The 57671-nt window shown below is 38.5% G+C and carries 48 protein-coding genes and 1 pseudogene (1 of these 49 running past the window's edge); 12 read left to right on the forward strand and 37 right to left on the reverse strand.

Going from position 1 to position 57671, the window contains the following annotated elements:
- Positions 1-209 precede the first annotated feature (209 nt).
- The 3 genes from IEX12_RS11845 to ggt all read right to left on the reverse strand — a co-directional run bounded on the left by IEX12_RS11845 (position 210) and on the right by ggt (position 6678).
- A complete protein-coding gene (locus IEX12_RS11845) occupies positions 210-1835 on the reverse strand; it encodes a peptide ABC transporter substrate-binding protein (RefSeq protein WP_230856140.1) in 1626 nt (541 codons plus the stop codon).
- 1134 nt (positions 1836-2969) lie between these two features.
- Entirely contained in the window at positions 2970-4454 is a 1485-nt protein-coding gene (locus IEX12_RS11850; protein WP_088052647.1) for a serine hydrolase domain-containing protein, read from the reverse strand.
- 187 nt (positions 4455-4641) lie between these two features.
- Complete coding sequence (gene ggt, locus IEX12_RS11855) at positions 4642-6678, reverse strand: gamma-glutamyltransferase (RefSeq protein WP_088052646.1); 2037 nt, start codon at positions 6676-6678, stop codon at positions 4642-4644.
- A gap of 638 nt (positions 6679-7316) precedes the next feature.
- Here ggt and IEX12_RS11860 point away from each other — a divergent pair.
- Entirely contained in the window at positions 7317-7589 is a 273-nt protein-coding gene (locus IEX12_RS11860) for a hypothetical protein (RefSeq protein ID WP_088052645.1), read from the forward strand.
- A gap of 310 nt (positions 7590-7899) precedes the next feature.
- Here the strand turns inward: IEX12_RS11860 and IEX12_RS11865 are convergent, their stop codons facing one another.
- The 4 genes from IEX12_RS11865 to IEX12_RS11875 all read right to left on the reverse strand — a co-directional run bounded on the left by IEX12_RS11865 (position 7900) and on the right by IEX12_RS11875 (position 10233).
- Entirely contained in the window at positions 7900-8664 is a 765-nt protein-coding gene (locus tag IEX12_RS11865) for an HIRAN domain-containing protein (RefSeq protein ID WP_088052644.1), read from the reverse strand.
- 426 nt (positions 8665-9090) lie between these two features.
- Positions 9091-9525 (reverse strand): HipA domain-containing protein, encoded by a 435-nt coding sequence (locus IEX12_RS11870; protein ID WP_155555053.1) that lies wholly within the window; start codon positions 9523-9525, stop codon positions 9091-9093.
- A gap of 151 nt (positions 9526-9676) precedes the next feature.
- Complete coding sequence (locus IEX12_RS23450; RefSeq protein WP_230856141.1) at positions 9677-9871, reverse strand: hypothetical protein; 195 nt, start codon at positions 9869-9871, stop codon at positions 9677-9679.
- On the reverse strand, positions 9835-10233 hold the full coding sequence (locus tag IEX12_RS11875) for a sigma factor (RefSeq protein ID WP_230856142.1): 399 nt from the start codon (positions 10231-10233) through the stop codon (positions 9835-9837). Before IEX12_RS11875 ends, IEX12_RS23450 begins: the two co-directional genes overlap by 37 nt.
- Positions 10234-10501: 268 nt before the next feature.
- On the opposite strand from IEX12_RS11875, the gene IEX12_RS11880 reads away from it, so the two are divergent.
- Entirely contained in the window at positions 10502-11398 is an 897-nt protein-coding gene (locus IEX12_RS11880) for an AEC family transporter (RefSeq protein ID WP_088052642.1), read from the forward strand.
- A gap of 77 nt (positions 11399-11475) precedes the next feature.
- On the opposite strand, the gene IEX12_RS23845 is transcribed toward IEX12_RS11880, so the two are convergent.
- Positions 11476-11574, reverse strand: a complete 99-nt coding sequence (locus IEX12_RS23845; protein WP_371871311.1) for a hypothetical protein — start codon at positions 11572-11574, stop codon at positions 11476-11478.
- A gap of 607 nt (positions 11575-12181) precedes the next feature.
- Here IEX12_RS23845 and IEX12_RS11890 point away from each other — a divergent pair.
- From IEX12_RS11890 to IEX12_RS11900, 3 genes are read left to right on the forward strand one after another with little or no spacing between them, the layout of a single operon-like run.
- A complete protein-coding gene (locus IEX12_RS11890; RefSeq protein ID WP_088052640.1) occupies positions 12182-13441 on the forward strand; it encodes a M20/M25/M40 family metallo-hydrolase in 1260 nt (419 codons plus the stop codon).
- 24 nt (positions 13442-13465) lie between these two features.
- Entirely contained in the window at positions 13466-14254 is a 789-nt protein-coding gene (locus IEX12_RS11895) for a DUF3100 domain-containing protein (protein WP_230856143.1), read from the forward strand.
- Positions 14254-14739, forward strand: a complete 486-nt coding sequence (locus IEX12_RS11900; RefSeq protein WP_088052638.1) for a hypothetical protein — start codon at positions 14254-14256, stop codon at positions 14737-14739. Before IEX12_RS11895 ends, IEX12_RS11900 begins: the two co-directional genes overlap by 1 nt.
- A 150-nt stretch (positions 14740-14889) precedes the next feature.
- Here the strand turns inward: IEX12_RS11900 and IEX12_RS11905 are convergent, their stop codons facing one another.
- Positions 14890-15837: an FAD-binding oxidoreductase gene (locus IEX12_RS11905; RefSeq protein WP_088053540.1), complete on the reverse strand. Its 948-nt coding sequence runs from the start codon at positions 15835-15837 to the stop codon at positions 14890-14892.
- Between the two features lie 17 nt (positions 15838-15854).
- Here IEX12_RS11905 and IEX12_RS11910 point away from each other — a divergent pair.
- Positions 15855-16843, forward strand: a pseudogene (locus tag IEX12_RS11910) (aldehyde dehydrogenase family protein); the annotation flags it as partial.
- 255 nt (positions 16844-17098) lie between these two features.
- Here IEX12_RS11910 and IEX12_RS11915 read toward each other — a convergent pair.
- Entirely contained in the window at positions 17099-19885 is a 2787-nt protein-coding gene (locus IEX12_RS11915; RefSeq protein WP_088052637.1) for an FIMAH domain-containing protein, read from the reverse strand.
- Positions 19886-20271: 386 nt separating this feature from the next.
- Here IEX12_RS11915 and IEX12_RS11920 point away from each other — a divergent pair, with 386 nt between their 5' ends.
- The 5 genes from IEX12_RS11920 to argH all read left to right on the forward strand — a co-directional run bounded on the left by IEX12_RS11920 (position 20272) and on the right by argH (position 26882).
- Positions 20272-21435 carry an ROK family transcriptional regulator gene (locus IEX12_RS11920; RefSeq protein ID WP_188725236.1) on the forward strand — a complete coding sequence of 388 codons (1164 nt, stop codon included), beginning with the start codon at positions 20272-20274 and terminating at the stop codon, positions 21433-21435.
- Between the two features lie 25 nt (positions 21436-21460).
- Positions 21461-22546, forward strand: coding sequence for an extracellular solute-binding protein (locus tag IEX12_RS11925; RefSeq protein WP_188725261.1), 1086 nt, complete (start codon positions 21461-21463; stop codon positions 22544-22546).
- A 99-nt stretch (positions 22547-22645) separates the two neighbouring features.
- A complete protein-coding gene (locus IEX12_RS11930; protein ID WP_088052635.1) occupies positions 22646-23743 on the forward strand; it encodes an ABC transporter ATP-binding protein in 1098 nt (365 codons plus the stop codon).
- Between the two features lie 7 nt (positions 23744-23750).
- On the forward strand, positions 23751-25436 hold the full coding sequence (locus tag IEX12_RS11935) for an ABC transporter permease (RefSeq protein WP_088052634.1): 1686 nt from the start codon (positions 23751-23753) through the stop codon (positions 25434-25436).
- A 39-nt stretch (positions 25437-25475) separates the two neighbouring features.
- Positions 25476-26882 carry an argininosuccinate lyase gene (argH, locus tag IEX12_RS11940; RefSeq protein WP_188725237.1) on the forward strand — a complete coding sequence of 469 codons (1407 nt, stop codon included), beginning with the start codon at positions 25476-25478 and terminating at the stop codon, positions 26880-26882.
- Positions 26883-26960: 78 nt separating this feature from the next.
- Here argH and IEX12_RS23850 read toward each other — a convergent pair whose 3' ends face one another.
- The 6 genes from IEX12_RS23850 to IEX12_RS11970 all read right to left on the reverse strand — a co-directional run bounded on the left by IEX12_RS23850 (position 26961) and on the right by IEX12_RS11970 (position 33315).
- Positions 26961-27416 (reverse strand): transposase, encoded by a 456-nt coding sequence (locus IEX12_RS23850; RefSeq protein WP_286171113.1) that lies wholly within the window; start codon positions 27414-27416, stop codon positions 26961-26963.
- A 188-nt stretch (positions 27417-27604) separates the two neighbouring features.
- Positions 27605-28684, reverse strand: a complete 1080-nt coding sequence (locus IEX12_RS11950; protein WP_088052632.1) for an ABC transporter ATP-binding protein — start codon at positions 28682-28684, stop codon at positions 27605-27607.
- Between the two features lie 24 nt (positions 28685-28708).
- Positions 28709-30391, reverse strand: coding sequence for an ABC transporter permease (locus IEX12_RS11955; protein ID WP_188725238.1), 1683 nt, complete (start codon positions 30389-30391; stop codon positions 28709-28711).
- A gap of 16 nt (positions 30392-30407) precedes the next feature.
- A complete protein-coding gene (locus IEX12_RS11960) occupies positions 30408-31406 on the reverse strand; it encodes an ABC transporter substrate-binding protein (protein WP_188725239.1) in 999 nt (332 codons plus the stop codon).
- 43 nt (positions 31407-31449) lie between these two features.
- A complete protein-coding gene (locus IEX12_RS11965; protein ID WP_088052629.1) occupies positions 31450-32202 on the reverse strand; it encodes an HAD family hydrolase in 753 nt (250 codons plus the stop codon).
- A 261-nt stretch (positions 32203-32463) separates the two neighbouring features.
- The gene (locus IEX12_RS11970) at positions 32464-33315 is read right to left on the reverse strand and encodes a DeoR/GlpR family DNA-binding transcription regulator (protein WP_308777719.1); all 852 of its coding nucleotides are present in this window, start codon (positions 33313-33315) and stop codon (positions 32464-32466) included.
- A 68-nt stretch (positions 33316-33383) separates the two neighbouring features.
- Here IEX12_RS11970 and IEX12_RS11975 point away from each other — a divergent pair, with 68 nt between their 5' ends.
- Positions 33384-34166, forward strand: a complete 783-nt coding sequence (locus IEX12_RS11975) for a M20 family metallopeptidase (RefSeq protein WP_088052628.1) — start codon at positions 33384-33386, stop codon at positions 34164-34166.
- A 200-nt stretch (positions 34167-34366) separates the two neighbouring features.
- On the opposite strand, the gene rbsB is transcribed toward IEX12_RS11975, so the two are convergent.
- The 21 genes from rbsB to hxlA all read right to left on the reverse strand — a co-directional run.
- Complete coding sequence (gene rbsB / locus IEX12_RS11980; protein ID WP_102414751.1) at positions 34367-35305, reverse strand: ribose ABC transporter substrate-binding protein RbsB; 939 nt, start codon at positions 35303-35305, stop codon at positions 34367-34369.
- A 63-nt stretch (positions 35306-35368) separates the two neighbouring features.
- On the reverse strand, positions 35369-36307 hold the full coding sequence (locus IEX12_RS11985; RefSeq protein ID WP_102414750.1) for an ABC transporter permease subunit: 939 nt from the start codon (positions 36305-36307) through the stop codon (positions 35369-35371).
- Between the two features lies 1 nt (position 36308).
- A complete protein-coding gene (locus IEX12_RS11990; protein ID WP_371871313.1) occupies positions 36309-37808 on the reverse strand; it encodes a sugar ABC transporter ATP-binding protein in 1500 nt (499 codons plus the stop codon).
- 18 nt (positions 37809-37826) lie between these two features.
- Positions 37827-38222 (reverse strand): D-ribose pyranase, encoded by a 396-nt coding sequence (gene rbsD, locus IEX12_RS11995; RefSeq protein WP_102414749.1) that lies wholly within the window; start codon positions 38220-38222, stop codon positions 37827-37829.
- Positions 38219-39112 (reverse strand): ribokinase, encoded by an 894-nt coding sequence (gene rbsK, locus IEX12_RS12000; protein ID WP_102414748.1) that lies wholly within the window; start codon positions 39110-39112, stop codon positions 38219-38221. The genes rbsD and rbsK overlap by 4 nt, the downstream gene beginning before the upstream one ends.
- On the reverse strand, positions 39109-40104 hold the full coding sequence (locus IEX12_RS12005; RefSeq protein ID WP_188725240.1) for a LacI family DNA-binding transcriptional regulator: 996 nt from the start codon (positions 40102-40104) through the stop codon (positions 39109-39111). The genes rbsK and IEX12_RS12005 overlap by 4 nt, the downstream gene beginning before the upstream one ends.
- A 368-nt stretch (positions 40105-40472) precedes the next feature.
- Positions 40473-41603 carry an N-methyl-L-tryptophan oxidase gene (gene solA, locus IEX12_RS12010; protein ID WP_188725241.1) on the reverse strand — a complete coding sequence of 377 codons (1131 nt, stop codon included), beginning with the start codon at positions 41601-41603 and terminating at the stop codon, positions 40473-40475.
- 32 nt (positions 41604-41635) lie between these two features.
- A complete protein-coding gene (locus IEX12_RS12015; RefSeq protein ID WP_155555468.1) occupies positions 41636-43069 on the reverse strand; it encodes a sodium:solute symporter family protein in 1434 nt (477 codons plus the stop codon).
- 68 nt (positions 43070-43137) lie between these two features.
- On the reverse strand, positions 43138-44229 hold the full coding sequence (locus tag IEX12_RS12020) for an NAD(P)/FAD-dependent oxidoreductase (protein WP_188725242.1): 1092 nt from the start codon (positions 44227-44229) through the stop codon (positions 43138-43140).
- Positions 44222-44554 carry a (2Fe-2S)-binding protein gene (locus IEX12_RS12025; protein ID WP_188725243.1) on the reverse strand — a complete coding sequence of 111 codons (333 nt, stop codon included), beginning with the start codon at positions 44552-44554 and terminating at the stop codon, positions 44222-44224. The genes IEX12_RS12020 and IEX12_RS12025 overlap by 8 nt, the downstream gene beginning before the upstream one ends.
- Positions 44555-45667, reverse strand: coding sequence for an NAD(P)/FAD-dependent oxidoreductase (locus IEX12_RS12030; RefSeq protein WP_188725244.1), 1113 nt, complete (start codon positions 45665-45667; stop codon positions 44555-44557).
- Positions 45657-45980: a (2Fe-2S)-binding protein gene (locus tag IEX12_RS12035; protein ID WP_088052616.1), complete on the reverse strand. Its 324-nt coding sequence runs from the start codon at positions 45978-45980 to the stop codon at positions 45657-45659. Before IEX12_RS12035 ends, IEX12_RS12030 begins: the two co-directional genes overlap by 11 nt.
- Positions 45981-46094: 114 nt before the next feature.
- Positions 46095-47201, reverse strand: coding sequence for an NAD(P)/FAD-dependent oxidoreductase (locus IEX12_RS12040; protein ID WP_088052615.1), 1107 nt, complete (start codon positions 47199-47201; stop codon positions 46095-46097).
- Positions 47202-47291: 90 nt separating this feature from the next.
- A complete protein-coding gene (locus IEX12_RS12045; protein ID WP_088052614.1) occupies positions 47292-48014 on the reverse strand; it encodes a GntR family transcriptional regulator in 723 nt (240 codons plus the stop codon).
- Positions 48015-48406: 392 nt separating this feature from the next.
- On the reverse strand, positions 48407-49768 hold the full coding sequence (locus IEX12_RS12050) for an IS4 family transposase (protein ID WP_188725245.1): 1362 nt from the start codon (positions 49766-49768) through the stop codon (positions 48407-48409).
- 946 nt (positions 49769-50714) lie between these two features.
- Positions 50715-51026: a hypothetical protein gene (locus IEX12_RS12055; RefSeq protein WP_286171116.1), complete on the reverse strand. Its 312-nt coding sequence runs from the start codon at positions 51024-51026 to the stop codon at positions 50715-50717.
- Between the two features lie 61 nt (positions 51027-51087).
- On the reverse strand, positions 51088-52260 hold the full coding sequence (locus IEX12_RS12060; protein WP_188725247.1) for a metal-dependent hydrolase family protein: 1173 nt from the start codon (positions 52258-52260) through the stop codon (positions 51088-51090).
- Between the two features lie 90 nt (positions 52261-52350).
- Entirely contained in the window at positions 52351-53484 is a 1134-nt protein-coding gene (locus IEX12_RS12065; protein ID WP_188725248.1) for a M24 family metallopeptidase, read from the reverse strand.
- Between the two features lie 23 nt (positions 53485-53507).
- The gene (locus tag IEX12_RS12070; RefSeq protein ID WP_286171117.1) at positions 53508-54920 is read right to left on the reverse strand and encodes a sodium:solute symporter family protein; all 1413 of its coding nucleotides are present in this window, start codon (positions 54918-54920) and stop codon (positions 53508-53510) included.
- A 123-nt stretch (positions 54921-55043) separates the two neighbouring features.
- The gene (locus IEX12_RS12075; protein WP_188725249.1) at positions 55044-56624 is read right to left on the reverse strand and encodes a helix-turn-helix domain-containing protein; all 1581 of its coding nucleotides are present in this window, start codon (positions 56622-56624) and stop codon (positions 55044-55046) included.
- 649 nt (positions 56625-57273) lie between these two features.
- Positions 57274-57671, reverse strand: partial view of a 3-hexulose-6-phosphate synthase gene (gene hxlA / locus IEX12_RS12080; protein ID WP_188725250.1) — the 3' portion only. The gene runs 232 nt beyond the window's last position; 398 of the gene's 630 nt are visible here — the last part of the coding sequence; its start codon lies beyond the right edge, outside the window; the stop codon is at positions 57274-57276.

Consider the following 57671-nt stretch of genomic DNA (forward strand, 5'->3'; position numbering starts at 1 on the left):
AACCCGTTACTTAATCCAGGTGCAGCATGATATAAAATCACCTCTGTTCTATTTATACCATAGGTTGAGGTTTATTTATCATGTCCGATACTTGAGTAAATAATGTAATGAGAATATTAACTATCCTGGATAAAATAAACTTTTTCATGCGTACACCTCTTTCCTTGATGATGGGAAAGAGAGGTGTGGCTAGTACCTCTCTTTCGTTTTTATTTTTTAATTGTGATGTTTTTTAGTTCAATCTTTGCGCCATAAGGGTGGATAATCAGATTTTTCATGTATGGCTTCTGCAAAAATGCCCTTCCCTCAAAGTAAAGCGGTCCCAATGTTCCATCATCTTTTAGTGCTATTCTTTCGGCCTCAATCAACATATCAAGCCGTTTATCTTCATCCGGCTCCTTCAGCGCGCTATCAATAAGTTTCTTATATTTGGGATTGGAAAAATTCCCTCTTAATCCGCTTAAAGGATCACCATTCCACAGACTTAATATATCCATGGGATCATTATAATCGGCACCCCATTTGGAGATACCCATTTGGTAGTCACTTTCCCGCATTGTGTCCAGCCGTCCACTATAAGGTTTTGTAATTATATCGACATCAACACCAAGGTTCTTTTTGAATTCACTTTGCAAGAAGGTAGCTGTATCCTTTGCGATCGTGTCATCAGCTGTTAATAGTTCTAGCTTTGGCAAATCCCCGATTTCGTCCAATCCTTTTTCCAGATATTCCTTCGCCTTATCATAATCTGGCTTGACGACATCACCTGCCAATTCTCGGAATGTTTTATCTTTGTTTCCGTTAACACCTAAAGCAACTAGGCCATATGCAGGTGCAGATCCATTATTTAAAACTGTATCAGCGAGTGTTTGTGGATCATATGCAAGCTGGAACGCTTTACGAATATTGACATTATCAAATGGTTTCTCCTGAAAATTGAATTGTAAATACCAAGATATAAATTGCGTTTCTGTGCCAAATTCATCACTATCACGATACGAATTGACATCTGATGAAGATAAATATACCCGATCCAATTCTCCCGATTCATATAAATTCAGTGCCGTACTTTGTTCTTTAATTACTTTCATGGTAGCCCCATCAATTTTGACATTTCCCTTATCCCAATATTCTTTATTTTTTTCCAATGTTACTCCTTCAGCTTGGTCGTACTCCGTCATAACGAACGGCCCATTATACAGAATTGTATCGGCGGTTAAAGCAAATTCATCCTCGCCCACTTCATTAATAAATTTCTCGTTGAGTGGAAAATAAGTAGCAAAAGCGGTTAAGCCGAGAAAGAAAGGAGTGGGCGTCACCAATTTTACTTCTAGTGTTTTATCATCTATTGCTTTAATAGCAACCTCGGACGCATCGGCTTCTCCTGCATTAAATTCCTCTCCACCAACTATATAATCATAAAGGATGTTGGCATAGGAGCCCGAAGTGTCGGGGTGCATCGCCCGCAGCCATGAATATTTAAAATCCTGTGCCGTTACAGGATCACCATTGCTCCATTTTATCCCATCCCGTAAATGGAACGTGTATGTCAATTTATCCTCGGAAATATCAGCACTTTCCGCCATTGCAGGTTGTGGATTGTTATCCGCATCCAAACGATAAAGACCTTCCATAATATTGTTTAAAATAGAAAAGGATATCCCATCCGTTGTCAACACCTGATTTAAGTCGGGGATATCATTGTCGAGGCTAAGATGAACAATCTTCTTCTCCTCACTTTTACCAGTACTGTCCTTTGAAAAACCACAACCAGCTAAAAGGAACACGAGTCCAAAAACCATTGTAATCAAAATAAATAGATGTTTCTTTTTCAATTTCTTTTCCTCCCCAGATTTAAATTTGTACCATTTCAGATGAATAACGCTGTATATTCCCAGTTACTGTTGTCTTAAAGGATACGTGCCTCCTCTCAATCTAAAATTCATGTTTTTTTGGAACTATTTCGGCTAATTCAGTAAGTAATGAGAATCTGTACACAAGCGGAATATACGAAATTTATTGGATAGGAAATAATGTACAAAAGTAAAGAAGAATATTTTTATAGATTATGTCTGTAATTGTAATGTAGTAATTAATCTAGAAGTGTTTACGTATGGTGTAGGCTTATTAAAACTAGTTATAAATAAATATAGAAGGAAAATCGTAAATAAAAAATTATAATAATCTTTTTCATTATTATATTATTCTGTATTTTATTCTTAAAAATAGTAAATGTCAATATCAAAATCAGTTTTTCTATAGGGATGTTGGGCGGTTCTACCATTTATGTCCCTCCTGTAATCTCTGGTTAATACAGCAATTTGATGATAGTATTTTGAATACATAAGGAGAATTGGGCTCCGAGAATGTGATACTATTCCTACTTTATATTTTTGAAGCTTTATATCTTGCTTTTTAATTAATACAAATAGGGGGCATTTAATAAATGCAAGAACAAAGGCGTAAGCGCCCGTTTAGCGACGTATGGACTGGACTGAGCCGTAGGAGATAAAGGAAACACGGTGAGCTGAAAGCGAACCGATGTTGACTTATCGTACGGAGGTGAGGGAAGTCCACTAGTCGCTGGGCGCTGGAGCCGGACGTGGCTTACCCTGCTGAGAGCAGAATAGAGCCTAAATTTATATACTTTCTTATCTTTTAAAATAAACCACGTGCTACACCAAAGTGATATGGGCATTTGTTGAGATATTTTGACTATTAATTTGTAATAGTTAAAACCCTCATTTCCGTTCACAGATTTAGCTTTGTCCGTCCCATAAGATAACAACAAACAGATTCGTAACATGTTTCCAACAACTCTTTTATCGCTTTATCCAACCACTATCTGCATATAAATTAGCCAGGTGAGCTATTAGTTCAATAAGGAGATAGTGTCAATAAATAAAAAATAGTTAAAACACCGCTCACCCAAGAACGGTGTCTCCTTTTTTAATCCATCGCACCTTTACCTATTCACGCCATTTCCCCATCAAATATTTCGTATCACTTGTTAAAGTATGATAAGCTTCCTCAGAAATCAGCTGACTAATCCTTTGAAATTCCAGCATTGTTTTCATGCCTTCCAAATGCTTTAGGACCTTTTCCACTTGTCCCGTTTCTTCATAATGGCTCACCGCAGTCAAGTGAAGACGCAAGGATCTTGCAGCATCCGTTGAAACATCTCCTTTTTCCTTTAGGCTTGCAACCTGTTCTTTCATTGTGGCTGCATTCCATGCATAGATAGAGCTAGCTGTCTTCTCTGCCACCGTTTTCCGGATCGGATTTGTCGATACGGTATCACGTGTCGGATGAACCCGGTTTGTTAACAGAATGGCAATTGTCTTAAGCTTTGGACTGACAACCATTGACGTTCCAGTATATCCCGTATGCCCAAGCGTATTTTCCTCGGCCAATACATCCATATACCAATCCTGATTTAAATCCCAGCCAAGTCCATGATTTTGCCCTGGATACGCTTCATTCCAGTTTTTATTCATCAGTTCAAATGTCCCTTCGGAAACAATTTGTTGTCCTTGATAGCTGCCTTCGTTAAGCAGCATTTGTGCAAATATGGCCATATCTTCAGCTGAACTGAATACACCAGCATGCCCAGCTACACCATCAAGTGCCCACGCTTTTTCATCGTGCACACTGCCCCACACCAAACCGCGATCTGTCCATGGCTGAAATTCAGTCGCTGCAATCCGCGGTTTTAATTCTTCTGGCGGATTATACATGGTATCCGACATCTGCAGCGGCTCCAAAATGTTCTCCCGTATAAAAACATCCTGCCGATTTCCGCTTAAACGCTCAATTAGTACACCTAATGTAATATAATTAATATCACTGTATACGTATTCTTCGCCTGGTTCATACTGTAATGGTTCACGCATGACATATTCCAGCAATTCCTCCCGAGTACCATCCATGTCATATATATTCCCGGAAGGACCTGGTTTTTCACCAGATGTATGCGTTAACAATTGTTTGATCGTTATATCCCCTTTTTCATCGGTGTCGTACTCCGGAAGATAGTCGGATACTGGATCATCCAGTTTGAACAATCCCTGATCCCATAACTGCATAACCCCGACAGCCGTAAATAACTTGGAAATCGATGCCATGTCAAAAATCGTGTCCGCTTGCATTTTTACCGGCTCGTCCATTTCGGTAAAATCAGCATCTGTATAACGGGCGGCATAACCGTATGCATCATGTTTCACGACCTTACCATTACGGGCAATCAGAACAACAGCACCTGGCATGACCTGTTCGGATATTGCATCATTGATTCCCTCATCCAAATCCGCAAGCGGCTGCTCCAGCATTTCCACACTGCCGGCCGTTCCCGGTGGTAATTCGTTCGCAGCTGCATAACCCGCTTGCGGCTGAATCATTAGCACGCTAAACCATAGTGTAAACGCATAAAGGACTAGTATCATTCTTTTTTTCATGTTCGTTTCCCCTTTCCCTATAGTCTTAAGCGGGATCAGTCCCCAAGTGCTATTACACAAGAAAGCATTGAGGGACTGCCCAAATATTTTAGTTGGAAAATATACAAATTAGCAGGTAGTAAAGATATTGACATTCATTACCTCGATGCTATTTTCTAACCTGTACTCTTGATTCCAAAAAGGAAATTTACCCTTCTCTCCACTCATAAAGCAAATAATTAGCATTCGCTGTCAGGTCGTGATAGGCCTGGTCAGAAATCTGTTTTTGTTCATGCAGCTGTTCCACTAATTGGTTAAAACCTTCCATATGTTTGACCGCTTTTTTGATTTTTCCAGCATCTTTATAATGGGAAACCGCAGTCAAATGGGTTAGCAGCAAGCGGCTAACATTGGCATCGTCAATATCTCCAAACCGTTTAAACTGTTCGATTAACGCTTTCATATAATCGATACTCGGTGTTGACACGCCAATCGCCATACCTTCTCTTGTCGAATCCGCCGCTCCAACGTAAACACCCTTTTCCATATCGAACATCAGGCTGTTTACATTTCCGATTTCTGTTGGACTCGTTTCCCAGGCATGTCCCATTTGCTCTAGTCGATTTCGCACATCATCTTGAATGCCATACTCCCAGCGAATCGTCGGATATTGGTTGCTGTAAATTCGCGGTTCTTCAATGGCCTCCTTCAAATCCATCCCATAGCCAATCGTATTGACAATCGTTTGGGTTACCGATGTAATAATCGTTGTTCCACCAGGTGAGCCTACTGTCATAAACGGCTTGTTATCCTTTAAAACAATCGTTGGCGTCATGCTGCTCAACGGCCGTTTGTTTGGCTGGATTTCGTTCGCCCCACCTGGAATGGCATCAAAATCGGTCAATTCATTGTTTAACATAACACCATAGCCTGGCACCATGATACCTGAGCCAAAGACCTGTTCAATTGTCGTCGTATAGGAAACCAGATTTCCCCAACGATCTGCAACGGTAAAATGCGTTGTTTCGCCATTTACTTTGTCGTCCACTTGTTCCACAACGGCTCCCGACTCGCCATCTTGAAAATCCCATGGGTTGCCTGGCTGAACATCCGGATTCGCCTTATCCGGGTCAATTAAATCAACACGCTGCTTAATATAATCCGGGTGCAACAATCCTTCTCGCGGTACATCCACATATTCCGGATCCCCCATATAGGCGGCCCTGTCAGCATAGGCAAGATGCATCGCTTCCGCCATATGATGGTATTTTTCCGGGGACCTTACATCATATTGGGTTAAATCCATTTCTTCAAACATCTCCAGCATCTGCAGCATCGTCAATCCACCAGAGCTTGGAGGCGGCATCGATGCAATATCATATCCCAAGTAATCCCCCCAGACCGGCTCATCTTCCGTCACATCGTACTTGCTTAAATCCGCAGCAGTCATACTACCGTCAAAATCCTGGACAACATCTGCAAGTGCCTCACCGATTTCACCCTGGTAAAAGGCGTCTGATCCTTCTTCTGCGATCAATTTAAATGTTTTGGCAAGGTCTTTTTGTACAAGAAGATCGCCCTCTTCAAGCGGCTCGCCCTCCGGAAGAAACACGTCACCAGCTGCACTGCGGGACAGTTTAGCTGCATTGCTGGCAATTGCGTCGGCCAGAACCCAGTTTACTTCGATTCCTCCTTCAGCCATTTCAATTGCAGGCTGGATAAGCTCATCCATCGGCATCGTTCCCCAATTGTCGAGTGCCGTTTCCAGACCTTTTAATGTGCCCGGAACACCAACGGATTTTCCGCTTCTAACTCGTTCCTGAAACGGCATGACCTCACCGGTATCTTCATCTATGAACATATCTGGTGTTGCCCCAGCAGGTGCACGCTCTCTGCTGTTGATTACTGATATATCCTCAGTTTCCGCATCATAGTACATCAAAAAGCCGCCACCACCGATTCCAGACATCATTGGCTCTGCCACGTTTAATGCAAATTGAATGGCAACTGCTGCGTCAATTGCAGTACCCCCATTTCTCAGCACATCTGTCCCAACCTTCGAGGCCAGCGGATGTGCCGTAACGACCATTCCAAGATCGCCTTCAGCTGTCTGTTCATCTTTTATTCCGGGATTATCCGGTTCATACCCAGTATTGTCCCCATACACGGTTCCACCTTGCATGATCGTACTGAAAAACAGTAACAGTCCCACAACGATTGACAGCCATTTTTTGTTTCGGTGCATCTGTTCATCCCTCCATTGTTTTAATGTGTGGATCAAACGGCAGAATTCCGATGCAAATAACCGCATGTATCGACGTAAAATTGAATAATATCGACGTGAATTGTGCAGTATCAACATATAACTTCGGGATATCAACGTGAATTTGTGAAATATCAACGTAAAAACGCGGAATATCGACATGAATTGTGATGTATCAACATTAAACTGCGCAATATCGCGGACCAGTGCAGTATCAACGTCGCTCTGCCGTAAATCACTCATTAGTTCTAGAAAATTTAATCCAATTATAATAGATTAACATAATAAATAGTGTCGATTTATGTCACATTATTTTAAATATTGTTAAAATGATTCGTTTGAACCAGGAGATGCATATAATTTTTATAGGTATTTCGTTGATAATACGAAGAATGTACTATAGAAAGGACATTCGGAGTATAAATGTGTTCATAACTTCGATTGAATATAGGATAAGGTAAAATTGATTTAAAAATTTACTGTAAATTGAATTGATCGGTATATCATTAAGTTTTTTTAGTATTATGTCTTGGTCACCATCTTTGTCACTTTTCTCTAGGGGTCCATTTAATCCGTGTCATTCCTCTATTTTTGGGTACCCTATAATTGGGTGATTCAAAATGAAAGCAAATGAATTGGAAACAAAAAGATTTGATAAAGCATTAGATGAATTTATTGAGTTGTTCAACAACCTCGAAAAAGATGAGCCGATCATCCATTTTGAAGAAGAGGTTGTTCAGAACATTGAACGCGCAAAGAAAAAATATGGTAATGATATGGTGGATGAAAAAATAAATACAGTTGTACGCGAAATGCTTTCCTGGCTTGATTTGGAAGATGTTGAGGAAGATGAGGAAGGAAAGGGTGAAGAGGATGGAGATAACGATGAATAGCAGGATGACGGCAAAACGTGATGAACACGGTAAGGTATTAAGCCCCAATCTTATATAAAGCATACACGAATCCCCGCTAAATTGGGCGGGGATCATGTAACTCATCACTGCTTATGAAATAAATTTGCTACCGCTTCCCTGATTCGGAAAACAAATCCAGCTACATAGATTTATAAGTTGATTAAAAAAACGAGTATTACGTTTGCTCTTACGTAATACTCGCACATAATCATTTTGTTTTAGTTAACGAGATTTCCAATCCATTATAATATTGCAGGTTAATCTTAATTGATAGGTATGGCGAACCGACTCAAGCACTTTCCTGAAAAATAAAACCTTCCAAATTGTGCCGATATCGTTCATCCGTATTCTCAAGTTCAATTGTTGCTTCCAACCTTACTCGTACCCACCACTGTGAAGCAAATTGTGGACGTAATTGTTGAACAGTTAATTCAACAGAGATTCTCTGTTTCAATAAGGAATGAACAGCTTGTGCATATATGCCTGGAATACAACCGATATGAACCCCGGAACTAGTCATAACCTTAACGGCGTATGAATCAAATTTATTATCCTCTTCTAATTCCGGAATTAAGGAATCTCCTTCACGAACATAATCGTACCAATTCTCCGATATGTGGCCTTGATGCCGGATTCCATTCACATAAAAATTCGAGCGTAACTCTTCTCCATTCAGACGAAGTGGTTCTTCAAAAGAATACGGATCCTGTGAGAGCATCCCCCTAGTTTCTCTCAAGATATCCATCCTGTCCGCAGTAGCGGGTAAACCAAATTCGTCTAAGATATTTTCAAAACCGATACGGGTATTATCAGGAATACGCCGATCAAAAGCAGGAAATAACTCTTCCGATTGATACGTTTTTTGGAGCAATGGAAAAGCTGGGTGTAAACGATAGCCTCTGCGAATTGCTTCAGTAACAGTTCGCGGTGAATTACTTTTGAACGTATATTCAAATGTATATTTTTGTCCATCATAATTTAATGTACCAACATGGTAATAAAGATTATCCTTTGTATTTTTCCACACTACCAAAAGTGACTTTATAGCATGCATACTACTTTCCTCCCTCAAAAAAAGTGAACTATCTTATTGATTCTAAAACTAATTAGTTTCTGAATAAATTTCTTTCTAATTGTTGAAATCAAGGGGAATGTCGCCAAATAGCGTTCAAAACGTTCGATATCAAAATGCTTTAGTTTATCGGTAAACTCCATACACTCCATATTGTAATGTATTGATAAATAATGAAGCACTTAACGCGCTTTAATTCTAGGACTTTCCTTATTATTGATGCCAATTTTTACTCTTGTTTCTTTGTAGAATTTATTCATCTTACTTTCAATTTTCACCTAGACAATTGCCAGCCTAACGAAGCTCCATTATCATATAAAGGGCCAAAAATAGGTTTATCGTCTATATATAATACTTGCCAATTATGGGCATGACGATCCTGATTACCAATTAGAATATCAAATAAATTCATAAACACAAAGTCTTTTTTAAAAAAATGAAAAAGTGAAAATTCCTTAAATAATGAAAAAACTTATACATTAATTGTTCATTCTTTAAATTAGAATTCTGTAGATCATCAAATTCATCTTCAAACTCGGCACTTAACAAGGATGATGCTGTTTCCCCATACTCCGCACCCCACTGATAACGAAAATGTTTCATAAGACAGCCTCTCCGACCATCCCGATAAGCAATTTCTGCGTCAACAACTTTAATTTCAAGTATTTTGGCGATTTCGGCAGCTATTACTTCGTTGACATCTTCCCAATTGGTTCTCTTACCATCAAAATGTCTGGGAAACTTTATAATATAAGGTACTTGATCAGGGGATAAAAGCTCAAGCTTCTCTAATGTACTATTCTCTCCATACCCGGTAAAGATCCATTCAGAGACATCCTTCATTCGTGTTCTCCCCTTCAATAATCCTTTTAGTAAACCCTCATTTAAATAGTCGTACTTATAGTATAGTCTAAATTATTAGACTGTCGAAATATCATTGATTGCCTTTCCTCTTTTCCGCCGTTAAACAATTAAATAGAGGATTCCTCATACCCTAAACATCCAACCCGACACGTTTCCGAAACTCTTCATCCCGCAGTTTAACACGGACCTGCTTACCCCAGCTTTTCACCGCTTTAACGGTTGTGTTTTCCTGGATCGCAATGTCACGTACTACCATGTCGTCATGATATAAAACCGCACCCACTTCCATTAATTTTCTGTCAACTCTGATTTCAAGTTCTGCCATACATAGGGGTCTTCCAACATTAAATCCGGAAAACTCACTAAAGGGTAGGATGTTTCCTTGTGACGGAAATGATTGCCATCGTCTATTTGTGTCTTTTGTTCCTTGATAGCATGCTTTGTGTTAGCATTGTCCCTTGTCTGTTTTCGAAACAGGTCAATCAAACGATTACGGATCATAAAATTGAAGTATGTAGCCATTGGACCTTTATCCGGTTGATACTTCTCATAGGCATGCCACATTGCGCAAAGACCTTCCTGAAAATATTCATTGTGTGGATTATGAATGTTCAATGTATGAATCTGGTCATGAATTCTACGCTCATTTTGTCTAAAAATCTTCTCAAACGTGATATTAGTATCCATTGCTTCCTCTTTCTAAAGGGCTAGCACTTTTACATTAATATCATGGTCACTACTATAATCGTTGGCTTGGATAGTTTGGTGGCATGTTAAGGGATAATATTTCAAAAAATTCATCACCACCAAATTCCATTGCGAATTCGATTGTTATAACGAAGAATCATTCATAAAAGCTAATTAGAGCTCTACCGTCCGTTAAGTGATCCAAACAGCATTCAAACAAACCTTATGTTACACTATTCTCTAGTTCTATTAAACGGAGATGTTTGCAATGGGGTTTTTTCTTGAGGTTATTTTGCCAATTATGGCTGTTTTTGCGTCAGGTTTTATTTTGCAGCGGATTCGAGTGCTTGATGTAAAATCGGTATCCGCAGTATCTTTATACATTCTGTCACCTGCGTTGGTGTTTATCACCTTATATGATGCTAAATTTGATAGCGGATTTTTAGTTGTACTTGTTTATATGTTTATCCTATTTTATGTTATGGTCGTGTTCAATAAAATACTGTCGAAGGTTTTCAAATGGAAAACTAGTACGGAAAGTGCGTCGATTCTAGCAACCGGTTTTATGAATTCGGGGAACTACGGATTACCTGTTGTATTATTCAGTGTAGGAAATGCTGCAGTACCATATGCTATTTTCATCATGGTTATCCAAGCATTACAGAATAATTTCTTCGGTATCTATTATGCATCCAGAAGCACTAGCGGAATGAAGCGGGCGCTCGCAAACGTGATGAAAATGCCAACGACATATGCAGCAATTCTAGCATTTCTATTTCACTATGGTTCAATTGGGGTACCGGAAGCAATTCATTCCACTCTATCAATGGTTGGAGATGCCGCTATACCAGTCATGATGATAATGTTAGGCATGCAGCTTGGTTCGATAACAGGGTTAAAGCTAAACTGGCAGGTTGTGGCATCTGCCGTTACGTTAAAAATGATCATTGCACCCGTTATTGCAGCTTTATTTGTTTGGCTGGTGGATGTCGATCCCATTATCGCGTCGGTATTAATTATAATTTCAGCAATGCCAACTGCTGCCACAACAACCATGTACGCGATTGAGTTCGATACGGAGCCGGAATTGGTATCGAGTATAACGTTGATTTCCACATTGGTTAGTATTGTCACATTAAGTATTTTATTGAATATTGTTGTGTGAGTGGCACTAAACTATTTCGTTTCAGGAACTTGGATGATTCTAAATTGTCAGGGTTCCTGGTATGATTTTCCCACATTTCAAGACAGTTTTGAGCGATAATCATCCGGGTTTTGATGGATCATGACGGATTTTCCAATTATATATTTACTTTTAAACAAATTGGTAAGAAAAGACAATCTAGCATATCCCTTATTGGAAAAAAGGGCCGGAAAGTCTCCAGGAGCCGAGCAAAGGTTGTTTTTCAGGAATCTAATGTCCGCCAGCCTGTTTAAAAGGCTCAGTTCATCCCAAACGCTACAATCATCTTTTTCGTGTAATTAAAAGACCATTGAACCATGATCCCCATGCGAAGGTTTATATTTAGGAAATCCAACCTCTACCGCACCTCCGTCCTACCCGGAATATTAGTAAATATAACATACCCTAGTAAATTGAAAACCAAGTTACTTATCCTAATCTCAGCATATGCTCTCTCTATTTCGTTTCTTACTGGATAAAGGATAATAGACATATGGATATAATTTTTATGCCAGGAAGGATTTTTTGCTATTACCCAGGAAATATATCAAAAAGGAAATCCCCACGAAAAAACGTCTTTGATTAGAACCGTAAGCGGAGGCATATAAGACAGTTGAATAACATAGTCTTCCTCGGATTATTAACGAACATTTTCGAGTAAATACATTGTATAATTCGGATTTGCTATTGACGCTTTTCCACGTGAATGCTAATATAAAACCGTAATTCATCGACAAATTGTGACATTACTTGGAGGTCTTATCATTGCATTTTAAAAACCAATATGAATCTATTAAAGAAATTGCCCAGGATATTTATCATCATCCTGAGCTGGGATATAAAGAAAACCAAACGAAACAAAAGGTTATCGATTACTTAAAAGATGTAAACCCGAACATTCAACTTGAGGAATTTAGTTTAACCGGCCTGAAAACGAGTTTAGGCGATAAGACGAAAGAATTGAATATTGCCTTTATCGCCGAATTGGATGCGGTTTATGCTCCAAGCCATATGTACGCAGACAAAAACACGGGTGCAGCACATAACTGCGGGCACTATACCCAAACTGCGATTGCCCTGGCATTGTATCATTATCTCTTCACATCGGGCGCCTACAAACATTGGGACTACAAAATAAGCTTCATCTTTATTCCAGCAGAGGAATATTTGGACTTAACTTATCGTGATACACTGATCCAAAAGGGCAAAATTACCCATTATGGCGGCAAACCAGAAGCGATGAAACTTGGGGTCTTTGACGACATTGATTTAGGCATCTGTGTGCATGCAATTGGTGGTGAATTTTCCGAACGAACAATTGAAATTAATTGTGACCTGGCTGGATTCCTGTATAAAAAATATACATTTAAAGGGAAAGCGACCCATGCAGGATTTGATCCTTTTCCTGCCAAAAATGCCTATAGCATGTCCACCCTATTTAATACCGCCGTTGGCTTAAGCAGACAGCAGCTTGCGGAAGCAGAACATGTTCGGATCAATCCGATTGTAATGGATTCCGATATGTCCACCAATGTGATTCCAAACCGAATCACAGTAGGTACGGATTTACGAACAAGGACAGTAGATTACCTAAAAGAGGCAGCCATCAAACTAGACGATGCAGCAAAAGGAAGCGCGCTGGCGTTACAGGGTGACGTCGAATGCCATACACAAATGGGATATTTGCCATTTGTACAAGATAGATATCTATCTACATTTGTTATGGAATCATTTAAAGAAAGCGATGAGATTGCTGTTATCTTGAATAATAACTTCATTAGTGCAGCAGGTGATATTGGTGATCTTTCCTTTATGATGCCGTGTATTCAAATCGGCTATAGCGGTTTTACGGGAACAATTCACGGTGATGACTTTATTGATGTTGATCCGGAATTTATCTATGAAATTTTCCCAAGATTCCTATCTCAAACACTTGAGAAAATGAACGGAGCTATCGACACGTCGAAACTTTACAGAAGAACATATGACGAATATCTTACATTAATTAACTCCATTGTTGACTAAAAAACTTTAGGAATGAGGTTGACCATGAACAAAAATTTTACTTATTTAATTATCTTTGTACTAGCTATTATTACGATATCGGAGATGATTGGGTTTCAAAGCATTCCAGCGGGGCCGTTTACGATCGGTCTGCTCCCGTTGGTTTTCGCAATTGTCATCACCATGGTACTTGGATTCAAACTATTCCGAAAAGGTTTCTGGAAAAAGGTGTATAGCGAGAGGAATATTAATTTTGCCGGAAAATATCTGATTTTTATTATGCTTCCTCTAATGGCAAGATACGGAGCAGATGTCGCCCCGCAAATTCGGGATATTTTACAAGTTGGCTGGGTTTTCCTGATCCAGGAATTAGGTAATCTTGGAACAGTCATTGTTGGTTTACCTATTGCAATTATGCTTGGGTTAAGACGGGAAGCTATCGGAGCTACATTAGGAATTGGACGTGAAGGGGAACTAGCGTATATTTCCGAAAAATATACACTCGAATCTAAAGAAGGAAGAGGTGTTCTTTCCATCTATATTATCGGAACATTATTCGGTGCCATCTTTTTCAGTATATTCGCACCAATATTACTGGATTTAGGATTTCGGGTAGAAGCTTTAGCGATGGGGTCCGGAGTTGGCTCAGGAAGTATGATGAGCGCAGCCTCCGCTACATTGGTTGCCCGCATGCCGGAAATGGAAAGCACAATTTTGGCATACGCATCCGCAAGCCAGTTACTTACCAGTTTTATCGGAACATTTACAATGGTATTTTTAGCAGCACCTCTGCAGCAATTCATGTATAAGAAATTAGTTAAGGGTGACAAATAATGAATTCCAAACGAAGAAAATATCTTAAATATGCACTTATTCTCCTTCTGAGTGTAGGATTAATATTGTTTACACAAGAAATTAAGTTTTTAAAAGATGCGCATTCCACACCAGTTACGTGGATGACCGTAGTCGGACTTGGAGTATTGTGGCTCTTTTCATTTATCGGTATAATCATCTCGGATTTGATGCAGCGCTCTTCCGTTAAAATCATTCGGGATTTTCCAATATTGGGATGGGTGTCGATCACTTCTCTCGTTCTGTGCTTAATCTCTGACTTTTTTGTTCGGGCTATTCAGGCAGTTGATTTCCTTTCCATCACAACGCCAATCCTGACATTTGCCGGAATATCTGTCGCAAACCGTCTAGTAGATTTGCGAAAGACATCCTGGAAAGTAGCAATTGTAGCAGCGTTTGTATTTACTGGAACCTATGTTGGCAGTGCAGTACTCGCTCAGTTGGGATTGTATTTGGCCGAGAAGTAGAGTTATATTCGCACCAGGCACCCGAACTATTCAGAATTGTTATGGGTGCACTGGAGGGTAAAAATGGAACTCGAGCAAAAGCTGTGAAATCTACTTGCGAAATCGCACCCTTCTCCCTTCATGAGGAAGAAATTTTTAATGAAAAAATAATTACATGAAGAAAATCTTCCCCGGATTCAAAATCCCCTGTGGGTCATACATTCGTTTTGTATTTTTCATCATCTCAAGAGCAGCCCCGTGTTCAGCTTCTTGGAATTTTATTTTCCCAAGTCCAACCCCGTGTTCACCAGTGCATGTTCCACCAACCTCGATTGCACGAATCGCAAGTGCTTCATTTGTATATTCTGCCTTTTCTCGTTGCCCCTTTGCTTTCGGATCAAATAAAACGAGTGTATGAAAGTTTCCATCTCCAACATGCCCCCAGATTCCACCTTTTAAACCACTTTCATCAATAAGTTGGCGTGCATATGCAACAAGTTCAGGTAAACGTGAAATTGGTACACAAACATCAGAACCCGTTTCATCAAGCCCATTTATGTGTTGATAGGCAAAAGATAATTCGTGCCTTGCCTTCCAGATCTCCTTTTGCTTTGTCGGATCACTGGCTACCTCCCAATTTTCGCAACCTAGATCATTCATTAATACAGCTGTAAGTTTTACTTCTTCTTCGATCGCAGCCCTTGCACCAGCAAACTCAAGAAACAACGAATGCTTATCCGGAAAATCATAACCGTTTTGTCGATTTACTTCGGCAATGCTTGTTGCATCAATTAATTCCATTCGCATTACCTGAATACCACCAAGTAAAATGTTTTGTGCCGCTACCGCACAAAGCTCAGGTGTGTCAAACGTACATCGGGCCATCATTGTATATTCAGGGATCCCGTGCAATCGCATTGTTATTTCAGTTATGATCCCAAGCGTTCCTTCAGATCCAGCGAATAATCCCGTTAAATGATACCCCGACGATGACTTCTTAGCACGTGTTCCCGTGTGAATCACTGTACCATCCGCTAAAACAACTTCTAAATCCAGCAATTGATCCCGCATTGAGCCATAACGGACAGCTGTTGTTCCACTGGCATTTGTAGCGACCATTCCGCCAATAGAAGCATCTTGCAAGAAAAGTTGCCACCGCACTTATTTCCGGCTGCACAATCGTATTGAAGCCAAGCCAAAAAACACCAAACACCGCCATGGCATTCACTAAAATTATCGATAGCATGAAAGACATCCCTAAAGGAGTCTACAACGTAGTAACCGGTACGGGGTCAGAAGCCGGAAATGCATTGGCAAAACATGAGAAAGTTGCTATGGTGACGATGACGGGAAGTATCCCGGCCGGTACGAAAGTGATGGAAGCAGCGGCCCAGAATATTACAAAAGGGTAAATCTCGAACTCGGCGGCAAAGCACCAGCAATTGTAACCAAAAATGCTGATTTGGATCTGGCTGTCGAAAATATCGTTACATCACGACTCGCTAATAATGGACAGGCCTGCACAAATGCAGAACGTGTCTATGTCCATGAAGATATTGCAGATACATTTGTCGATAAGTTGAAGGAAAGCTTTGAAAGCAAAACCATTGATAATCCGCGGGAAAATAGAAACGCTGACGTCGGCCCGCTGATCAGCCATGACCGCCTGAAAACCGTAGAAGATATGGTGAACAAAGCAAAAGAAAATGGTGCAAAGGTTGTTGCCGGTGGAGAACCGGCAGATCTGGAAAAAGGCTACTTTTACAAGCCAACAGTTCTGACCAACGTGGATCATGATTCAACTATTATGCAAGAGGAAATTTTCGGCCCGGTTATTCCGATTGCAACGTTCAAAACATTGGATGAAGCTATTGACAAAGGTAACGACACGGTTTACGGTCTGTCTTCCTCCGTCTATACCGATGATATGAACGAAGCGATGCGTGTTGTCAATGAACTTAAATTTGGTGAGACCTACGTTAACCGTGAAAACTTCGAAGCCGTACAGGGCTATCACGCTGGCATACGCAAATCAGGTCTTGGAGGAACAGATGGCAAACACGGGTTGGAAGACTTTCTCGTCACCCAAGTCGTCTACATGCAATACAACAATAATAAACAGTAACAAGAAAAACAGGCGCCAGGTACTGAGGTCTAAATCGACCTAGTGCCTGGCATATTTTATCATTTAAGCGTTTTGAAAGACAGTGAGATCGATATGTGTTTTTTATGCTTATGGTCAAGGTTCCTGTACATGTATCAGATTCAGCATTGGCTGTACAGCCTAGCTAACCCTTGTATATTGTTTAAGATATTAGATCTTTTATAAGTTTTAATCGAAAGAATCCCCCTTGTAACATACAAGGGAGAGTATATCATTCTACTGCCACTTCTCAATCAAATTATCCGCTTCTTTATCTAAATCACTGAAAGCTTTCTCAGAAATCGATTTATTCTCTAACATTTGGTTAATTAATTGTTTAAAGCTAGTCATATGTTTAACAACTTTCTCAGCTTGTTCTTTATTTTCGTAATGGCTTACAGCAGTCAAGTGGGTTGTTAATAAATGAACATCATTCTCACTATCAAATTCACCTTCATTTGCTAGACGCTCTACTAATGTTCTCATTTTAGCTGCACTAATTTCTTTAGCATCTTCTTCTGCGCCATAACTTAACAGATTTGTAAAGATTCGATACCCACCAGGTACTTGATTAGCAATTTGACGATAGAATACTAAGCTCGTATATAGATAGGTCCCTTCACCATAATTTGTCATCAAAATACCACTATCAAACGGATCTTCTCCTGGATCTGCCATACTTACAAACGTTTCATATCGATCATCCCAGTTCATCGGGAAATACAGCCCTCTTTCTTGTACCCAGCCATTCCAGTCATTGTCTGTTATTTTGTTTGGAAAGTTAAATAATTTATGATCAGGCTGCGTCATTGTGACTTGCGCATCCTCATCAGTAACTCGCCATTCAATTGATGGCATACCTATTTCTAATGAATAAGGTGGAGTTTTATTTGTATCCCAATTATCCCCTGGTTTATGATATTGGACAACGACATGTCCCCCATTTTCAGCATACTCAAGTAAACGCTGATTATTTTTTATTAAGTCTGGTCGTGATAAATTTGCTCTAATGCCTGTTACAATGGTATCGTATTGACTCAAGTCACCTGATTGCAAATCCGCTTCATTTAATTTCGTTACATCAAAACCCACATCCAATAAATAATCAGCTACTTCATCAAAACCACTTTCAATATAACCGATTTTTAATGAATCCGGTTTTAACAATTCAAACGCAACACCATCCATTGTTGACGGATATTGGAAATAGGAGTCTTTAATATGATCATAGCTTATTTCCTGAACGGTTGTATCATATTCCTTACCATCAGATTCAACGATTGCTTCAGCTGAAAATTCTCCTTTCTCTATGTTCTCAGGAGGGGTAATTTTAAATTGTGTCTTTTGTTCATCTAAACGATCTTTGAAATTAACATCTGCTTTTTCTGGAACACTTGTCCATCCTTCAGGTAAATTTAACGAAACGGATGCATTTTTTTCACCTTTGTAATAATTTTTTACCTTTACGTTAACAGTGTACTCACTTTTCAGATCAGCCGTATTTACCACAATATCTTCTGGTTCTGTTGATACTGAGAGAGCCGGCAACACAGCGAACGTTTCATCTAATTCCAGTATGTTTGTTGTCTCTATTCCTTCTTCTTTAAATGTTATGCCTGATTGAACAGATGATTCACCATACGGTTGATAGTACGCTGCATCCTTTGGAACATGAACAGTAAATGTTATATCTCTTGATTCATTTGGTTCCAGTTTTTTAATATCTGATCCATCCCCGCTATCAACTGTCCATTCTTCTGAGGTAAGTAGAGAAGCATCAATTTGATGTATTGCTTGCTTTCCATTGTTGGTAATTGTCATTTTAATTTTAGTACTTTCACCTTGGGTTACTACTTCTGAATCAAGGGTTGTTTTTACATCTAGCCCTGATGCTATTAAGCTAACTTTTTGAAGTTGCTCTTCCTTCAGCTCAAGCTTATGGAGTAGATCGTTTTTTACAGAAGCATCTATATCCCCTTTTTCAACTTTATCAGTCAGCTTCTGTACATTGCGCAAAGCTTCTTGAGAATTCGGTAATATCGCTTCGCGGTCGGGATATAAATTAACAATTTCATTCAAGTCTTTTTGTAAGTTCTCTAAATTGGCGCTAATATCATCTTCAGAAACAACTGTTGCCCACTCACTGAAGTCATATGGAATATTTGCGAAAATATCATCATCCTCTTTATTTGGATAAATTGATTTTTGTAATTCCAAGTTAAATTCCCTAGGCTCAACGGGTACATCTTTACCCATACCCTGACTCTTATGCATATACCTGGATTTTTCTCCAAGTTGAGGATAGGACATTTCATAGATAGGATTATAGTCACCAATTTCAACGGAGGTTGTTGCAGTATCTCCTGATTCAGCTGGTAAATAGAGTTTCTTCACCTGCCAAGCTGATAATCCCTCCTCTTCAATTTGCTCAGGGAAGACGGTTGGATCAGTCGCATCTTCAAATGCACGCTGACTCAATATTGCCATGGTTCTATGATGCCCGTGTTGGCTAGGTACATTTCGAAAAGAAGGCATAACCACATCTGGTTGATAGCTTCTTATAAAACGGATGAGTCGTTCATATGTTAAATCTTCACCCCATTTTTCTAATGTCTCTTCAGGTGATTTCGAAAATCCAAAGTCATAAATAGGATCTGAAGTGGTTTCACTTAAATGATATGCCTTTACACCAGTAATTTTAGCGGCTTCGATCATTTCGTTAGATCGAATAATCCCAAGCGCATTACCAAGTTCATTCCCTATTTCGTTTTGACCACCCTCTCCTCTATTTGCGATAAGGCTGGAAGTTTTAACACCTAATCCTCTGGATAAATATGCTAGTAAATCACTGCGTTCATCATCGGGATGCGCCCCAGTATTTAAAAAAGTTACTGTAGTATTAAGAGGATTTACTGCATTCCACAATTCAACGTCCGGATCATCCTTTTCCTTCGCCAACCCCTGAAATGGTAGTAAAGCGGTTAGCAACAGTAGTGATAAAAGTAATGGTAAATATTTTTTCACCTTGTAACCCCTTTCATTTTTTGTTCATATTTGCCTTGATAAAACTAACTCCTTTCTCCAATTTTTAGTTAGTTAGCATTACTAACTAACATAATCTGGCAACACATAGATTACGGTAAACTTTATCATTTTAACAAAACAATGTAAATAGTACGAAAATACTATTTATTTAACTTCTCGTATAACCTGCTTATCTCCTGAATAAATATAATTATTTGAAAGTAAACCTTTACAATTTATAAGTTATTTTTGTATAATAATTTTTAAGAATCAAATTAGTAAGTAAAGTTTACTAACTACTAGTTGAAATTTTTACCGCAGATATTATTCCAATCACCAGAGGACAAAATAATATGAAAAAGAATTTTATTTAAGGAGTTTGTTTAATGCAAAAGGGAAATGCAGCTTACATAAAAACAATCAATAAAAAGCTTATTTTACAGTGTATTAAAGAAGGTAAAGCTATAACCCGTGCTGACATATCAAAAAGACTTTCACTCAGTAAACCAACTGTCTCCACACTCGTTAACCAGTTACTGGAAGACGATCTTATATATGAATCTGGTAATGGTCAAGCAGCTAATGTAGGAGGAAGAAAGCCTGTTAACCTAATGTTCAATTCAAAGCAATCATACATTATAGGTATTGATATTGGCGGTACGAATGTTCGTTCAGGAATTACTGATTTGAATGGTGATGTCTGCGCCTATCGTAATTTTCCCACGCAACAACACTTAGGCAAAAATTTATTTAAAGAAATAAAACGAAGTGCAGAGTCGATGAAAGATCAACTTAAAATTGATGATAAAAAAATACTTGGTGTAGGTGTTGGAACACCCGGTGTGACAAATGTAGCCGAGGGGATTGTGTTAGAAGCTCCTGCTTTAAGATGGAAACACTTCCCAATAAAAGAAAGGCTAAAGGAAATTTTTGATTTACCAATTGAAGTAGATAACGATGTAAATATAAGTGTATTAGGAGAGCATTGGAAAGGAATTGGGAAAGACAAATCTAATTTAATATATATTGCAATAGGTACAGGTATTGGCAGCGGCATTATGATAAATGGAAGTTTATACCGAGGGAGTAATTATAGTGCTGGTGAAATTGGTTATTTAGTAACTGACCGTGTTCATGCAAAAGATTTTCATCCCGTTTACGAAGGTTATGGATTTTTAGAAAGCATTTCAAGTGGTTCCTCGATAGGGAAGCAGTTATCGGATAAAATTGGAAAAGATGTTACAGCTAAAGAGGCTTTTGCTTTTTACAAACAGAATCATAAAGATGCCATAGAAGTAATTAATCTAGCCTTAGAAAATCTAGCAATTGGACTCGCTAACTATGTATCTTTATTTGATCCAGAGTTAATTATTTTAGGGGGTGGTGTCAGTAGTTCATTTTCTATTATACAAGAGCAGGTTATAGACATCATGAAACGGTATACGCCAAGAACATGCGAGGTACAACAGACAACTTTTGGAAAGGAAGCAGGGATCGTCGGTGCAGCAGCATTATTTTTAAAAGAGCAGGACACATTATTTAATATTTAACAAGGGGGAAAATTTAGTGAAAAACATGAAAAGCAATTGGTTAATTTTATTATTGTTTGTAACTGGTATCACTCTAGCTGGTTGTATGGCCGGTGGTTCCGGTGACGAAGAAGCTTCTTCATCAAGTGGCGAGAAGAATGATTTAGAAGAAAAGGTAGTCGTTTATTCTCCACATGGGACAGATATTTTGAGTGACTTCCAAAAGCAATTTGAAGATGAGTATGGCATCAAAATGGAATTTCTTGACATGGGGTCGCAAGAAATATTAGACCGGGTTCGTTCTGAGGAAAACAATACACAAGCAGATGTCTGGTGGGGGGCTCCCCAAGTTAACTTTAACCAGGCAAAAGACGAAGGTCTATTACAGGAATATAAACCATCCTACGCCGATTCTTTAGATGATCTGTACCACGATCCTGATTGGATGTGGTCGGGAACATCGATAACACCACAGGTAATTTTATACAACACGAAGGAAATCTCTGAAGAAGAGGCTCCTAGCGATTGGGATGACCTGCTAGACCCAAAATGGAAAGATGACATTATTATTAGATACCCACTGGCTTCTGGTGGGATGCGCACCATTTTTTCCGGAATAATTTACGATACGTATAAAGATTCAGAGGATCCCAAGGAAGGCTACGAGTGGTTGAAAAAGCTTGATAGCAATACAAAAGAATATTCCGCCAACCCGGAAATCATGTACAACCAAGTCGCAAAAGGGGTTGGTACCTTATCGGTTTGGAATATGCCGGATACTGTACAACTAGCAGAAGAAAAGGGCTACCCATTTGGTTATAAAATTCCAGAAAGCGGTACTCCCGTACTTACTGAAGGTATCGCAATTATAAAGGACGCACCACATCCAAAAGCAGCAGAAGCATTTTATGAGTTCGTTAATACGCCAGAGGCTGCTAAATTATTAGCAGAAGAATACTACCGGATCCCAACTCGTGACGATATTGAGAATCTCCCTGCTTGGATTGAGGAAACGGATATAAAACCAATGGATATGGATTGGGAATTGGTTGAAGAAAAATCAGATGAATGGATGGACTACTGGGATAATCACATCAAGAGTACAGACAAAGATAAAAGTGATGAAAGTTAGGGTACTATACAATGTTTTTACAGAATAATTAGAAGAATGCTATATCACCCTGCATAGGGTGATAAGCTTCTTTTTCAAAGAAAGCGGGGTTGTTGTTTCATGTCAACTGTTAATTTATCCGAAATTACAAAAAGATTTGGTGATGTGACAGCAGTTAAAGGTTTAGATTTACTTATCAAAGAGGGTGAATTTTTTACTTTCCTCGGCCCAAGCGGATGTGGAAAAACCACCACTCTGAGAATGATTGCTGGTTTCTACTATCCAACTGAGGGTAAAGTGAAATTCAATGATAAAGATATGACTAGAGTTGCACCGGAAAAAAGAAATACCGGGATGGTTTTCCAAAACTATGCCTTATTTCCTCACATGACTGTATTTGAGAATGTTGCCTTTGGATTAAAGGTTAGAAAGATTAGCAAGACCGAAATAAAGAAAAAAGTTGGAGATGTCCTAAAAAAAGTGCGTTTAGACCAGTATATTGGTCGTCAAGTTAGTCAATTAAGTGGTGGTCAGCAGCAACGTGTAGCTTTGGCACGTGCCCTTGTAATTGAGCCGGATATTCTATTATTAGACGAACCGCTAAGTAATTTAGATGCTAAATTACGAGAAGAAATGCGAACAGAGATTTTAAGATTACAACGGGAATATGGTATCACAACAATCTATGTAACACATGATCAAGTAGAAGCGTTAACGATGAGTGATCGAATAGCTGTATTTAATATTGGGAAATGTCATCAAGTCGGTACACCAACGGAAATTTACAATAAACCGGTAAATGACTTTGTTGCTAAATTTATAGGTGAAACGAATCTTTTACCAGTAAGTTTTAAAGAACATAAAGACACAAAATCCGTATTTTACACACCAGATATGGATCAATCCATTTTCGTGCACAATACCGAATTAAACATAGCCAGCTATACGAATGAAGATAAACTCTATATGTCGGTTCGTCCAGAAGCTGTTAAAATCGATACAAATAAGCTAGATGGCAATAACGTATTTACTGGTAGCGTATCACTTGTCCAATTTACTGGAGAAGCGGTTCATACCTATGTAAAAATGAATGATCAAATTACTATCAAGACTACCAATTTAAATAAAGGCCCTAGTACATATCTGAATGAAGGGACCGAAGTAAATATACAATTTCCCGAAGACCAAATAAGAGTAATTCCAGGTGAAAAGGGGTGATCAGTGGATGTTAAACGCAAATAAGCGAAAAACGATAATCCTCTTGATTCCGGTTGTGTTGGTGTTAGCTGGATACGTACTCTACCCTTCAATCGCAACGTTGATTGAAAGCTTCAAGAAAAATGGTTTGTTTTCATTAGCAAACTATCAGGATTTCTTTGGGGCAAAAGCAGCAGCGAATTTCGAGGCATTATGGAACTCGGTATATATTTCCCTTTTGTCCGTTTTCTTTAGTGCTTTAATTGGTATCCCATTAGCATATGTCTTTAACCGTTACGATTTTCCTGGACGTCAATTTTTTTCTAATATAGCTATTATGCCAATTGTCCTGCCTTCTCTAGTCGGTGTTATGGCATTTATGTTTTTATACGGAGAAGCTGGTTTGGTGCCTAATGCTATTAAAGATTTATTTAACCTATCAAAAGTGCCGTTTAGTATCGGGGGGATTTCAGGGATATTAGTAGTACATGCTTACACGATGTACCCTTATTTTTATATGACAACAGCATCTGCATTAAATAATATAGATCCTTCATTAGAGGAAGCAGCATACAATCTTGGATCTAACAAATTTAAAGTGTTTTGGAAAGTAACATTTCCCCTGCTAACTCCTGGATTAGTTGCAGCGTCTTTATTGGTATTTATGGTATCCATGGCTTCCTTTAGTGCACCTTTTTTATTAGCTGGTGGATTTAGAGTATTAAGTTTGCAAATATACTTTTCTAAAATCAATGGTGATTTAGAAATGGCTGCTACACAATCCATTATTTTGTCAGCTGTTTCCATTTCCTTCTTACTGTTTATGCGCTGGTATCAAAACAGAAAGGACTATCGGATGGCAAGCAAAGGGATCGGTGTCCACCGAAGTGAGGTGCGCAATCCTATTTTAAAATGGATCATGGTGACGATTGGGATTATAGCCGTAATCATTTTGTTACTGCCGCATGTCACACTACTTATGCTGTCACTTGTACCAGAAGGAGCTTGGACTTGGCAGACATATCCACAAGCATTCAGTTTTGAGAATTACAGCTTGTTATTTGACAACACTACCATTTGGGAGCCTGTAAGAAATAGTTTAATTATGACATGTCTCGCCTGTGCAGGTGTGTTTATATTTGGCATTATCACATCCTATGCACTTGTCAAACGTAGCTTTATAGGAAAAAATTTACTGGATATCCTGGTAATGATCCCGTGGGCCTTACCAGCTACAGTCGTTGGTATGAATCTTATCTTAGCGTTTAATAAACCTACACCGTTCTCATTTGGACACATTCTTGTTGGTACATTTTGGATTTTGCCGTTAGCTTACTTTGTTCGCTTCATTCCATTAGTTGTACGGTCTACAAATGCTGTATTAGAACAAATGGATGATTCGTTGGAAGAAGCAGCTCAAAATTTGGGAGCAAAATGGTTTTATACATTCAGACGGGTAGTTATCCCAATCATCATGCCAGGCGTTTTAAGCGGTACTTTGCTTGCTTTTGTTCAGGCAATCGGAGAGTTTCCAACATCCGTATTATTATACACATTGAGCAATCGGCCGATATCTATTGAAATTATGAACCAGCTTCGTATGTTTAATATGGGTCAAGCTGCCGCATATGGAATGATTCAAGTCGGTCTAATAGCAATTGTCATGTATATCGCTTATAGATTCTTCGGAGTCAAATCGGAAAATACGTTATAGAAAAAGCAATACAATTTTTAATATCGAGGTGCTTTTTGAATGCGTACGTTAAAGGAACAATTTGAAGAAGTAGACGGTAACACATTTCCAGGTAAAACGTATATTGATGAATTGTTAATGCCTGTATTTTATGATCAAAAAGAATATCTATTTGATGCGATGTTTAAGATCCATAGAGCACATACCTCCATGCTTGGAGAACAAGGTATTTTAACAGAAGAAGAAACACGTAAAATATTAGCAGGTATAGACGAAGTAGAAAATCTTGACCGTCAAAGCATCACATATTCAGCGGAATATGAAGATCTATTCTTCCTGATAGAATCTCAAATTGGGAATAGAATTGGAGATGAGTTGGCAGGAAAAATGCACATTGCAAAAAGCAGAAATGATATGGGAGAAGCAATGTATCGAATTGTGTTACGGAATTATTTACAAGATACAATCAAAAATGCCGAAAAATTAAGTGAGGCGATACTTGATCAGGCAGAAAACCATGTATATTCGGTCATGCCTGCCCATACACATACACAGCCTGCCCAACCGACAACATTTGGTCATTATTTAGTCGCTGTTTACGATAATCTCCAACGTGATGTTAACCGAGTAAAACAGGCATACCAAACTGTCAATCAATCTCCTATGGGGGCTGCAGCAATAACAACAACTGGATTCCCCATCAATAGAGAACGAATGGTAGAATTGCTTGAATTTAATGGTTTAATAGAAAACTCCTATGATGCTATTGGTGCCGGGGATTACTTAATAGAATCTGCACAAGCACTAATTAGCCTAATGACAAATATGGGTCGCTGGATTCAAGAGTTTTTACGGATGGCTTCAAAAGAAGTAGGATTAATTAAAGTGTCTGATGCCTATGTACAAATAAGTAGTATTATGCCCCAAAAAAGGAACCCGGTATCAATTGAGCATTCTCGCTCAATCGCTAGTAGTGCAGCGGCTGAAGGAATGGCAGTGGTTCATATGATCCACAATACTCCTTACGGGGATATTAATGATACGGAAGATGATTTACAGCCACATTTATATACTGGTTTTAACAAAGGGAACCGCGTGTTAAAGCTAATGCGTGCAGTTATTTTAACAATGGATTTTGATAAAGAACGCGCCTACCAGCAAGCTAGGGAAAATATGATAACCATTACCGAACTCGCTGATGTATTAGCACGTGACTATCAAATTTCATTTCGAAAGGCACATCAAAAAGCAAGTGTTGTTGCTAAAAAAGCGGATAAAGAAAATAAACAGCTGTATCAAATAAATCTTCACGAAATAAATGATTGGTTAGGAGATGTTGCATTAACAGCTAAAGACTGGCAGGAAATTACTGATCCAATCTGTTTTGTGGAAAGAAGAAATATTACTGGGGGTACAAACCCTGAAACAGTTAAAGGAATGATTAAGAAGAGGAAGGGTACCTTATGAATGACTGGAAAGAGAATTTGACAAATTACTAGATTAAACATATTTTAAGCAGTAAAATTCTGTGAGCTAAAAAACACTTTATTTTAAAGAAAAGGGGGATTCATTTAAAAAAAATTCATGTTTTTGGTAAACATGGATTCGCCGATACGAGGTATTTTTCGAGGTTCGGTATTCCGGCCATTGAATTTGGGCCATCTGAGGATCATTGGCATGGGAATGATGAATATGTTGTTTTGGATTCGGTGGGAACGTATAAGGAAATTGGCTCTTCGCTAAAAGGAATGAAATTAGGCAAATGTTAATCAAATAGTTTCCAGAAAATCTATGAAAACCCGGATAAAGGAACGGGTTTAGTTGCGAGCGATGCATGACGCCATACTGATGCCTGTTCTTTTTATTTTGGTGTGAAGTCCAAATTATTTCCCGAACATCTTCTCTGAGTTTTCCATACATTGTTCTCCGTCTATATTTAGGAATAAATACAATATGGTACATGCAATTCCACTTTGTATGCGATAAACTTGATCTATCCATAATGGATGTCCTCCTCTGTCTGGCAATGGCTGCGAAACCTTTGTCAGACAGAGGAGGACTTTTTTATCATACGTAAAGGTACTTCCGTTTCTCTTCTCCCACGCATAGCATGGGGCTTAATCTGGAGTTAATTAATTATCCTCCGGTAGTACCAGCGTATATTTACTTGAACGATCATAGGCATTCCCTTATTTCATGGATTCCCTAATAATATGCGGTGACGTCGGAAGCTCGATACCAATCTTATCATCTGTTTTGTATTTTTTGCTGTCATGTGTATTAAACACATCAACTTTCAATTCGTAATTTTCAACGTCAACAAAATATCGCGTGAAATTTCCATTATAAATAATATTGGTTATCGTTCCTTTTAACGAACTGGATGCATTGATTTTTATCCGCTCTGGTCGAACAAGCACCGTAGTTTTTTCTCCGATTTTCAAATCTTCACCGTGTTCTCTTTTCAATTTTTCAACCGGAAAGTGTATGGTTCCCGTATCAAAATAATGACCTTTTTCACTCTCTTGTAAATACCCGGTAAAAAAGTTTGCTTGTCCTACAAAAGTAGAAACAAATTTGTTGCTTGGATAGTTGTAAATTTTATCGGATTTGTCAAGCTGATGAATAATTCCTCCATTTAGAACCGCAATACGGTCTGAAATGCTTAAAGCTTCCTCCTGATCGTGTGTGACAAAAATGACAGTTAAATCCAATTTGTCTTTTATTTTACGTATTTCCTTACGAAGTGCAATCCGTAAATTAGCATCGAGATTGGATAATGGTTCATCCAGCAATAATACTTTAGGCTGTAGAACAAGACAGCGTGCAATTGCTACTCGCTGTTGCTGGCCTCCACTTAATTCTTTTGGTTTTCGATCCCCATAATCATCCAGTTCCACCTGGGATAGCGCCGTCATAATTCGATTATGCTGTTCTTTCTTGGAAACTTTCAATTGCTTCAATCCATAAGCTACATTATCATAAACCGTCATATGAGGAAAAAGAGCATAATTTTGAAATACCATACCCGTTGACCGTTTTTCGGGTGGCAATGTATCAATCTTTTCATTATCCAAAATAATTTCACCCGCATCTTGTTTATTGAATCCGCCTATCGTTCTTAAAAGTGTTGTTTTCCCACAACCACTAGGACCAATAAATGAAATAAGTTCACCTCGCTTAATCGAGATAGAAATATTATCTACGGCTTTTACATCCCCAAAGTATTTGCATACATTTTTTAATTCAAGAAAGTTGTTTTCTGACATGTAGAAACCCTCCCATATTACGAATCAGATACGAACTCCTGTCTTTTTTTCAACAAATTTCAATAAACCAAGACAAGCCAGTACAATCACTATCATGATGAACGACATGGCAGATGCCAAACCAATTTTAGCCTGTTCAGCTAAATTCAGAATATAAATAGCCACAAGATTGGTATTTGGTGATATTAAAAAGACAACGGAACTTATAGAAACCATTGCAGTCATAAGGGCATATATAAAACCTGCAGCAAATGGCGGAACCATCAATGGCACGATAACCTTCCAGAATGTTTTATATGGTCCAGCCCCAAGATCATTCGAAGCTTCTTCCATCGAGATGTCAATCTGATGCATTTTACTGATTGCTGCTTCCAGTCCTACACCGATTTTCCTGAAAGTCATGTTCAACACAAGGATCATGACCGTTCCTGTCAAGAAGAAAGGTGGCCCATTGAAAATTAATACATAACCAATACCCATGACCGTTCCCGGAACTGCCAAACCGAACAAGGTTAAAAATTCCAATAGTTTCTTGCCCGGTATCGGTTTTCTCGCAAATAAGAAACCTTGCAAAATCCCTATTCCCGCTGCCAGTATTGCACTGACGAATGAAACGAATAAACTTGTATAAAGAGAATCCCAGCCTGTTTCATTATTAAAATGTTCCAGCGTAAATGTATTGTTTATTCCGATAATTTTCACGAACGCTCCCAGTACGACCATGATGAACATTAGTAATATAAAGGCTGTAAATATTGTACTAATAGTTCCAACAAAGAATTTAACCGACTTGGAAAGTGGTACACTATACGAGCCAGATTCACCACTAATCGTCCCAACACTACTATCTTTTAGAAAATAAGTTTGGAAAATAAAAATCAATAGACTTGGTATGATCAGGAACACTCCAAGCACGGCAGCCAACTCCAAGTTATGCTGTCCTACAACAAGCAAGTAAGCTTCCGAAGCTAAAAATCGAGTTCCCCCGCCAATAATAAGCGGGTTGGAAAAATCCGCCAATGCCATCACAAAAACGAGCAAACCTGCTTTAATGATCCCGGACTTCGCTAAAGGTAACGTGATACTACCGATTGTCTTCCATTGATTCGCTCCAAGGTCCTGCGAGGCATATTCCAAATCGGCATTCATGTTTCGCATTGTACTTTCAATAAGCATATATCCAATTGGGAAATATCCAATTATCTGTGCTAATACTACTCCCCAAAAGCCATAAATGCTAAATTCCCCACCAAATAAGTGACTAATATAATCAGTCACAATACCGCTTCTACCAAATAAAATAATCAATGATAGTGAAAATATAAATGGTGGTGCAACCAACGGCAGTAACGAAATCCCCTGAAAAGACTTGGACAAAAAACTTTTCGAGCGTGTTACATAAAGCGCGATATTAATACTTAAAAACAACACGATAATAGTTGAAATTATCGCGGATAATACGCTATTCAGCAAAGCATCCCAATAATAGGGGGCCTGAAAAAAATCTTTATAGTAATCAAATGTTAGTTGACCCGTTCCAATTCCAAAACTTTTTAACAAAACAGCTAATACTGGAGCAACAATAAATAATATGATTGCAACAACAAGTACAATCGTGGCAATTGCAAACCACGGCTCAGCCCAGAACCGCCCCCAAATCGTGGAGGACGGCTTCAGTTGATTTTTTACCGGCTGTGTAGCCTCCACTCATAACTCCCCCTTTTTATGAAAAATTATCTCGCCATTCCTTCATGATTCGATCACGATTTTTTTCAGCCCAGACCGCATCATAATCAATCAGGTAATCTTCTACGTTTTCAACTGTTCCTTCTATACCCGGCTTAGTTACCATCGAACGATGCGCTGCAGATTTTTTCATGCCTTTTTCAGAACCGATGTAATCAATCACCTCTTCCACCAGTTCCCGATTTTCTGTGTTTTTGAACATCCAAACGACATCAAGGTCATAGCCCACTCCTTCTTCGGGTATTACCGCTTCCAATGGATAGCCTTCCTCAATCCGGTTATAAACAGCCTGATCCCATGTTATACCGATTGCGTACTCTCCCTGGGCAACCATTTGCGCCGGTGCGTCGCCTGATTTGACATATTGTCCCACGTTCTCATCCAATTTTTCTAAATAGTCCCAACCCTCATCTTCACCCATAATTTGCATAATAGTTGACACAAACAAATAGGCTGTTCCCGAGGTGCCGGGATCCGGTAATACAATTTCTCCTTTATACTGAGGATCCAGCAAGTCCTCCCATGATTCTGGCTTGTCCAAACCTTTCTCTTCCAGAATATCTGTGTTGATTGCCAACAAATTAAACCAATAAGACCATCCATACCATTTGCCATCTTCATCTTTAAACTCATCCGGAACATCTTCCCAAGTAGGTGAGTCATATGGTTCCAAAAAATCTTCTTTCTCCGCTTTTAATGCAATGCTATGTAACATCCCCCATTGCATATCCGCTCCAAAATCAGGAGCTTCCGATTTCATTCGGCTCCATCCTTCTCCACTGGATAATCGCAATACATTGACATCAATACCTGTTTCATCTTTTAACCCCTTTACAAAGTCTTGCATTTCCTCTGAGTCATTATGGGTGTAAACATCAATTTCACCTTTCGAATCCTTTGCATTCCCCGAACCGCCGCATGCAGAAATAATCAAACCCAATGCGAGAAACAAAAATGGTAACAGATATTTCTTCATATTTGATAAACCTCTCCTTTTAATTTAAGAATAGCCTCACTTTTTATTTTTCTTTCAACGTAATAGCTTGATAATCGTTTATAATAGAATCAGCATCCAACAAATGTACCTTTTGCATGTTAGGTGCCGAAACAATCCCAATACTAGCCAAAACTCCACTCTTTTTGCCAAGTATCATGTCACCATTGGAATCACCGATGATTAACGTTTTTTCAGGAGCAATGTCTAGCTGCTTACAAGCGTAATAGACCATTTCAGGATACGGCTTCCCTCGGTAGACAAGATCATGCCCAACGATGGCTGAAAAAAAGTTTGTAATCCCTAATGCATTCAAATGTTGTACAGCCTTTCCATAATTATCCGATGTGACTACCCCCATTTTGATTGCAAGTTTTTCTGCCTGTTCCAAAAACCGGACTAGTCCATTAACAGGTTTGACATGCTCATGAATTGCAAATGTTTCCTCTAACACCTGATGGGCGTCATTTACCACTTGATACGCTTGATTCCAAGGAACACCTTGTTGATAAAGTCCCAAGGTTAGAATGGTTAGCAAGTCTTGCAAAGAACCAATAGCTAGAGGACCTTTTGGATCCCATGTGTGGTTCTCGTAGGAAAATCCCAAAAAATGTGCTAGTAAACTTTTGTTATATGAAACGGTAGCTTGGTCGTCAATCAGATCGATGAAGGTCTCTGCCCACCGTATCCATAACGTGAAATCGATAATCGTTCCATCTTTATCAAATAAAATGCCGTCTATTTCATACCTATTTCCATTTATAATGACAACACTCATGATAATGATTAACCCCCTTTCTCAAACACAACAGCTCCATTCGAAATTGTAAATACAGGCATTTATTTGTTTATGTTGTTGTATTTAGTTGTGTTTATGTGTTTATACTTGAATATTATAAAGTAAATCTCATTTATGTCAAAATGTATATTTCCGTGTTTCACTTGATAAACCATTAAAAAAGCTTAGGTGCTCCACCTAAGCTGAAAAATACTTGAATTTATTTAGTTATACTGTCGTAAATGGGCTATGTTTGAAATTTTATAATACTTCAATCCCTGTATTTCGGTATTTCTCGAGTACATTTTCATTTATTTTGGAGTCCGTAATAATGCGGTTAATTTGGTTAAACTCACATACCTTTAACAGGGAGACGACATCAAATTTACTACTGTCGGCCAACACAATTCTATGCTGGGCAATATCCATCATCTTCTTTTTCACCTGTAACTCCCCTGCTCCGTAATCAGTTAAACCTTTTGTGAGGGAGAGCCCACTAATACTCATAAAAAAGGTATCAATGTGAAATTGAGTAATAAAGTCTTCTGTAAAATCACCAACAGTACAAAGCTCTTGATTTCGCAAAATGCCTCCAGCGAAAATTATCGTGTAGTCAGGCATTTCGGAGAGTTCATTTGCTATCGTCATTGAATTGGTAAGAACCGTTAAACGTGTAAACTTTTCCTTCAATTTTTTGGCAAATTCTGTGTTGGTTGTACTTACATCCATTGCGATCGATTGTCCTTCAACCACAAAATCCGTCGCTTTTTTGGCAATTTCCTGTTTTTCCTTTAAATACTTAGATTCGCGTACAGTAAACGATAACTCTCTGTTGTTCACTTCCTCAAGCACAGCGCCCCCATGAACACGCGTTAGAAGTCCTTCTTTTTCCAGGAATTCCAAATCCCGTCGTATCGTCTCGAATGATACATTAAAATATTTCATTAATTGAGATACCTTGACGGATTTATCTTTTCTAACTATCTTTACTATTTCTTTATGTCTTTCTTTTGCAAACAACATCGACACCTCTTCGGTAAAATAATTATGTTGTATACGATAGCAAGTAAATACAATCAAATGCAACTTTATTACATATTGTATACCATTCATTCATATTTTTCATCCCTAATGGGAATTTTTGTGGAAAGTTTTCACAAAAGAGGAAGCAGATTTAGGAATTGTTTATTTCCACTATATGTAAGAATGGAAGAAAAATAGCTGTTATAATCAAACTAAAATTATCTGAATTATACGGGTACCAGGCATCCCCTAAGGAGGGTAAAAATTGTGCGGCCTATTTAACGGAATCCGGATATGTAGGAGAATTTGTCATTTGCTCCGAACCGACACAATTAGGAATCGGCCTTCAAGCAAAAGGTGTCCTGCAAATGGATATTACATTAAAGGGGAAGTCTGCACATGCCAGCAAACCTTGGGAGGGTGAAAATGCGATTTTACGTGCACTTTACTTGTATGAGAGGCTGTTAGAATTACCTTTTGCCCAGGAATCAACTGATTTTTTCCAGAAACCATCTATAAATCTGTCTAAAATACATGGTGGCGATGTATATAATAAGGTTCCTGATTCTTGTGTCCTTTCCATGGATATAAGGTTTTTACCAACGCAAAACAAGGATGAGATTCTTAAGCAGATAAAAAGTATAACCGATTGTAACATTGCTATAAACTTGTATGGAGATCCTGTCATGAACACAATTGATAATCCATATATACAAAAACTACTGCCAATTATTAAACAAAAGGCATTGATAGAAGACGTTCATGTTTTTGGTCAACATGGCTTCGCAGATACGAGGTATTTTTCGAGGTTCGGGATTCCGGCCATTGAATTTGGGCCGTCTGGGGATCATTGGCATGGGAATGATGAATATGTTGTTTTGGATTCGGTGGAAACGTATAAGGATATTCTTGTTGATTTTGGCGTAGGGTTTAGGGGATGATTGTATTTGAGCCTAAGTGTTGATATCAACGAGTATGATGGAAAATTTAGACTGTCAGCAAATAGAGCTATTGGGACAGTCTAATCCCTGACGAGTAGGAGGGAGCCTTTCCATTATTGTGCTCCCCCGCCGAGCCGTGCGGGCGGTACTCCGAACAGGGTTTCTCTCCATCATCCTTTTAAGAATATTGCTTAATTCTTTTATTTAGTTATCAATTCCAGCTCAACAGGGATAAATTCTTCAACTTTTTCCCCCTTAACTACTTTTTCAGCGGTTTCGATGGCAGATTCACCAATTAATTCTGGTTTTTGAGCAATTGTTGCATCCATTCGTCCTCCCTCAACAGCTTCCACCGCATCATCGGTAGCATCAAATCCCACTACAATTACGTCGGACACACCTTTTGCTTCTAATGCTTCCAATGCCCCAAGTGCCATTTCGTCATTGTGTGCAAAAACAGCATCAATCTGATCTGTACTTTGAATAATATTTTCCATTACTGATAAGCCTTCTGTTCGATCAAAATTTGCAGTCTGGTTGGCTACTATTTCAATACCATCCATATCGTCTACAATTTCATGGAAACCTTGCCCTCGTTCTCGGGTTGCCGAAGCTCCCGGTATACCTTCCAATTCGACTACCTTACCTTCTTCACCTAGCTGTTCCGCAATAAATTCCCCAACCATTTTTCCGCCTTCTACGTTATCGGAAGCGATATGAGCTGCAACTTCGCCTCCCTCAGAACTTCTATCAACTGTAATGACAGGGATATCTGCATTGTTTGCCAATTCAACCGCAGATACAATGGCCTCTGAGTCAACTGGATTTACCAAAAGAGCATCAATATCTTGCTGTAATAAATCTTCTATATCACTCAGCTGTGTGGAAGGATCATCTTGTGCATCCGATGTAACAAGTTCAAAGCCTTTTTCGTTTGCTGCTTTTTCTGCACCATCACGTAATGTTACAAAAAATGGATTGTTAAGTGTCGAGATAGATAATCCAATTTTTATTGTACCGTTGCCTGAACCTTTTTCAGCATCTTCTGAATCACCAGTACCTGGATCTTTTGTTGAACATGCTGCCAAAACGAACAAAAGTACTGTAACTACACCTATCATTTTAAACCTTTTTTTCATTTCTTTTGCCTCCTCAAATTTTTATTTTTATCAAGATGATAGATAAAACATCTTGTTATAAATTTATTTATCTGAACTACGGTCAAGCAAGACTGCTAGTAGAATAATACCGCCTTTCACTATTTGTTGGTAAAATGATGATACATTTAATAAGTTCAATCCATTATCAATAACGCCTATAATAAGGGCACCTATTAAGGTACCAACAATCTTACCTTTTCCTCCAGCTAAACTTGTCCCGCCGATAACAACAGCAGCAATTGCATCCAATTCATACGTTGTTCCTGCTGTTGGCTGTGCCGAATTTAATCGGCTTGAAATGATAATACCTGCTAATACAGATAGCATACCTGTAAGTGAGTAAACCCAAATTTTTACGCGGTCAGCCTTAATTCCGGATAATTTTGCAGCTTCCTCGTTTCCACCTATTGCATAAACTTGTCTGCCAAAAACAGTTTTTCGCAGCACAAAATACAAGATAATGAATGCAATAAACATTAAAATTACTGGAAACGGTATCCCGAATACATAACCTCCACCAATCATTTCAAATGTAAAACTATCAGATAGACCAGTGATCGGTTTCCCGTCTGTATAGACCAAAGTTACTCCGCGATAAATCGTCATGGTTGCAAGGGTAGCGATAAAAGGAGCTACTTTTCCCTTGGCAATAATCAGTCCATTAATTGCTCCTAAAGCAAGTCCAATCAGCAGCCCAATCAGTACTGCCAATAAAGGATCCATTCCACTCGTTAATAAACCTGCAGTAAGCGCACTTCCCAATGCTAGAGTGGACCCAACAGACAGGTCGATTCCAGCCGTTAAGATAACAAATGTCATACCAAAGGCAATAAGAGCGTTTACCGATACCTGTCTAAATAAATTCAATATATTATTCAACGTTAAGAAATTATTACTCATAAAACCTAATATGATAGAAAAGATAATTAAACCTACTAACGGACCAATAATAGAAAGGTTATTTTTTATATAATTTTTCATCTTAATTCCCTCCCGTCGCTGCAGTCATAATTTTCTCCTGTGTAGCTTCATTACGGTTAAGAAAGGCGGAAATTTTCCCTTCATGCATAACCATAATACGATCACTTACTCCTAAAACCTCAGGCAATTCGGAGGAAATCATAATAATGGCAACTCCATTTTTTGTTAGTTCATTCATGATTGTATAAATTTCTTTTTTGGCACCAATATCGACTCCTCTAGTTGGCTCATCTAAAATAAGAACTCTAGGATTAATCCCCAACCATTTTGAAATAACAACTTTTTGTTGATTACCACCACTAAGTGATTGGACAACTTGCTCTCTTCCGGTTGTTTTTACATGTAGCTGTTCGATCAAATCATCTACTAACATTTTTTCTTTAGAATTGACGATTACCCCGCCATTGGAAATCGTTTTGAAGTTTGTCAGTGATATGTTTTCGCGAATAGTTGAATGAAGAACTAACCCCTTACCTTTTCGATCCTCCGTAATAAAGCCTATTCCGGCATCAATCAAATTACCTGGATGACTTGTATTTAGGACTTTTCCTTTCAATTTTACTGTGCCGCTTTCCTTTTTACGATAACCAAATATTGTTTCCATCACTTCCGTTCGTCCGGCACCCATTAATCCCGCGACACCTAGTATTTCTCCCTCTTTAACAACAAAACTTATATTATGAAAGACCCCTTTTGATGACAAGTTTTCCACTTGAAAAATAACATCGCCAATTGGATTATTTTTTGCGGGAAAACGATCACCAAGTTCGCGACCTACCATCATTTTTACAACTTTTTCAAATGAAGTATCTGCTATATTCTCCGTTCCAATATACTGTCCATCACGCAAAATAGTGATTCTATCACAAATTTCAAAGATTTCTTCCATTCTATGAGAGATGTAGACAAAACTAACGCCTTGTTGCTTTAAGGATTGAATTACTTTAAATAAACTTTCAATTTCCCGATCCGTTAAAGCAGCTGTTGGTTCGTCCATTATAATGACTTCTGCATTGGTTGCTAATGCACGGGCGATTTCCACCATTTGTTGTTTTCCAACTGATAACTCCCCAGCTAAATCATCAGGTTTAATATTTCCAACTCCTAATTCATGCAAGCTTTTCTTTGTTAATTCATTAATCTTTTTCGTATTTAAAATGCCGGACTTGCCATACGTTATCTCTTTTCCCAGAAACATATTCTGAGCCACAGTCAAATGAGGAATAATATTCAACTCCTGGTGAATAACGATAATGCCTTGTTTCTCGGCTTGTTTGGGGTTTGTAAAATGAGCTTCTTTCCCCTTAACCTTAATGATCCCATTATCCCGTGAATGGATTCCGGTTAATACCTTGACTAAAGTAGACTTTCCAGCACCGTTTTCTCCCATCAAGGCATGAATTTCACCTTTTCTGACATCAAAATTGACACCTTTTAACACCTGGTTACCGGAAAATGACTTGCTAATGTTGTCCATTTCTATAATAGATGTTATAGCCAATTTAACTCACCACCCTTTTTAAAAAATGACGCCCGATTGTACTATTACATTTGCATAAGGGGTTGCCTCACCAGTCCGAATAACCGCTTTCATTTCCTTGATGCGTTTTTTTAGCTCTTCATGCATTATATATTCAACAGGAATAGTGGGGTACCCCTCTAATAATTTTTTATCTAGTACACTATTTTCTGTTTTAATTTCGTTTGCCAAGATCATCTTTTCAATTTGCATATCTTCCGCGATCACATTTAGTACTGTTTCAAAACTCGGTATACCAAGTCTCAATGATAAATCAATACAAAGCGTCTCATCAGGAACAGGAAGCCCACAATCGGCAATGAGAATTTTATCTGTATGCCCTAGCCTTGACAGCAAGGAAGATATATCCCGATTCAACATACCGAACTTTTTCAATGTAAAACTCCCCTTTCTTTCATAAACTTTTCTACCTCTTCATTCGTTGGCATGCCTTTTTGGGCTCCTGCTTTCGTTATCGAGAGTGCAGCGGCTGCATTCGCAAACAAGACAGATTCATGAATGGATGCACCGTTTGCAAGCTGCATGGCAAATGCACCATTAAACGTGTCACCAGCTCCCGTTGTATCTTTCACTTCAACCTGAAATCCCGATACATTACTCAGGCTGTGCTTACTATAATATTGAACACCTTCATCACCTTTCGTAATGATTAGTTTTTCTTTTATGGAATCGATGTCTGTATCATTTTGCATTTCTTTTAACTCAATTTCATTTGGCGTCAGATAGGTGACATTGTTAAATAAATCTTTTGACAACCTCTGATATGGAGCCGGATTCAAGACAATTGGCACCTCGAATTCATGCGCTACTTTCACGGCATATTTTACTGTCTCAATCGGTATCTCAAGTTGGATTAATACAACATTACTATTTTTAATCATTTGTTTATGCGTTTCTACCAAATCTGGTGAAACCAGCTCATTACAACCAGGTGAAACGATAATGCGATTATCATTTTCGGATAAAATGATCGTTGCAACCCCTGTTGGATATTCAGAAACTTTAATACCTTCAACATTTATCTGCTCTGATGCCAGATGAGAAAGTAGCGTATCCCCAAAAGCGTCTGAACCGACTGCCCCAATCATATGAACATTTGCCCCAAGTCTAGCTGCTGAAACTGCTTGATTTGCACCTTTTCCACCCGGATATTGCGCAAAATTTTTACCGAGAACCGTTTCACCTTGTGCAGGCATTTTATTTGTATTAATCGTTAAGTCCATGTTGATACTTCCAATTACACAAATAGTTGGTTTGTTGCTCATTCTTCTCTCCCCCTTGGTCTGGTTGATTGTCTTTCAACCAGCTGAACAGAAAACTCCTCTGTTTTTTTTTGAGAATCATTATTAATTATTAGTTCAATTAGCATTTCTGCCGCTCGTGATCCCATTTTGTAAATTGGTTGAGCTATCGTTGTTAATGTTGGACTTGTTGTTTCGCCTAATGAAATGCCATCAAATCCAATAATAGATAAGTTGTTTGGAACGTTTATACCTAACTCTTCTGCTGCCTTTATTGCTCCTACACCCATTACATCATTAGCAACAAAAAGACCATCAATCTCCGGATGCCGCTCCAATAACTTAGTAATCACACCTTTGGCTACTTGAAGGTTATAGTTACCTGAGACAATATAATTGCAAGAGAACCAATCATCATTTTTCACCACATCCAGATAGCCTTGTTTACGCTCTTCTGTATTGCTTGCGTTTTTAGGTCCTGAAATATGTGCGATACATTGGCAGCCTAGCAATTTCAAATATTCAGTCGCTTCCCTTGCACCCTCACGATTATTAACCTTTACTGTAGATAATTCCACACCAAACGTCCGATCCAAAGCGATTATTGGAACAGTCACTTCCTCTATATGCTCTTTTTTTAATGTACTTGAAACAATAATGATTCCATCTACCGATTTCTGTTGTAATGCATTTAGATAAGTAAGCTCTTTTTCAATCGAATTATCCGTATTGCAAAGCACAAACGTATAATGATGAACATTACATACATCCTCTACTGCCCTGGCCAATTCAGGGAAAAAAGGGTTCATAATATCTGGTACAAATAAGGCAATCATTTTAGATTTTCCTTTAAATAAACTTCTTGCGACATCGTTCGGCCTGTATTTCAATTGATTAATAGCTTGTACAACGCGTATTCTGGTATCTGAGTTTACGTATCCTTTGTTATTAATTACTCGAGATACCGTAGCAACGGATACACCTGCAAAGCGTGCAACATCTCTAATCGTGACCATATTTCAAATACCTTTCATTGTTTATTGAGTTTTTTGCTGATGTGTAACGGGTTACATGTTATATAAAAATAAAACGCAATCACAATGTCTTCGTTAATATGTAACCCGTTACACGTTTATAATAAACCGCTTTCAATTGTTTGTCAATTAATTTTTAAAATAAGCTCCAATCCAATTTAAATTACCTTAATCCATGGCAGAAAACATCGAAATCACCTAAAATCTTGTATTATCAATCACATAGGACCCGTTGAGCGGGTCCTATGTGATTTACTCCGATATGACAGCAACAATCCACAGCTTCAGTAACAATATCCATGGATTGTTTTATAATTTTAATTACTACATACGTCCTTCCCTGCCTTCTATCAGTAGACCAACCTCCTCCCTACATCCAAATGCTCAATCCCATGATTCGTCTCCCCATCAACAATAAGATCCGCGGCAATTGAGCCAATAACAGGCGCCATTTTAAAACCATGTCCTGAGAATCCGCTCACTAAAAACGTATGATCCATCTCCGGAATTTTGCCGATAATCGAATGATCATCCCTTGTATAACCATCCATATAAACACTTGCTCGAACTGGATCTGGAATTAGTCCAGGCATTAATTCCTTTACTGCCTCACTAACTTCCTTTATTTCATCTAATAAAACATCCCGATTTAGATTACCCGGATCTGGCACATTGACTGGATTCTTTGTGTTGGAAGCCTTTACCATTGTCCCATCCAAAGTTGGTGCCCCCGTTAATCTGAAATCCTTCCTCATTCTAGCGAATATCGGAAAGTTTTCCGGCGTAAAATCATTGATATTTTTTGCAGGAAACCACGTTAACACTAGTCGTCTCGCCTCTATATTCGTTTCCAGTTTTGGTAACAACTTCTTCGTCCAGGCTCCGGTTGTAACCAATACTTTTCCCGCACGGTATGTCTTTCCATCGGCCACAACCTTAACGCCAGTGTCATCAGGAACGATTTCTTCAACCCTTGAATACCTGTGAATTACCGCTCCGTTCGCTTCAGCCTGATGAGCAGCTGAAATAACAGCTAGTTCTGGTCTGATAAATCCTGCATTTTTATCCAGGACCATAACTTCCTCGGAAAATAATTTAAATTGCGGGTATCTTTTAGCCGCTTCATTCCCCTGAATAATTTCGTGATCCAATTGAAATTCCTTAATAGATTGCAGAACGTTTTTTAAGGCCTTCATATTTGGGTCACCAATCATTAAACCGCCATTAAGCGTTAGCAAATTATTTCCTGTCTCCTTCTCTAATTGTTTCCATAATTGCCGAGCTTCCTGTAGTAATGGAACATATTGCTTTCCCTCCATATATGCCGTTCGAAACAGTCGTGATTCTCCTCCAACAGCTGAACGATCATTACCAATACCAAATTGTTCAAAACCTAAAACGGATACACCTCTCTTGGCAAGCTGCCAAAGCGCCATGCTACCCATTGCACCTACACCAATTACTGCCACATCAGCATCCATATGCACACCTCATTTTTTGTTTATTCAGTTAATTATATTTGCACTTCTTCTTTATCTGTTACGATTTCTTTAGACTTGCTCTTATCATCAAACATATAGGTAAATACGATAAAACCAACTAAAGATCCCAAAATACCGAACGCAACGTATGGAATCTCTGTACCAACGATTTGGGCAACTGCTGCACTTAATACTCCCAAGGCCATACTTCCTATCGCACTCTTGGCGCTTAATCGATTGGATTTTCTTAAAATAAACCCTCCGAAAATTGGCACCAACAACCCTGATGCAGAGTAAGCATATGTTGCAACAAGCCACCCGAGCGCTTTTGGATAATATAATGCTAATACAACCGCTAGTGCAATTACGACAACCGACATGAGCCGCGATAATGTTAATAACTTACGGTCACTTGCATTTGGATTAACATAAGATTGATAAATATCGGTCGTTATATTGACAACAACAGATTGGACAGCACTACTTACAGTTGACATGATTGTCGCGATAATAAACGATCCGTAGAGTGCCATAAACCAAAGCGGAATCTGGGTCAGGAACCATCCTGAAGCCATTTCCGGATCCGTTAAATCAGGATTCATTGAATAAACAGCAATCCCCATAAAGGATGCCCAAATACCACTTATGACTCCTACTATTGCAGCTATAATGAACCCTTTCTTGGCAACACTTGGACTACTAGCAGCATAAATACGCTGGTAGGACATTTGGTTTGTCAATGCCCCAGGGAAAATGGCCAGTATCCAGAAAACAATCGTCGTTGTTCCTACAGCACCAAGCCCTTCCGGAAGGTTAACCATATTTCCAGGTACTTTGGATGTTATTTCAGACCATCCACCAGCAAGATCAAGTATATAAAAACCACTAATTACCGTCATTATGATCATGAGGCAGCCAAATATAAAATCCGTCCAAGCTACAGATGCCAATCCACCAGGTAATACAAATAGTAAACTGATCGCCGCAAAAAATAAGATTAATAGTGTGAAGTTGATTCCTGTAATTTCTGTAAATAAACTCCCAAAGGCAACTAATTGCGTACACAACCAGCCAAATGGCACAACAATTGCCAAGAAAGTAACGATGCTCATCATTATTTTATGTTCACCGTATAACTTTTTAAAAATCTCCGGCATCGTCGTAAATTTTTGTTCTTTTAACCAATTGGCAAGTAGTACTAGCAGTATTATCCCGATGGAATACAAGACATTATACGTTACAGCTGACCATCCCGCACTATAACCAATTCCGATATGGGCAACTAACACACCACCGCCAACCCCAGTGGCAAATTGGGTTCCCGCTACTACGTATATTGGTAAAGACCTTCCTCCTACAGACCAGTTTTCACTGCTTTTATTTCTTCTGCCAATCCAAATCGAGAAAATCGCTGCACCTGACAAGACCACAATAGAACATAACAAAATTACGAAAGTAGCATTCATTATTTGCCCCCTTGTATTCTTAATTTTTTCAGCTGTCCTGGTGTGTAAGAGCCAAGTTGTTTGTACCTTCAAACATACGAGTTAGATTCATTAAAACGATCAAGTCTCAACTTTTTTAAATCAATTGACGTTTCCCCATGCATGAGAAGCTCGGTCATTACTGTTCCAACGATGGGAGAAAGCGTAATTCCACTATGCATCACAGCAATATAAGCGTTATCTATCGTTGGGACAGGTCCCAAAATGGGAAGCCCGTCATTTGGAATTACTCGAACACCCGCAAAGCATCGAACGATATTTGCTTTTGCCAGATCTGGTAAATATTCGACTGCCATTTTTGCTGTATCCTGAATGACATCCAACGTGGTGCGCCTGTCGTATCCAACCTCCTCTTTTGAATATCCAATCAGTACTTCTCCATTGTCAGCTTGACGCATCCCTCCTATTGTATGCTTGATTAGGGGTGCCAATGGTTCTGTAACCAGAATTTGGCCACGGACTTGTTTTACAGGGATATCTACTCCCAAAAGCTTCCCAACTTCCTTTGTCCAAGGACCCGCAGCCATGATCACTTGTTTTGCCATAAAAACATCATTTTTAGTGATAACTTTAAACATCCCTTTGTTTCTTTTAATAGCGATGACGGGATTGTAAAAAGAAAACTGGACATGATTTTTTTTAGCTGCTTTTATATAAAGTTCTACCAAGCGAAACGGGTTAACATTGCCATCAATCTTACTAAAGGTTGCGCCGGCAATATTTGGGGACAATGCAGGCTCCTTCTCTAATACTTGGTCACGGTTTAATACGTCAATTTCGATTCCAACCTCAGCTTGCTTTTCGGCAAGTCGTCGTGCACTATCCCTATCCGATTCGCTAAAAAATGGAGCGATTCCGCCGGTACGCTTATATTCTACATCGCCAATTTTCCGTTCAAGAAAGGGATATAATTCGGCACTTAACATACTTAGCTCCCCGTACCAGGATGGCGTTTTATTATGTACCCAAACCCAAGCCTGAGTGGACCCTGATGTTCCAGATAACGGATAATCTTTATCAATAACCAATATCTCTTTTTGCCTGCTTTCTGATAAATGAAAAGCGATACTGCTTCCCACTACACCACTTCCGATAATTACCACATCATATTGGTTAGACATGATCTTCATCACCTTCTTTTGGAGCTGATTCACTAAAAACAGAAATCACACTTGACGATTCTTCATCACCAACTAATGCAGAAATTCGCGTTGGTTTTAACGGCATTCTCATCCTGGGAGGTCTAATGTCACTTAATGGCTTATCTAGCGACTCACTAATGATTTGTCGTACTAAATTGGAACAAACTTTTGCCTGGCATGGGCCCATACCGCACCTTGTCAGCCTTTTAATGTCGTCAAACGTATGGGCACCTGATTTGATCGCCGTTTCAATTTCAGCAAGATTGATTTCCTCACATTTACAAACGATGGTTGAATCATCCATTTAAACACCCCCTACAAACATGTTAAAGAGCTGTGTTAATTGTGCATCCACATTATCTTGAAAAGACCGCATCAAATTAACTCTTGCATGGAAAGCATTTTGGGATTCAGCAGATTCTAAGCGATAAAGTTCCTGCCACGACAGTTCTCTTTTTACGTTGGCTTCTTCCTTACTTAAGCCATTTAATGTCTCTGCAACACTAACTGCAGCAATCTCTGCTGTTAGTAAAATGGGGCCCAAATTGGTGATCCCAGCTGCATTTCCAGCAACATAAATAGATGATGTGCTTGTTTCCATCATGGTTGAATACTGCGGCAGCCAGCCTCCAAGCTCCTTTTCATAAGTAAAATCACAATTTAATATTTCAAACGGCTCCAAAATCGGGGTTAAGCCTTTACCAATACAAACCAAGTCAATATCCATTTCCTCTTCGGTGTTGTTGTAGCTGATGATGACCTTTTCAACCTCACCTGAACCAGAGGCATGTTTGACAAAGCTATCCAGATAAACAGGGACACCAGCTTCTTTTAAAAAGTGAACCGTTTCCGCTTTTTTTCCAACTAGCTGTACTTCATTATCAACTATCCCTTGTAAACAAACACCATTCTCAACAAGTTGCTTTCCAACTTCTAATGCAAAATCATTAGAACCGATAACGAGGGCATTTTTCCCTGGGATAACATGTTCACGGTTCATCAATATTTGCGCGGCACCTGCAGTCATGACCCCGGGCAATGTCCAGCCGGGGAAAACGAACGCTTCTTCAGCAGCACCTGTTGCGACAATTACTTTTTTAGCCGCGATCGGAATCGTGTTCTGGCCATTCGATACACCAACCCTTCCATCTTTATACGTTCCAATCATCGTGTGTTTCAATAAAACAGTTACGTCTAAATTCGTAAGTCTTTCTATTAGAGTCTGTGCAAGCGCTGTACCCGTTTGGTCCCCGAACTGTTTAGGAAGATTGTTTAGTTGCTGTGTTTGCTGTCTTAATTGCCCGCCTAAAGAAAACGATTCATCAACGATTATTGTCTTGATGCCATTAGAGGCTGCGACATATGCTGCATGTAATCCTGCTGGTCCGCCGCCCACGATTAGTAAATCAGTTTCCATTTGCTTTCCTCCTTACATCGGGATCACCGTCATTTGAGTATATGTTTGCCCCTTCCTCGACTAACGTCATACAGCTAAGTACATGATCCAATTCATTTACGGAAACAAAGCAGCTGCAGCATCTGCCATTTGCACAAAATAATCCTCGTGGTTGCTGCAGCTTCCTGCTAACTCCCAATTTTTTAATACCGTTTGCCATAAGCGCGGCCGCTATTGTTTGTCCCTGCTTCGCCTTTAACAACTTTCCATTAAAATAAAAAGATATTTCCCCCTCAAGATAATTTTCTGAAATCGAATTAGGTGATGTTCCCATTATAAGCGCCCCTTAATAATATAATGTTATAATATTATAATCATTGTAGTAGAAATCTTTTTCACACTACTCTATTAATTTAATAATTAACCAGTAACGGCAAGCACATAACCACTATCCACGCTCAGGACGATATGCTGTTAAATCTACATCTACTTTTTTTCCCTCAGCTATCGATGCAGCTAATGCGCCAACATAAGGCCCCATCGTTAAACCAGATGCACCTAAGCCTGTTGCGACTACAACCCTTTTCACACTGTCAAACGTTCCTAATAAAGGCAAAACATCTGGACCCATTGGGCGAAACCCGATTCTGACTTCTTGGATTGTTCCGTTTGCAAGACCTGGTGCAACAGTTAAAGCATTTGTTAAAACTTCATTAATCCCACCAACAGTCGCTTGATAGTCAAAACCGGAACCCGTTTCTCTCGTAGCACCGGCAACAACCCGTGAATCATCAAACGCTAACATATAATGGCTGCTTTCTGGCAATACTACCGGCCAATTGGAAGTATCCGCATCTGGTAATTTAATATGTGCGATTTGCCCTCGCTGTGGCTCCACTTTAACATCAATGCCAATGGGTTCCAATAATGCTGATGCCCATGCGCCTGCTGCTATAAGTACAGTATCTGCATGAATTGTTTCATGATGGAACTTCACACCAGTAACTACATCCTGTTCTTTTATCAGAGATGCTTCACCATGCAGCACTTTTGCTCCATGTTTTTTTGCAGCCCGGATCATGGCGTCTCTTAGTAATTTGCCATCCACTCGTGCTGCGCCAGAAATAAAAATAGCCTCCAGTTGCGCATTTAAAGGTGGAAATAATTCACATGCTTCTTTAGCAGTTAACCGCTGGACATCACCAATTTCTGGTGCATTTTCATACTTATCGTTTATTTCTTTTTCAATTGTATGTAACTCATCCGGATCTGAACTTATACATAGCGCGCCTACCTTTTTATAACCGACATTTTCTTCGCCATCATTTTTTAATTGGTCAATTAGTCTAGGGTAAAACTGTGCACCACCTTTGGCGATCCGATACCAATCGTCATCCTTTACACTCGATACCCAGGGACAAACAATTCCAGCTCCAGCAGCCGTTGCAGCACCCTTATGTTCCTTATCAATCAGGATAACTTCGTGACCACTCTTTACTAATTGGTAAGCAGAGCTAGCTCCTACAACGCCACTGCCTACAACAATGATTTTCATATTATGTCACCTCTCCAAAATGTTGTACGTATTATTGTAACTTTCCTACAGTGATATGCCTTTCATTTTAAGTAACGATTTACATGTTATTTAAAGCTGAATCTCAAGAAAATATTTTGATTGGTCCTGTTTGACAATAAATCTGGAGTACTCAATGATATGATTATTTTTTGCAGAAGTATAACGTTCAAATACAAATAACTGTTCACCTTGTGGGATATTCAATATGTTTGCTTCATATTCATCCGCTAAAATGGTTGAAAAGTAAATTTTCGCTTTACCTAATTCAACACCGTATTTTTTCTGAAAAATGTTATACAATAAATCATCTTCAATATCTGTACGATGTAAGTTCGGAAATGATGCTTGTGGAATAAAGGAATATTCAATTGCAACCGGTTGATTATTTTGTATTTTAACACGGTGAATTTTATATACTTGTTCTTCCTCGTTTATTTCCAATAATTTCGCTAGCTTGCCACCAGCTTTCTCCGTTTTATAACTTAACGTTTTATGTGGGTGATGATGTGTTTCCCATGCTTCATTTTTTAAAGAAACAAACTTCGAAATATCTTTTTCTTCTATTTGCGTTACAAATGTTCCCTTACCACTTTGGCGTTGCAGGAAGCCAGCGTTTGCCAATTCAAGTACCGCCCTTTTTACGGTAATATTACTGACACCAAATTGAGTAGCCAATTCTTTCTCTGATGGTAATTGATATCCCACCCCCCATTCCCCTGAGGTGATTTTATCATTCAAGTATTGTTTCACCTGTTGGTATAAAGGTACCGATAATTCTTTATCAATCTTCATGTTGTTCTCCCTTTGATTACGAGTATTTTTATTATAATATTATAATGTTATAAGCTTTGAAATAATGAGTTAATTTAGAGTAGTATATAACCTAGTGGTTGTAATGTCAATGGTTAATTTCTGTTAGTTTTGATTGTTTGTAATAGGAAATTAATTCATTAAGGAGTGCTCTGAATCTTTCACTCTAAAATCAAACTCTTAAAAACTGTGCTTTTGATACAGTAATAAAAACCTTGAAAGGCATTTTGCCACTAAAGATTTTAAAATTGATGATCAAGATAAGACAATATTCTCATTCGTGCTGCATTCAATCCTTGCAAGTATTTTTAGCAATAAAATAGTTGCTTTATTTTTTATAAGGGAAGCCATAAGTTAATTAGATTATTAATAACTCAACTTTCGCAGGCTGAAACAGGCAGATACACCTTGATATAGTTAGGTAGACCTGTAATCCATTGTTGTAGTTGACTTTTGATTAACTTTTGTATTCTTTTATTGTTGTGTTTTAGGGTATCTTCAAGAAGCTCAATTAGCTGCTGTAATGTTACAGCCCAATCAAGTTCATTTATTTCATCACATAATTCATAAAACATGCCACCCAAGGTTCGATCATCGGTACTGCAACGATTTTGCCATGAAAGCGCGATATACCTTGTAAATACGATGGTTGTATGACTGATTAGCGCATCGTATGAACGGCTTTGGAATTCCTTCTGAAGTTTCAAAAGGGATTTCGTTGTCTTGAAAAAGACTTCAATGTCCCAACGCATGCCATAGATACGAATAATTTCCTGATCACTTAGGGTGCAATCGGTACTCAAAATGGCGAGCCAATCACTTTTCTTATTTCGATTGCGTACGAATACCACCTTAACTGACACACCATTGGCCTGTGTTGTATGGATAGAACGTAAAATGCCTTTTTTACCGTCAATTGGTTTAGCCAAACGATAGAGTTGGTCCAGGCTGACACGTTTGCCATCGACAAGGTAACGTTGTTTTAGTTTTTTGACCATACCAATCACGTCAAGCCCCTGTTCCGTGATAGCCTTAATTAATGGTTGTTGAGTGAACCATGTATCCATCAACACATAAGAGGCATCAATTCCGGCGTTCATGGCACGCTTAAGCATATCTGGGATTTGCTCCGGTGCTGCCTGTAACGCTTCCAGACGACGTTTGTATCCCGAGGTACGTTTGTCAATTGTTTCGGACATACCGTTTATTTGGCTTTTTTTCGAACGCAGCAATGAAAAATCTATCGGCATGAAAGTTGCACCATCTGACCAACCAAGGGTAAGCATACGAAACCCTTTATAAAAACGCATTTTTTGTGATGCATGATCAAAGCAACGAGCCAGAAGTTCGACATGTTTACTTCGATTCCGGTCATATGATGAATCATCTAAAATAAGTGCTTTTGGGCGGTTATGATGCGTAAGTTTTGACACCTTTGCAATCGTATAAGCAGCTAGTGAAAGCAGAAAACGTCGCCAGTTGAACGTGGATTGATTCAAAAAACGATAAACGGTATCTTTGGCCGGAACATCCGAAGATTTCTTGCTTTCAAGCATGCGAAACCAGTTTTTGTTTTCAAAGATTAAACAAAAGATCAACTTGAAAATATAGGCACAAGAAAATCCAAAAGACTTTGTAATACCCGCTTTACGTAAGTGTGTTAACACGTTCAATTCTTTAAAAGTTAGTTTAATTTCGTTTGGCAGTTGCTTGTTTTGGTCGTTTTCCGCTATCATAGTAGGAGCACCTCTTCTATTTTGGTAGTGATTCTCGTCAAATCAACTATACCAAATGTTGAGGTGTTTTTTCATGTTTAAACGTAATGTCAAGGATCATATTTCAACGACTACAAGCACTTGCATGTCTTGAACTAACTATGTTTTTGACGGTGCGAAAGTTGAGTTAATAATATTAAGATGGAACTTTATTTCATGTCCTATTTGGTAACTGGTCATCCAAAATCATCTAAAACGGAGAATTTGGACGTTGAGAAATAAGAGTAATTATGCATTCAAATACTTTAATGGAATAAAGCATCATGGATGATACGTCTTATTGCTATTAGATCAAGGTATTTAGAATTTTGGCATTGGGACGTAGGTAATCACTCCTTTTCATCAAGGATGCTATCGATTAAAATAAAATTTTCTCCCCTTTTCTTAACTTTTTCCTTGTCGAAGTAAAAATGATAAAATTCGTGTGCCCATATAAAGTTCCCATAAATTTTGGTGTACACCGAATTAATCTGTATATAAAAATGCTTATTGTGATAAAAAACCAATCCTCCGTAATCATTATTCTTGATTGGGAATTCTAACACATAGGCATTTTCATACATTCATACAGATAGGTTTTCATATATTCCAAAGGTTTTGAAGCAATTAGGGGATTGCCTGAAGATTTTAGTAGTTCTATTTTTGATTTAATGGAAGGTAAATAGGCATGTTTAAAATGAATGACTTTATAAGATTATCTTTACTGTTCAAGTTTATCCCCCTCCAACATAGCTGGTGAAGTTGTTAAAGGTTCAAGAACATCAATCAACAATACAAATCCTCTAAAGGCTTGCATCCCCTCCCGGAACGATTCATCAGCCTTTTAGTGTAACTGGGATGAATTACGATAGTGTTAACTTATGGTCACTTACATTTGGATTAACATAAGATTGGCAAATATCGGTCGTTATATTGACAACAACAGATTGGACGGCACTACTTGACATGATTGTCGTGTATCTACCAATGTTTTTTGATAAAATCCGATACTTTGTACCGTGTTTATATCCATATTACGCAACGTGATTTCACCGTTTGCAAACACCGACTGGATATCTGCAATATAATCCTTTATCGTTTCCAACTGTTCTTCTACGGATTCCAGTGCTTTTGCCTGGGAGGCATCAAAAAGCATAAAGGTGCTCAACGGTTCCTCGTTTTCTTTTTCCACGTTGGACGTTATGTGAAAATGCTTCCTCATCAATCTGGGTAGTGCCACAATATCTTTCTAGCCCTCTAAGACCCACTATGGGACAAGGACCTTCTCCTTGCCCCAACAATTATGAATATACAAGCTCACCACCAACATACACTTGATCGACCAATTTCAAATTCTTTAGATCTTCGAGCGGGTTATCTTTTAACAAAACGAAATCCGCCCTATAACCCTCTTCAATTTGCCCAACTTTTCTCCCCAAAATTTCACCGGCATTAGTCGTTGCCGTTTTTAAAATTTCCTTTACATTTGGTAAAAACTTGTACATCATTAATAATTCATCAAGCAAAGCAGTGTGAGGGGTACACGGTGAACCCGCATCAGATCCAGCTCCAATCAATATATCTCGATCAAAAAATGTTTTAAATGCCTTTTCGTGTTTTTCTACAATTTCCACTGCTTTTTGTTTTGCATACGCCGGTATTTCATCTAGTAATGCAATTTGCTGATAGACATAAAGCGTTGGCGTCCACGCTATCTCCTTCTCCTCCATCATTTCTACAAGTTCTTCATCCAGATCATGACCATGTTCAATGGTATCAATTCCAGCTTGTATCGAGTTTAAGATGCCCTGCCTGCCAATTGCATGGGAGGCCACCTTTAGTCCAAATTTATGTGCTTCATCGCAAATTACTTGTTGTTCTTCCATACTTAGTTCAGAGTTACCAACCGCTTCCCCTTCGTGTCTCCCATATACCCCGCCGGTAGAACTCAGTTTAATAACTTCCGCACCTTTAAAAATCTGCTCTCGGACACCTTTTAATGCCTCATCCGGGCCATCGACAAACCTTGCCCAGAATGGATCATGGCCACCTGTCATGGTTAACGTCTTTCCGCTAGCAATTATAGTAGGTCCTTTAATAAGACCTCTCTTTACACCCTTGGCAACATGAAGAGCAATATCATCTACGGAACCAATATCCCGTATTGTCGTAATTCCACTTTCAATATAGTTTTGGCAATAGACCACAGCACGTATAAGCATTTGCTCATAGCCCTCTTCTTCTAACGTCGCCACAGGATCCCTTGAGCCATCCCACATTATATGTACATGTAAATCTATTAATCCCGGCATGAGATACTTTCCTTCTCCATCGATACATTTTATATGATTTGGGTAATCTTCTTTTGGCAATAACTTATAAATTTCTCCATTTTTAATCCAAACTCCGTACTCGTTTTTTATTTCCAAATGAGGACCGTAAAGAATTTGGACATTATCCATAATATATTCCATAGTAAGTTCTCCTCTTTATGTTTTTTTAAAAAGAGAAGTGAGTACTTTGTTAAATACTCACTTCTATCGCTGGGTCTCATTCCAGTAAAACTAAAATATTAGTGACGCTAAATCCCTAGGGTATTCCGTAATCAGCCTGCTCCCGTCTGATGTAAGAACAACAGTATCTGAGTGTCTGAATCCACCTAAACCCGGAACATAGATTCCCGGTTCTACGGAAAAAACCATACCTTCCTCCAATATAAGATCATTGTCATATCTTAAATAAGGCTTTTCATGAGCAGAAATACCAATTCCATGACCAGTTCGATGAATGGCATATTCTCCATATCCATCTTTTTCAAATACTTCCCTTGCAATTTTATCAACCTCATAAGCCTTTACACCTGGTTTAATAAAGTCTAAAGCCTTCTGTTGCGCGATTCGCGCAGATTCAAATGCCTTTTTCTGCTCTTCTGTTGGGCCTCCAATAATGACCGTTCTTTCAAGTTCTGCTCGATAACCATTTAAACCTACCTGTCGGCTGTGGATCATTACATCGCCCGTCCGCAGTTTTCTAGTATTAGAGAAAACATGTGGCATATTACTTCTCTTAACACCGGATGGTGACATTACAAACATGTCAAGTGTTGCTTGCGGATATTGACTGGCGGTCGCAGCAAAGAGCGCGGAATTACCAACAGCATCCATTTCCATTTCTGTTATCCCCTCTTTACAGCTTTTTAACGATTCGCTAACCGCCAAGTTTACAAGTTCACCGGATTTTTCTAACAGGTCAATTTCATAGGAATCTTTGATATATCGCATCTCAACAATTTTTTGACCTATATCAGCTATTTTACACCCAAACTTCTGAGCAAATTGAACAATTTCCCCTGGAGTAGACGATAAATCTACACCGACCGTTGAACCGTTTTCATTTTCACTTATAAGATCCTCAATATATTCAAAATGATTTAATTTTGAATTGCTAGCATTTGGGTGTTCGTAATAAACTTCTATTTCATCCACTATCGCCTCATGTCGAGCATGCGCTTCTTCTAGTCCTGGTACTATAATACTAGCTTTATTAAAATCAATGTAGAGTACAATTGGTCTGGAATACAACAAAGCCTTGAAACCACTTAAATAATATTGATGATCCGGATTCATTACAATTATGCTTGAAATACTTTCTCTTTCCATATGAGATCTTAACAATTTTAAACGATTACCAACTTGCATTTAAGTTTCCTCCATTCCAAAAATTAAGATGATACTTTTTTCATATCGTCTATAGATATAGTTTTATTTGATGTGAACAAACTTACGACTACTAATGTGATAATTGAGATGGGAAGCGAAAATAATACACTATTCCAATCGAGTGGCTTGTCCAGTCCGATTTCCCAAAGCAATGTACCCAAGCCACCAGTCGCAATTGATGCCATAGCTCCAGCGGGTGTTGCCCGTTTCCAAAGAAAACTCGCTAGAACTGCTGGTGTTATAGCAGCACCATACATTGTATAGGAATACATCTGAATAGCAAGAACGGACGGAAAAAATGTCCCTAGTGAATAAGCTAAAACACCTAATACGACTACCGTTACTCGGTTGAATTTTAATAGTTTTTCATCGGCTATCTTTTTCTTGCTATAACGACTATAGAGATCGTAAACCAGATTCCCTGAAGCAGAAAGTAAATAAGAGTTACCTGTAGTAATGATGAATGCTACAGCTGCGGATAATATAATTGCGCCGACCGGAACCGGGACCCCGTTTGCTGCAATAGTTAAAATCGCCGTATCAGCTGTAATGTCAGGAAATAAAACTATTGCGGAGCTAGCAAGGATGATCGTTAAACCAACAACGATAAGATTTCCAAAAAAGAAGCCGACTGTTGATCTTTTTGCCGTTTTGGCATCCTTTGCTGCTGCAAATCGTTGATACATATTCTGATCTCCCAATATCAATAAGAATAACGGAAGGAAATAACCAAGAATTTGTGGGAATGTTAGACCACCTGTCCATGATAATGTTTGTTCTGGAAGATTTTCAGCCATGCCTGAGAAACCTCCAACCGCCATTAATACAAACGGTAAGCCAATCAAGAAACCTAAAACAATTAATAAAGAGCTCACAAAATCGGTGTACGCAACTGAAAATAAGCCACCTGTAAAAGCAAGAAATATAACTAAAACCGCAGAGATGATTGTACCTAATTCCACTGGCATCCCAGTTGTCACACTTAATACGTAACCTCCGCCAATAAATTGGTAAGCAACAATTCCAACATACGCAAGCAAAATAAAAATTGCAGCAATTAATCGAACCGCGCTACCGTAGCGGATCTCCAACATCTCTGGTATGGTATGCTTTTTTAATACCCTTGCCTTGTCTGCTATGAAGTAAAGTACAATGACACCGATTGGACCACCAATCAGATTGAAAATACCTGCGATTGGGCCATATTGATAGATAAAACTCGCACCACCTACAACCGTTCCTGACCCGACCCAGGTTGCCAGCAATGTACCAACTAGAACGAATTGCGGCAAGCGACTGCCCGCAAGCATGAAATCTTCACTGGTCTTTACTTCACGCTTAGATAAATATAGGCCTAAGACCACCATAAACAGAAGGTAACTCATAATTACGACTATGTGTACCGTATTTCCCATAATTTCCACCTCTTTCCTCTTTTTTCAAGCCATTACAAAGTTCAGTACAACTATTTGGAATTATTATATAACTTTAAATGCAAAGAATTCATTAGCTGCCTTCGACAAATAAATTCCTAAACTTTATGGTTCATCAACAAAATTTTGATTTTTGACTTCACCCATTTTAAAGGCAAAATACAACATCATATAATTGTCGGGATCATGAATGTTGATATTTAGAATTTCCATGATCTTTTTGAGTCGATATTTAATTGAATTGGGATGCAAAAATAATTCTTGGCCAGTTTCTTTTAAATTAAAAAAATTCCTTAGGTAGGAATGTAATGTATGCAAAAGGTCTGTCCCCTTATTTTTGTCGTAATCAATAATAGGGCCAAGTACCTCATTATCAAAATGATTAAACAATGAATGCTCGGTAGCTACATAAACAATTTTATCCAATCCAATTTCATCCCATTTTGAATAACTTAGTCCTCTCCTAATAGCATGGTTTAACGCGGTACGACACTGCAAATACCCATTATGAATATCCTCTATGTCCGGACTTACCAGCTTAGAGCTCACACCGATGATGACAGTTGATGATTCACTAATTATTTCATCTAGAACCCCTTGATCCACTTCATCTTGAGCAATTCCAATTATTTTTTTATTTGTTATCCAAACCAAACCTTCTCGATTGTTACGATTTAAAACATGATCCATTACCTGAAAAGACTGACTAAGATTTTTATTTTCCCTTTGTTCTACAAGTAAAAGATTCTTTACTTTGTTACAATCGAAGGCAGTGGTAGTTCCACCTCCCTTAAAATCACCTCTAAATATGCTCTCAAATATATTTATATCTTCCATTTTTTGCTGGTCATCAAGGGCATTTTTTCGATCTGCTATTAATCTAAGTACAGTTGTCCCGTGCTTAATTACATCCTGAACGAACATGCCATTTCGATTTTTATTAGAGGTTAGTAATATCCCATAATATTTTGCAGTTGAGTAAATGGGGGTTAATGTTATACTTAAACGAAAACCATCCAATTCATCCAGACATAGTTCCGTTATTTGATTTGAAAATCTAACCTTTGAAAGTGCACTGTAGTGATTATTAATTATATCTTTTACAAGAGAATCAACATCCCGGTCTAATCCTACCCGATTTTCCCAAGATGAAACTACGTTAAAATTCGGATCAAGATATACAACTATATTATTTATATAATTTCCAATTAAATTGACAATGTAGTCCGTATCCTTCTCTAAAAATACAGATTCAAGCATTTTTTCATTTAATTTGTTTACTTCCTCCTGTCTAATATTGTCCTTTTTATTTAATAGCTGATTAAACCGGTCAAAAATTTGGGAGTAGGATACGTCACTAGGAATGTAAAATAGGGGTAAAGATTGGGAAATGGCGAATTCAATTATTTCTTTAGGTACTTCCTTATAGACAGCTGTATGAAATCCTACAGCTTTTACTCCTCTCTTAACAAACCACGCCATATGATTTACGATGTGCTCGATGTCCTTAAACGCATTGAAGGTTGTCATAATAAAGCCATTTTCCTTAATACGAGAGGTTTTTTCCGAAAGCTCCTGAACACTTAAATATTCAATTCTACCATTTAACCCAATATCGCTGTCTCCTGCTATTAACTCAATATCTTCATTAAGTAATTCTTTTGCGAATTCTTTTACTGTTATCAAAATATTCCACTACTTTCTCGATTGAAATAATTTAATCATTATACCGGGATTGTCCTGATTAATAAATCTATAATCAACATTTTATACTGAATTTTGTGCTGATTCAATCTATTAGACTACTAAAATGTCTACCTAGAGACCTTATTATAAAAATTTCACTTTAAGAAAAAGACTGTTAGTTCTAATAGGTTCGATTTACACTAATAAAAACTAACAGCCTTAATAATTGGACAAGCTAAAATAATTATTATACGGGAAGAGTAACGGCCACGATGTAAAATACTGCGACTTCTTCAGACCATAGAAATTAGATGAATGAATGCTACGAAGCTCTTCAAACAAATAAACGTTATTTTCTTTAACTATTTTAAATGTTTATTTAACTCTTCGGTACTTGAAAAGAATCTTCTTACAGATTACGTGTTTCTTCAGCTTAGAAAAGTAATGGGTGTTCATAATGCAGCGAGTTAGGCGAAGCAGTATAAATACAAATAATTTTGGTATTTTTGGATATTTCCCCCAATCCGTAAAAAGTATTTTTCCTGATACTTATCAACAAAAATTTTCGCTTTATGAGCTTAATATTTCTGTTATCCAGCATATCCAAATTGTTCCAAAGTTCATCGTCTCCCTACTTCTAAAAGTATGTTCACATTACACTATTAGACAGGATCTTTTTCATACTTGCTGCTGCATCACGTGGGCTAGGCGCCTTCGTGATGGCACTTCCGACAATCACCGTATTTGGTCTTTTTTGAACAATGTCTGATAAAGTATCTTCACTGATTCCACCAGCTACTGTAACCTCAAAACCTAAATCGTCGACTAAGGAAAATAGCGCAGTATCAAATTTGCCCTCCTTCTGCTTATCCTTACCAACATGAAGGCTTACAAGGTCAACACCTATACGTTTGAGTTCATGCATTCTTCGCCTATTCGAAATCTCCAATAAATCAACCATTACACGCGCATCATATTGTTTTGCAACGCCAAGTGTATCCGTAATCGTTAAATCAGATGAGAATCCCATTACCGTCGTAATATCCG

This window comes from Lentibacillus populi (genome assembly GCA_014642895.1).
In the GTDB taxonomy this organism is placed as follows: domain Bacteria; phylum Bacillota; class Bacilli; order Bacillales; family Amphibacillaceae; genus Lentibacillus_C; species Lentibacillus_C populi.

Bases quoted from the DNA above. Each gene is read 5' to 3' on its own strand.
- IEX12_RS11875 (WP_230856142.1), bottom strand. From the start codon at position 10,233: ATGGATACTAATATCACGTTTGAGAAGATTTTTAGACAAAATGAGCGT.
- ggt (WP_088052646.1), bottom strand. From the start codon at position 6,678: ATGCACCGAAACAAAAAATGGCTGTCAATCGTTGTGGGACTGTTACTG.
- IEX12_RS23450 (WP_230856141.1), bottom strand. From the start codon at position 9,871: ATGGCAGAACTTGAAATCAGAGTTGACAGAAAATTAATGGAAGTGGGT.
- IEX12_RS12045 (WP_088052614.1), bottom strand. From the start codon at position 48,014: ATGAAGATTGATAAAGAATTATCGGTACCTTTATACCAACAGGTGAAA.
- IEX12_RS12015 (WP_155555468.1), bottom strand. From the start codon at position 43,069: ATGAATGCTACTTTCGTAATTTTGTTATGTTCTATTGTGGTCTTGTCA.
- IEX12_RS11920 (WP_188725236.1), top strand. From the start codon at position 20,272: ATGCAAAAGGGAAATGCAGCTTACATAAAAACAATCAATAAAAAGCTT.
- IEX12_RS11930 (WP_088052635.1), top strand. From the start codon at position 22,646: ATGTCAACTGTTAATTTATCCGAAATTACAAAAAGATTTGGTGATGTG.
- IEX12_RS11850 (WP_088052647.1), bottom strand. From the start codon at position 4,454: ATGAAAAAAAGAATGATACTAGTCCTTTATGCGTTTACACTATGGTTT.
- rbsK (WP_102414748.1), bottom strand. From the start codon at position 39,112: ATGAGCAACAAACCAACTATTTGTGTAATTGGAAGTATCAACATGGAC.
- IEX12_RS11900 (WP_088052638.1), top strand. From the start codon at position 14,254: ATGAATTCCAAACGAAGAAAATATCTTAAATATGCACTTATTCTCCTT.
- IEX12_RS12035 (WP_088052616.1), bottom strand. From the start codon at position 45,980: ATGGGAACATCACCTAATTCGATTTCAGAAAATTATCTTGAGGGGGAA.
- IEX12_RS12060 (WP_188725247.1), bottom strand. From the start codon at position 52,260: ATGGAATATATTATGGATAATGTCCAAATTCTTTACGGTCCTCATTTG.
- IEX12_RS11860 (WP_088052645.1), top strand. From the start codon at position 7,317: ATGAAAGCAAATGAATTGGAAACAAAAAGATTTGATAAAGCATTAGAT.
- IEX12_RS12065 (WP_188725248.1), bottom strand. From the start codon at position 53,484: ATGCAAGTTGGTAATCGTTTAAAATTGTTAAGATCTCATATGGAAAGA.
- IEX12_RS11935 (WP_088052634.1), top strand. From the start codon at position 23,751: ATGTTAAACGCAAATAAGCGAAAAACGATAATCCTCTTGATTCCGGTT.
- IEX12_RS23850 (WP_286171113.1), bottom strand. From the start codon at position 27,416: ATGGATAGATCAAGTTTATCGCATACAAAGTGGAATTGCATGTACCAT.
- IEX12_RS12025 (WP_188725243.1), bottom strand. From the start codon at position 44,554: ATGGATGATTCAACCATCGTTTGTAAATGTGAGGAAATCAATCTTGCT.
- IEX12_RS12020 (WP_188725242.1), bottom strand. From the start codon at position 44,229: ATGTCTAACCAATATGATGTGGTAATTATCGGAAGTGGTGTAGTGGGA.
- IEX12_RS11865 (WP_088052644.1), bottom strand. From the start codon at position 8,664: ATGCATGCTATAAAGTCACTTTTGGTAGTGTGGAAAAATACAAAGGAT.
- IEX12_RS11950 (WP_088052632.1), bottom strand. From the start codon at position 28,684: ATGTCAGAAAACAACTTTCTTGAATTAAAAAATGTATGCAAATACTTT.
- argH (WP_188725237.1), top strand. From the start codon at position 25,476: ATGCGTACGTTAAAGGAACAATTTGAAGAAGTAGACGGTAACACATTT.
- IEX12_RS11895 (WP_230856143.1), top strand. From the start codon at position 13,466: ATGAACAAAAATTTTACTTATTTAATTATCTTTGTACTAGCTATTATT.
- IEX12_RS11985 (WP_102414750.1), bottom strand. From the start codon at position 36,307: ATGAAAAATTATATAAAAAATAACCTTTCTATTATTGGTCCGTTAGTA.
- IEX12_RS11960 (WP_188725239.1), bottom strand. From the start codon at position 31,406: ATGAAGAAATATCTGTTACCATTTTTGTTTCTCGCATTGGGTTTGATT.
- IEX12_RS12050 (WP_188725245.1), bottom strand. From the start codon at position 49,768: ATGATAGCGGAAAACGACCAAAACAAGCAACTGCCAAACGAAATTAAA.
- IEX12_RS11880 (WP_088052642.1), top strand. From the start codon at position 10,502: ATGGGGTTTTTTCTTGAGGTTATTTTGCCAATTATGGCTGTTTTTGCG.
- IEX12_RS12070 (WP_286171117.1), bottom strand. From the start codon at position 54,920: ATGGGAAATACGGTACACATAGTCGTAATTATGAGTTACCTTCTGTTT.
- rbsB (WP_102414751.1), bottom strand. From the start codon at position 35,305: ATGAAAAAAAGGTTTAAAATGATAGGTGTAGTTACAGTACTTTTGTTC.
- solA (WP_188725241.1), bottom strand. From the start codon at position 41,603: ATGGATGCTGATGTGGCAGTAATTGGTGTAGGTGCAATGGGTAGCATG.
- IEX12_RS12005 (WP_188725240.1), bottom strand. From the start codon at position 40,104: ATGGTCACGATTAGAGATGTTGCACGCTTTGCAGGTGTATCCGTTGCT.
- IEX12_RS11925 (WP_188725261.1), top strand. From the start codon at position 21,461: ATGAAAAGCAATTGGTTAATTTTATTATTGTTTGTAACTGGTATCACT.
- IEX12_RS11870 (WP_155555053.1), bottom strand. From the start codon at position 9,525: ATGAAGGATGTCTCTGAATGGATCTTTACCGGGTATGGAGAGAATAGT.
- IEX12_RS12030 (WP_188725244.1), bottom strand. From the start codon at position 45,667: ATGGAAACTGATTTACTAATCGTGGGCGGCGGACCAGCAGGATTACAT.
- IEX12_RS11965 (WP_088052629.1), bottom strand. From the start codon at position 32,202: ATGAGTGTTGTCATTATAAATGGAAATAGGTATGAAATAGACGGCATT.
- IEX12_RS11905 (WP_088053540.1), bottom strand. From the start codon at position 15,837: ATGGTCGCTACAAATGCCAGTGGAACAACAGCTGTCCGTTATGGCTCA.
- IEX12_RS11970 (WP_308777719.1), bottom strand. From the start codon at position 33,315: ATGAATGGTATACAATATGTAATAAAGTTGCATTTGATTGTATTTACT.
- IEX12_RS12040 (WP_088052615.1), bottom strand. From the start codon at position 47,201: ATGAAAATCATTGTTGTAGGCAGTGGCGTTGTAGGAGCTAGCTCTGCT.